The sequence below is a fragment of the Streptomyces sp. 1331.2 genome, from assembly GCF_900199205.1.
In the GTDB taxonomy this organism is placed as follows: Bacteria; Actinomycetota; Actinomycetes; order Streptomycetales; family Streptomycetaceae; genus Kitasatospora.
Genome location: NZ_OBMJ01000001.1, coordinates 2028770 through 2085655, shown reverse-complemented (window position 1 = coordinate 2085655; position 56886 = coordinate 2028770). Strand labels below are relative to the sequence as shown.

Sequence of the window (56886 nt, the reverse complement as noted above, 5' to 3'; positions counted from 1 at the left end):
TGGCGTACGCCTTGGCGGCCTTCTCCTGGGAGCGCACGGCGTAGGCGTCGCAGCGCTCCTTGGTGATGTGCGGGAACCGGTCGTGCAGGTTCTCCGCGGTCATGCCCATGAACAGGGCGGACTCGTCGACCAGCTTCTCGGAGACGAAGCGCGGGTTCGGGTCGACGCCCTCGCCCATGGGGTGACGGCCCATGTGCTCGACGCCACCGGCCACGACGATGTCGTAGGCGCCGAAGGCGATGCCGCCGGCGGTGGTGGTCACGGCGGTCAGCGCGCCGGCGCACATGCGGTCGATCGCGTAGCCGGGCACGGACTTCGGCAGGCCGGCCAGCAGAGCGGCGGTGCGCCCGATGGTCAGACCCTGGTCGCCGATCTGCGTGGTGGCCGCGACGGCGACCTCGTCGATGCGCTCGACGGGCAGGTTCGGGTTACGGCGCACGAGCTCCCGGATGCACTTGACGACGAGGTCGTCGGCGCGCGTCTCGTGGTAGATGCCCTTCGGGCCGGCCTTGCCGAACGGGGTGCGGACGCCATCGACGAAGACGACGTCCCTCGCGGTACGAGGCACGGGGGCTCTCCTCCCAGGGACCAACATTTCGAGGTGGGCAGGCTGCCGCCGTCGAAGACCCGAGCGGCGCCGCTTCACCGTCATGCTACCGGTCGGTAACCAACCTGCCCAGGCCCCTCGGAGGGTTCCCCCCGTGTGTCCCGCGCCACGTCCGACCAGGAACGCTCCTCCGGGACGACGAAGGGGATGCCGTCCGCACGGACGGCATCCCCTTCGGAGGCCCTGCCGGGTTCAGTCCCGGTCAGCCTGGCATCAGTCCTGGTTCGCGGCCGCGGTCGCGGCCGCAGCGAACGCGGCGGCCAGCACCGGCGCCACCAGGTCCACCTGCCACTGCCGGGCGCCGAGCCGGCGCAGCGCGGCGGCCACGCCTTCGGCGCTCCGGTCCGCCGGCGGCTCCCAGGACACCCGCCGGACCAGGTCCGGGGTGATCAGGTTCTCGGCCGGCAGGTGGTGCCGCTCCGCCAGCTCGCTGACCGCGCTGCGCGCACCGGAGAGCCGGGCGGCGGCCACCGGGTCCTTCTCGGCCCAGGCCCGGGGCGGGGGCGGCCCGTCGTGCGGCGCGGCGGCCGGCGGCAGCTGGTTCTCCGGGATCTCCCGGCCGCGCTGCACGGCCGCCAGCCACTGCTCCAGCTGGCGCCGGTGCACCCGCGGGCCGAAGCCCTGGACGGCCTGCAGGGCGGCGGTGTTCAGCGGCATGGCCAGGGCGGCGTTGACGATCGCGGCGTCCGAGAGCACCCGGCCGGGGGAGACGTCGCGCTCCTGCGCCATCCGGTCCCGGGCCAGCCACAGCTCGCGCACCACGGCCAGCTGACGGCGCCGACGGACCTTGTGCAGCTGCGAGGTACGCCGCCACGGGTCGGTGCGCGGGGCCGGCCGGGGCGCGGCCGCGATCGCGGCGAACTCCTCCAGGGCCCAGTCGAGCTTGCCCTGGGCGTCCAGCTCCTGTTCGAGTGCGTCGCGCAGCTCGACCAGCACCTCGACGTCCAGAGCGGCGTAGCGCAGCCAGGGCTCGGGCAGCGGGCGGGTGGACCAGTCGACCGCCGAGTGCTCCTTCGCCAGACTCAGCCCGAGCACGTTCTCGGTCATCGGCCCGAGGCCGACCCGGGCGAAGCCGGCGATCCGCCCGGCCAGCTCGGTGTCGAACAGCCGTCGGGGTCTCATGCCGACCTCGGCCAGGCAGGGCAGGTCCTGGGTGGCTGCGTGCACCACCCATTCGGCGTCCTGGAGGGCGGCGCCGAGAGCGCTCAGGTCGGGGCAGGCGATCGGGTCGATCAGAGCGGAGCCGGAGCCGGCGCGGCGCAGCTGGATGAGGTAGGCGCGCTGCCCGTAGCGGTAGCCGGAGGCCCGCTCGGCGTCGACGGCGACCGGTCCGGTGCCCGCAGCGAAGGCGGCGATCGTCGCGGCCAGCGCCTGCTCGTCCGCCACGACGGGCGGGATCCCCTCCTTCGGCTCAAGGAGCGGGACCGGGGCTGCTTCTTCTGGGATGGCTGCTACGGCGTCGGTCACCCACCAAGGGTACGACGGTCCTCGCGGCCGGGAGTGTTGTCGGACTGGTCAGACAGTCAATCGCCCGCTCGTCTCCGGGGCGCTCTGACCCGGCGCCGACGGTCGTCGCTCCCTCGCTCCGCTCCCTCCCTCCCTCCTTCCTTTCGGCACCGGCGCGCCCCTTCGGCTCGGGGCGGGATCGCCCGCTCGCCTCCCGGGGGTGGCTCGGGGCGGGGTCGCCCGCTTGCTGCCGGGGCCCGGACGGCGGGCGGCGGCCGAGGAGGAAACGTTCCTCCTCGGCCGCCGCGGCGGTCCGGAGCGCTCGGCTCAGTGGATGATTCCGGTGCGCAGTGCGACGGCGACCATCCCGGCACGGTCGCCGGTGCCCAGCTTGCGGGCGATCCGGGCGAGGTGGCTCTTCACGGTGAGAGCCGACAGCCCCATCGCCACGCCGATCGCCTTGTTCGACTGCCCTTCGGCGACCAGCCGCAGCACCTCGACCTCGCGGCCGGACAGCTCGCGGTAGGCGGTCGGCTGCGGGCCCTGCGCACCGGGGGCTCCGGGGGCGCCCGGTGCGCCGGCTGCGCCCGGCATGCCCGGCATCCCGGGGCGGCGCATCCGCCCGGCCAGTCCGCCGGCGCCGATCGGCAGGCCCGGGCGGCCCGGCATCGCCACGTTCGTGCGGGTGCCGGTGACCACGTAGCCCTTGACGCCGCCGGCCAGCGCGCTGCGGACCGCGCCGATGTCGTCGGCGGCGGACAGGGCCAGGCCGTTGGGCCAGCCCGCGGCGCGGGTCTCGGCGAGGATGGTGAGCCCGGAGCCGTCCGGCAGGTGCACGTCGGCGACGCAGATGTCGCGCGGGGTGGAGACCCGGGGACGGGCCTCGGCGATCGAGGACACCTCGATCACGTCCCGGACGCCGAGCGCCCACAGGTGACGGGTGACGGTGTTTCGGACGCGGGGATCGGCGATGACCACCATGGCGGTGGGCTTGGTCGGGCGGTAGGCGACCACGTTTGCGGGGTGCTCAAGAAGGACCGACACCAGGCCTCCTGCGGGGAGTGGCGGACGGAACCCCGATGGGGGCGGTCGGAGTGTTCCGCGTTCGGAAAGGGTCACAGTCTGCTTCGGCAGCAACCGTGCCCGGCTTTAGCGAAAGATCACGATCTAGTGAGTAACAATACGGACAAATCGCGCAAATGATTGATGCGACATGCCTGGTATTCGCACAAAATCGATCAGATCCGACACCAATCGGTCGGTATCGACCGGTTAATTGACGCGGAGCTGGTCCGAAGTCACACTCCGTCAGCCCTGGGGGTGGCGTCCGGCCGTCCGGTGCCGTCGGGCCCGGACGCCACTCGTCAGTGCGACCGGGGGCGTCGCCGTGCGGGCATCGGGACCACTCCACCGAGTGACGGCACCTCGGCGGGCCCCTGCGGGGCCGGAGTGGCCGGCGGCAGGCCGGCGCCGATGCAGAGCAGGTCCGCCCAGGCTGCCAGGTGCCGCTCGAAGCGGCCGTCGGCCGGCGTCCAGGAGGCCCGGATCTCGATCTCGTTCGAGGTCGGGCGGTCCGCCAGACCGCCGAAGTACTGGGAGGCGCACCGGGTCACCGTGCCGGAGGGCTCCGCGTACCCGGCGCCGTGCGTCTGCAGCGCGTCGAGCAGCCAGGCCCAGCCGACCTCGCAGAGCATCGGGTCGCCGGCCATCTCCGGCTCCAGCTCGGCCCGGGTCATCGTGACCACCCGGAACTCCCCGTTCCAGGCCTCCTGGCCGGCCGGGTCGTACAGCAGCACCAGCCGGCCGTCCGCCAGCTCCTCGCCGTCCACCTCCACCGCGGCGGTCACCGCGAACGCGTACGGAGCGAGCCGGCGCGGCGCCGGTGCGGGGGAGAGCTGCACCTCGGGCCGCAGCCGGGCCCCGTCCAGGGCCGCCACGGCGGCCCGGAACTCGTTCGGCGCCCCCTCGTGACCCGTTCCGCCACCTGCTCCGCCACCCTGCGCGGGGTGCCCTCCGACCGCTGCCATGACCCGAAGACTAGGTCGAAAACCCGGGTTATCGCCGCAACTTCTCTCCCAGCGGCGTGCCGGAACGGCAAACCCGGGCAGATCTTGGAGGAACCCACGAGACCGGCCGGAAAAGCGGCCCGGGGGCACATGCGAAGATTTGAGGCGTGAGCGAGACAACGGCAGACACGACGGCGGCCACCCACGACGGCCCGACCACCCCCGCGCGCCGCGGCGCCGCGTACGACTCCGCGTTCCTGCGCGCCTGCCGGCAGGAGCCGGTACCGCACACCCCCGTGTGGTTCATGCGCCAGGCGGGCCGCTCGCTGCCCGAGTACCTGAAGATCCGCGAGGGCATCCCCATGCTGGAGTCCTGCATGCGGCCCGAGCTGGTCAAGGAGATCACCCTCCAGCCGGTGCGCCGGCACAAGGTGGACGCCGCGATCTTCTTCAGCGACATCGTCGTCCCGCTCAAGGCGGTCGGCATCGACGTCGACATCAAGGCCGGCATCGGCCCGGTCATCGCCGACCCGATCCGCACCTTCGAGGACCTCAAGCGGCTGCGCCCGCTGGAACCGGACGACGTCCCCTACATCACCGAGGCCGTCGGCCTGCTGGTGGACGAGCTCGGCGAGACCCCGCTGATCGGCTTCGCCGGCGCGCCCTACACGCTGGCCAGCTACCTGGTCGAGGGCGGTCCGTCCAAGAACCACGAGAACACCAAGGCCATGATGTACGGGCAGCCCGAGCTGTGGGCCGCCCTGGTGGACCGGCTCGCGGACATCACCTCGGCCTTCCTCAAGGTCCAGATCGAGGCCGGCGCCTCGGCGGTCCAGCTGTTCGACTCCTGGGTCGGTTCGCTCGCGCCGGCGGACTACCGCCGCTCCGTGATGCCGGCCAGCACCAAGGTCTTCGACGCCGTCGCCGGCTACGGCGTGCCGCGGATCCACTTCGGCGTCGGCACCGGCGAACTGCTCGGCCTGATGGGCCAGGCCGGCGCGGACATCGTCGGCGTCGACTGGCGGGTGCCGCTGGACGTGGCCGCCGAGCGGGTCGGCCCGGGCAAGGGCCTGCAGGGCAACCTCGACCCCGCGGTGCTGTTCGCCCCCACCGAGGTCGTCGAGGCCAAGGCCCGCGAGGTGCTGGACGCCGCCCGGGTGCTCGGCGGCAGCGGGCACATCTTCAACCTCGGCCACGGCGTGATGCCGTCCATGGACCCGGACGCGCTCAGCCGCCTCGTCGCCTTCGTCCACGAGGCCAGCGCGCGCTGACGCCCCCGCCGCGGCGGGCCCTCCGGTCAACGGCGGGCCCGCCACCGTCGCGGTCAGTCCTCGGCGTCGCCGGCCTCCTCGGGCTCGGCCCGGACCGCGGCCGGGCGGCGACGCCTCCGGTAGCGGTACGCCAGGGCCGCCGGCACGCCCAGCAGCAGGAGGAAGGGCGCCGCCGCGGCGAGGGCCACGGCCAGCGCGCGGACGATCGTCACCAGGACGTGCCAGCCGCCGCCGAGCGCCGAGCCGACCGAGTCGCCGAAGCCCTCGTTCCTTTCCCCGGGCGCCGGGGTCGCCGACGGCGTCGCGGCCTCGTGCTGGACCTCCAGGGTGACGGTGGAGTAGGAGGTCCTGGCGGACAGCTCCTTCTGCTGCTTCTGCAGCGACTCCAGGTCGGCCTCGCGGCGGCTCAACTCCGCCTCCAGCGAGGTGATCTCGCTCAACGACGCGGCCTGCGCCATCAGCGCCCGCACCCGGTCCACGCTCGCCTGCTGGGTCTGCACCCGGCTCGCCACGTCGGCGACCTGCTGGGTCAGGTCGTCCGCCTGGCTCTTGCGGGACAGCACCTCGCCCAGGGCGGCGAGCCGGTCCAGGGTCTGCTGGTACCCGGCGGACGGGACTTTGAGCGTCAGCTGCCCGGACTCGCTCCCGGGGCCGCCGTAGACCGACTCGGCACCGACGTAGCCACCCGATGCCGTCGCCAACTCCCGGGCCTTGGCGAACACTTGGGGGACGTCCCGGGAGCGCAGGGTGAGCTGTGCGGTGTACGCGATCAGCCGGCTGTCGGCGACCGGGGTGACCCCGGCCGCCGCCGGGCCGCCGGAGGGCCGGGCCGCCGCGCCGCCCGGTTCGGCCGGGGCCGCCGCCGCGTCGTTCTTGGCCGCGCCCGCGCTACTGCCCCCACCGCCGGCCGCGCTGCAGCCCCCCGCCAGCAGCACGGCCGCGGCCACCACCGCCCCCAGTGCGCCGGCTCTCGTTCGTCCACCCCTCATCGGGCCCCTCCCCAAGTCCGTTGACAGTTCTCCCCATTGGACGAGAGGGCCGGCCGAACGGACCCATCCCGGAGATTCCGGGTCGATCACGAGTCGGCGGCGGGCCGGACACGCGCGCCCTACCCGGCGGTGACCTCGATCCCGGCCCGGCGCAGCAGCGCGGCCGTCACGCCGTCGCCCGGGCGCAGCTCACCCGTGAACGTTCCGTCGTACACCTGCCCGCAGCCGCAGGACGGGCTGCGGGCCATCAGCACCGCCCGGCGCGCGCCCGCGGTCTCGGCGGCGGCGAGGGCCGCCCGGGCGCCGGCCAGGAACTCCGCGGTGCAGTCCGCCCCGGTCGCGTCCACCACCCGCGCCCGGCCGTCCAGCACGTCCGCGCCGTCCCCGCCCACGATCTCGGCCGGCGGCCGCGGCGTCGGCAACCCGCCCGCCCCCTCCGGGCACACCACCACGGCCCGCCCCTCCTCGACCAGCCGCACGGCGTCGTCGGAGGTCTTCGCCCGCCCGTCGTACCGACAGGGAATCCCGGCCAGACACGCACTCACCATGATCGGTTCCATGGCACACAGGCTAAGCAGAGGCTCATGGTGCCCCGAAACTCGCTACCTTGGGACTCATGAGCGAGCTGCCGGACTGGATGTACTCGCCCAGAGACGAAGGCTGGTTTGCCGACGACCTCGACCATCTGCCGCAGGCACCGCGTCGTCACGGACCTCGTCTACGCGCTGCGCCGCCAGGTGCCGAAGGGGCACCGGGTCGGCAGGGAGATGTCGATCAAGCTCGACAAGCGGAACCGCCCCGAGCCGGACGTGCTCGTCGTCAGGGCCGAGTTCGAGCCGGATCGCACCCAGTTCACCCCCGAAGAGGTGGCCCTCGTCGTCGAGGTGGTCTCCCCTGAGTCCGCGCACCGCGACCGCACGGTCAAGTTTCGCAAGTACGCCGAGGCAGGTATTTCGCACTACTGGATCGTCGAGGAGGAGGACGGTCTTCCGGTCGTGCACGTCTTCGAGCTGGAGCCGGCGACTTCCTCCTACGTCTCCGCCGGGATTTTCCGGGGACAGCTCGTACGCCCGGTGCCTTTCCCGATCGAGATCGACCTGGCCGGGCTGGGGCCCGACAGCGGGCGTGCAGCGGATTGAGGCCTTCGGATAAAGACCTGCGAGACTGCGAGGCATGTCGGATGCACAGGTCGTCGTCGTCGGTGGTGGGATCGCGGGGCTGGCTGCGGCCGCCTTCCTGAGTGGGGCGGCCGGGGGGCGGCGCGGGCCCGGGTGACGTTGCTGGAGGCGTCCGGGCGGGTCGGCGGGAAGCTGTGGGGCGGCGAGGTCGGCGGGGTCCGGGTGGACCTCGGGGCCGAGTCGGTGCTGGCCCGGCGGCCGGAGGCGGTGGAGCTGGCGCGGGCGGTCGGGCTGGGCGGGGAGCTGGAGCCGCCGACCACCGCGAAGGCCGCGATCTGGACCCGCGGGGCGCTGCGGCCGCTGCCGGGCGGGCAGGTGATGGGCGTGCCGGGGGACCTGGCGGCGCTGGAGGCCTCCGGGGTGCTCACCGCCGAGGGGCTGGAGCGGGCCCGGCACGAGGAGCCCACCGAGGTGGGGGAGGACGTCGCGATCGGCCGTTACGTCGCCGACCGGCTGGGCCGGGAGGTGGTGGACCGGCTGGTCGAGCCGCTGCTGGGCGGCGTCTACGCCGGGCGCGCCGACGAGATCTCGCTGCGGGCCGCCGTTCCGCAGCTGCTGGCGGTCGCCCGGGGCGGCGGTTCGCTGGTCGAGGGCGTGCACGAGCTGGCCTCGCGCCCGCAGGTGGTCGGCACCCCGGTGTTCAACGGCCTGCGGGGCGGCCTCGGCACCCTGCCGGAGGCGGTCGCGGCGGCCTGCGTCAAGGCGGGCGTGGACCTGCGCACGGACGCTCCGGTGGACGGGCTGCGCCGCACCCCCGGCGGTTGGCGGGTGGTGACCGGCAGCGAGGTGCTGCACGCGGACGCCGTGGTGCTGGCCGTGCCGGCCCCGGCCGCGGCCCGGCTGCTGCGCGAGGACGCCCCGGCGGCCGCCGCCGAGCTGGACGCCGTCGAGTACGCGGGCATGGCGCTGGTGACGCTCGCGTTCCGACGCTCAGACCTGGCCGAACTCCCCACCGGCAGCGGGTTCCTGGTGCCGCCGGTGGACGGAAGGCGGATCAAGGCGTCGACCTTCTCCTCCAACAAGTGGGGCTGGCTGGAGCGCTCCGCGCCGGACGCGTTCCTGCTGCGCACCTCGCTGGGCCGGCACCGCGAGGACGAGGCGCTGGGCCTGCCGGACGAGGAGCTGGTGGCCCGCTCGCTGGCGGACCTGGAGGAGGCGATCGGGCTGACCGCCCGGCCGTACGACACCTTCGTGTCGCGGTTCGCGGCCGGCCTCCCGCAGTACCCGGTGGGCCACCCGGGCCGGGTGGCCCGGGTGCGGGCGGCGGCCGAGCGGGTGGGCGCGCTGGCGCTGTGCGGCGCCGCGTACGACGGGGTGGGCATCCCGGCGTGCATCGCTTCGGCGGCCGCAGCGGTGGCCGCCGTCGACAGACTGTTGACCCCGGCGACCGGGGACGGTTCCACGGAGAGGACAATGGGCGCATGACTGAGACCGTTGAGCGGCAGCCGGAGCAGCAGCCCGAGAAGAAGAAGGCACGCGACCTGAACCAGGTCATCCGCTACACCATGTGGTCGGTGTTCAAGCTCAAGGGCGCCCTGCCCGAGGACCGTGCCGGCCTGGCCGCCGAGGTGGACGCGCTGTTCGAGCAGCTGGCCGAGAAGGACGTGACCGTTCGCGGCACGTACGACGTCTCCGGTCTGCGCGCGGACGCCGACATCCTGGTCTGGTGGCACGCCGGTGACTCGGACGACCTGCAGGAGGCGTACAACCGCTTCCGCCGCACCGGCCTGGGCCGTCAGCTGGAGCCGGTCTGGTCGAACATGGCGCTGCACCGCCCGGCCGAGTTCAACAAGTCGCACATCCCGGCCTTCCTCGCCGACGAGCGCGCGCGCGACTACGTCTGCGTCTACCCGTTCGTGCGCTCCTACGAGTGGTACCTGCTGCCGGACGAGGAGCGGCGCGCGATGCTCGCCGAGCACGGCATGATGGCGCGCGGCTACCCGGACGTGCGGGCCAACACGGTGGCCTCGTTCGCGCTCGGCGACTACGAGTGGCTGCTCGCCTTCGAGGCGGACGAGCTGCACCGGATCGTCGACCTGATGCGCGACCTGCGCCCGTCCCGGGCCCGGCTGCACGTCCGCGAGGAGGTGCCGTTCTTCACCGGCCGCCGCAAGCCGGTCGGCGAGCTGCTGAACGGCCTGGTCTGAACGGCCTGGTCTGAACGGCCTGGTCCGAACGACCGCGCGAGCTTCGGAGGCCGGTTCCCCGGGTACGGGGGGCCGGCCTCCGGCGTTGCTGCGCCCGCTCCTCCCGGCTCGGCCGCGGTGCGGTCAGCCGCGGTGCGGGCGCAGGGCGGCGCGCAGGCGGGCGTCGGGGAGGACGGCGGGGCCGTTCATGGCGACGGCGGTGAGCAGTTCGCGCTCCTCGTCGTCGGCGAGGCCGCGCTGGCGGGCCGGGCGCACCCCGCGCAGTACCTCCTGGCCGATCGGGGAGGCCCAGCGGGTGTAGGGGTAGACGTCGACCCGGGCCATCAGCAGGGTGCCGGAGGTGAGCACCAGCGGCAGCGAGAACCAGGCGAGCGGGGAGAGGGTGTCACCCCCGGTGAAGCCGCTGACGGCCAGTGAGGCGGCCAGCAGGAGCAGCGACAGCAGCAGCGCGTGCCGGACCTGCCGGACCACCACGACGGTGTTGCGCTGCACCAGGGCCGGCGTGGCCAGGCCGGCCAGGGCGAGCCGGGCGCCGATCTCCAGCACGGTGGGGTGCTCGGCCATCGCCCGGCGCAACTCGTCGGTGCGGCACTGGCCCTCGGGGCCGACGGTGGTGATGACCGCCCGTTCCAGGCGGCTGCGGCCCTTGGGGTCGACCACGGTGGTCCAGCCGGTGTGTGCCAGGTGCAGCCGGCCCCGGCCGGCCATCAGGACCAGGGCCAGCTCGACCACCCGGTCCGGGCCGCCGGCCAGGTAGGCCGTCTCGTACAGCCCGATGCCGACCGCCTCGGGCGGGCGCAGCCCGTCCTGGTCGGCCAGGGCGTCGGCGGTGGCGGTCATCCGGACCAGCCGGAGGCAGGAGAGCACCGCCACGACACAGGCCGGTATCAGGAAGAGCAACCACATGACCTTGTTGTATGCCTGGCCCGATGGCGCGGGGAACGCCTTCCCGGTCCGCGATACCGAACTGTGACGTCAGCCGTGGGGGTGAACCCTTCGCGGGGTGGGCGTCAGGAGCCGCAGCTCGACCCGCAGCTGGAGCCGCAGCTGGAGGACGAGGAGCTGCAGCTGGAAGAGGACGAACCGCAGCTGCTGGAGGACGACCCGCAGCTGGAGGACGAGGAGCCGCAGCTGCTGGAGGACGAGCCGCAGCCGCTGCTCCCGCCGCAGCCGGAGGACCCGGAGTCGGAGGAGCCGCACCAGGAGGCGGGCGAGGAGGAGCAGGTCGAGGTCGCGCAGCTGGAGGTCGAGGACGAGCCGGAGGACGAGGACGACGACGAGGACGAGGAGAGGAACGAGGAGGCGCCGGCGGCCTGCCGCACCGCCTCCTCCTCGGCCTCCGCGGCCAGCATCGTGGCCTCCAGCTCCGGGTTGTCCAGTCCGGCGGCGGCCAGCCCGCCGAGGGCGAGCGCGCCCAGCAGTGCGCCGCCGGCCAGCTGGGGCGACACGCCGGAGTGCGGCGTCCACGGCGAGCCGTCCATCAGGGCCAGCTGACGCCGGCCGGCCGGGGTGATCCGGCCCTTGACGGGCCGGGTGGCGAGCAGTGCGAAGACGCCGCCGACCAGCAGGAAGAGCGGGATCCCGAGGTTGGGCCGGTCGTGGCCGTAGGCGCCGTCGTCGAGCAGTACGGCGGCGACGGTGAAGGCCACGACCACGAGCAGTGCGAGCCAGAGCAGTCGGCGGGCATTCCGGGCCCGCTGCAGCCGCTCGGGGCGGCGCAGCAGGCCGCGGTCGGCGAGCCGGTCGCCGATCTCCTGGACGGCGGCGGAGCGCATCACCATGCGGCGCAGCGGGGCGAGTTCGCGGCTCCCGCCGGGGCCGACGGCCTCGTGGATCGCCTGCTCGACCGCGTCGTACGGCTTGCCGCCGGTGAGTGTGACCAGGCCGGAGCGGCTGATCACGGCCTTCTCGCCCAGGTGCATCCGGACCAGGGCGGTGTCGACCACCCGGCTCGGCCCGCCGGCCAGGAAGGCGGCGTCGAGCAGCGGCAGGCCGCGGCCGGGCAGGCCCTTGGCGTACCGGACGTGGCCGATCCGCTGGCGGCTCTGCGCGGCGTAGAGGGCGGCGGCCGCCAGCAGGACGGCCGGGATGAAGAAGAAGCTGTTGTGCCACATGGGCGGTTCCCCCGAGGTGATGACGATGGGTCGCCGGCCGGGCGGGGCCCGGCGGGCGGTGAGACGGTACGGCCGTCGAGCCGTCGAGCCGTCGAGCCGTCGCTAGCCGCGCAGGGCCCGGCGCAGGCGGGCGAGCGGGCCGGGCGGCCGTACGGGTGCCGGGTGGAGCCACTGGTCCAGGGCCCGGCGGTGGTCGGCGGCCGGCGGGCCGCCGTCGGTGAGCGCCCACGCGGCGAAGGACCGGGCGTCGGCGCGGTAGCCGCCGGTCTGCGGGTGGGTGCGGGCGTAGTCGAGGAAGAGCGGCCCGTACTGCGCGCCGAGCAGGCGGGGCAGGTCCGGGGCCACCTTCGCGGTGGTGTCGCGCCGTTTGGCGGCGAGGCCGGTGGACTGGGCACGGACCCGGGCCGGGTCGAAGCCGGGCGGGACGGGCCCGCCGGCCACCAGGGCGGCCAGCAGCTCCTCCTGCCGCCGGGCCAGGCGGGCCCGGGCGGCTTCGGTCGCGGACGTGCTTTCCGGGTCCGTCATCACCGGGTGCTCCCCTCCAGCACCCGGCGGATGGCGTCCAGTTCACCGGCCAGCTCGCTGGGCGGCGGGAAGTTCGCGTCCCGCTCCAGCAGGACGCCGGGCGGTGCGACCCGTGCGCACAGCTCGGCCAGCACCTCCAGCACCGGTGCGGTGACGGGGTGGGCGTGCGTGTCGTGCCAGACGCCGTCGACCAGGGTGCCGCCGGCGACGTGCACGTAGGCGAGCGCTTCCAGTGGCAGGCGGTCGAGTTCGGCGGCCGGGTCGACGCCGAGGTTGACCCGGTTGGTGTGCAGGTTGGCGACGTCGATCAGCAGCCGGACGCCGGTCCGGTCGACCAGCTCGGCGAGGAACTGGCCCTCGGTGAACTCGTCGTCCGGCCAGGCGAGTTGGGCGGCGATGTTCTCCAGGGCGAGCGGCACCGGGAGCTGGTCCTGGGCGATCCGGACGTTCTCGGCGATCACCCGCAGCGAGTCGCGGGTGCGGGGGACGGGCAGCAGGTGCCCGGCCTCCAGGCCGCCGGCCCGGACGAAGGCCAGGTGCTCGGTGACCAGCGGGGAGCCGAGCGCCAGCGCGGTGTCGGCGAGCCGGCCGAGGCGGCCGGGGTCGGGCAGGTCGGCGCCGCCGAGGCCGAGGCCGACGCCGTGCGGGACGACGGTGACGCCGCGTCCGCGCAGTGCGGTCAGGGAGTCGGGCAGGTGGTCGGCGCAGATGTTCTCGGCGACCACCTCGACCCAGTCCAGGCCGGGTTGGCGTTCGACCACGGTGTCGATCTCGCTGCGCCAGCCGAGGCCGACGCCCAGGCGGGCGGGGCCGCCGGCGGCCCGGACGGACAGGTCCAGAGCAGGGGAAGTCATCGGTGCGCCCCCTTCGGAGGGCCAGGTGGGAAGGGCCGTCGGGCGGTGCGGGCGTCGTCGCCAGGACCGCGCGGCCGTGTTGCTGAGGATGTCCCCGGCTGGGGTGGCTGCCAAGCCCCGCCCGGTCTTCTCAGAGCATTATTTGAGCTTGCCGCGGTGGGGGTGAGGGACTTTGGTCCCGATCTGCGGGCATTCCCGCAGGTGAAGCACCCTGTCGGCGGGAAATTCGAAGGCGCCGACGGGCGGACACGGCTAGCGTGGGAATCCATGACTTCTTCTGATTCTTCTTTGACGATCCGTGACTTCCGCCCCGAGGACGCCGAGGCCGTCGTTGCGGCCCACCGGGCCGGGCGCGAACACCTGGTGACGACCGTCGAGGCCCAGCTCTGGCTGAACGGCCGGCCGAGCCCCGAGGAGCACTACCGTACCTTCGTGGCCGAACTGGACGGCCGGGTGGTCGGCTCGGTGCGCTGCGGGGTGCGCTGCGGGACGACGACCACCGGGCTCGGCCACGCCAACGGCAGCGTGCTGCCCGAGTTCCGCCGGCGCGGCGCGGCCACCGCGCTGCTGGCCGCGGCCGAACGCCACCTCGCCGAGCACGGGGTGACGGAGCTGCACTCCTGGCTGGACGACGAGCCCGCCGCGCTGGCCTTCGGCGCCGCCCGGGGCTACCGGATCGGGCGCGCCGCGCAGTTCGGCGGACGGGACCTCGCGCTGCCGCTGCCGCAGGCGCCCGTACGGCCGGCCGGCGTCGAGCTGCGCCCGGCCGCCGACTGGGCGGACGACCCGCGCCCGCTGTTCCTGGTCGAGGTGGACGCCATCCGGGACGAGCCCGGCGAGGTGGCGATGGACGCCCTGGACTACGAGGAGTGGCTGCGGTCCGACTGGGCCCGGCCGGACCTCGACAAGGCGCTGACCGTCGTCGCCGTGGTGGACGGCGTGCCGGCCGCGTTCAGCATGGCGACGACGGACGGGGTGGACGGCTACTGGTCCGCCTTCACCGCCTGCCGTCGGGAGTTCCGCGGACGCGGCCTGAGCAAGCTGGCCAAGCTGGAGTCGCTGCGCCTGGCGGCCGCGGCGGGTTACCGGCGCGCGTACACCTCGAACGACGAGACCAATGCGCCCATGCTGGCGATCAACGCCTGGCTGGGGTACGAGCGCTGCGCCGGGGAGCGCAAGGGCATCAAGCGTCTGGCGTAGCGAGGTAGCGGAGTAACCGAGTAGCGCCGGGTGCCGCCGTCCTGACGGCCGGGTGGGGATCGTCACGATCCGACGTGCCGTCAGGATGCCGGGGCGAAGTGTCCACGAGCTGTCCCGAGCAGTGAGATGATTGGTCTCGACCATGCGGAGCGAATCCGGACAGCCCGGGAGGGACCGGGGCACGAACTCCGGTCGGCCGTGCAGGTTTTGCCCCACTCTTGGCCCAACATGGGCATAATCGCGCCCATGACGATCAGCCGCGCGAACGTGAGCGCGATTGCCGAGGACCTGTACGTATGGCTCCCCCCGAAGCGGGGCTGGGGCCTGGCCAACTGCGGGCTGCTGGCCTCCGAGGCGACCGCGCTCTGGATCGACACCCCGTACGACCCCTCGATGGCCGAGGAGTTCCTCGCCGCGAGCCGCCGGCTGCTGCCGACCGGGGTCGAGATCGACCGGGTGGTCGTCACCCACGCCAACGGCGACCACCTGTGGGGCGCCGGGGTGCTGCCGGGCGCCGAGGTGATCGCCACCCGGGAGGCGCTGGAGCACATCCACTGGGAGCCCACCCCGCAGCAGCAGCACGCGCTGGTCGCCAACAGCGACCCGGACTCCCCTCTCGGCGGCTACCTCAAGGAGCACTTCGGGCAGTTCGACTGGTCGGCCACCGAGCCGGTGCACCCGGACACCGTCTTCACCGGCGAGCTGGAACTGCGGGTCGGGCGCTACCCCGTGCAGATCACCAGCCTGCCCGCCGCCCACACCGGCGGTGACCTGATCGTCCACCTCCCGCACCAGCGCGCGGTGTTCACCGGCGACGTGATCTTCTCCTCGACGCCCGAACAGCCCGGTGACCACCCCTCGCACTGGGCCGGCCCGCTGGAGAACATCATCGGCGCCTGCGAGCAGGCCCTGGCCACCGGCGCCGAGATCTTCGTCCCCGGCCACGGCCCGGTGCTCGACCGCGACGGCGTCCGCGAGCACATCGGCTACCTCGCCTACGTCCGCGAGCGCGCCCACGCCCTGCACACCGCCGGGATACCCGCGCTGGACGCCGCCCGGCGGGTGATCGCGGAGCAGCGCCACCCCGAACTCGGCCTGCCCGAGCGGCTGGTGCTCACCGTCGCGGCCGAGTACCGGCACCTGGACGGCACGGCGGCGCCCGGCGCCCTGGACGCGATGGGGCAGGTCGCCCTGGTCGCCCGGGAGCTGGCCGGCGACGGCGCCCGGATCCCGCGCCCGCGCACCGACCGGGGCTGACCCCGCCCGCCCGGGGCCGGTACTCGTACGGGACCGACCCCCGCCCGGGGGCCGACCCCGAACGGGGCTGATCCCCACCCAGGGCCGATCCCGTACGGGGCTGACCCCCGACCGGGACCCGCCCGGCCGCCCGCGACCCCACCCGCAAGCACTCCCGAGGACTTCGATGACGCAGATCGCGCTGATCGTCCTGGCGCTGGTCGCCGCGGTGGCCACGGCCGTGCTCGCCCGCGCCCGGGCCGTGGCCCTCGCCCGGGCGACGGCCGCCGAGCGGGCCGCCGGCGAGGCCGAGCACCGCACCGTGGTGGCCGAGCACCGGCTGACCTCCCTGGAGGGGCTGCTGCGCGAATCCGCCGCCGAGGCCGAGGCCCGCCGCCTGGGCACCGAGGAGCGGGCGGAGGCGGCCGAGCAGCGCGCCCGCGCCGCCGAGGACACGGCCCGGCAGGCCGAGGACGCCGTCCGCACCGCCCAGGACGCCGCCCGGGAGGCCACCCGGCAGGGCGCCGCAGCGACCGCCCGCGCCGAGGAGGCCGACCGCCGCCTCGCCGCCGCCGAGGAGCACGCCGCCGCGCTGCTCGCCGAGGTCGACCACCTCGCCCGCGAGCGGGTCGCCGCCACCGCCGTCCGGCTCACCCACGCCAACGCGCCGCTGGTCGGCCCGCTGGACCCGCAGGCCGTCGGCCCGGAGGCCGTCCGGGCGCTGCAGTCCGTCCTGGACGCCACCACCGCCGCCCTCGCCGACGAGCGCGAGCGGGTGGACGCCGCCGCCCGCGCCGCCATGCGCGGCGCCACCTCCCGGATCCAGACCCTGCTCTACCAGATCCAGAGCCTGGTCCAGCAGCTCCAGCACGACAACGACGATCCCCGGCTGCTGGAGGTCGACTTCCGCAACGAGGTCGCGCTGCGCCGGATCCAGACCGTCGCCGTGCTCTGCGAGGCCTGGCCGGGCCTGGCCCGCACCGACTCCCCGCTCGCCGAGGTGGTCGTCGGCGCGCTCTCGCGGGTGCCCGGCTACGCCCGGATCAAGGTCGCCAACCACCTGCGCGAGCACCGGCTCGCGGTGGTCGCCCGGGCCGCCGAGCCGATCGCCGTCACCATCGCCGAACTCCTCGCCAACGCCACCGCCTACTCGCACCCGGAGACGGACGTCCCGGTCACCGTCCAGCAGGGCGGACGCGGAGCACTGGTGATCATCGACGACAGCGGCATCGGCATGGAGGAGGACCAGCTGCGCCGCGCCCGCCGGCTGCTGGCCGGGCCACCGGACGTCCTGCTCACCGAACTCGGCAACCCGCCCAAGACCGGCTTCGCGGTGGTCGGCAAGCTCGCCCGCCAGTACGGCTTCTCCTGCCACATCGAGCCCTCGCCGTACGGCGGGATGCGGACCATCCTGCGCATCCCGGCCGCCCTGGTGACCGTCGTGGACGACGAGCAGCCGCTGTCGGTGCTCACCCCGCTGCCGCTGCGGGCCGGCTCCGGCCCCGCCCCTGCGCCCACCGTCGCCGCCGTCCCGCCGATGCGCGACGCCGACGGGCAGGACGGCCCGCGGCTCGCCGACCGGCACAACCAGCCCGGCCCGCACCCGGCACCGGCCATCCACGTGGTGCCCGCGCCGGGCACGGACGGTTCCGACGTCCCGGCGGCTCCGGTTGCCCCGGCTGTCCCGGAAGCCCCGGTTGCCGCGGCTGCCTCGGAAGCCCCGGATTCGCCGGCGGACGACGGAACCGGCCTGCCCACCCGCCGCCGGCGCCGCCCGCTCGCCGCCGGGCAGACGGAGTCTCCCGCCAACGCCGCCGCCAACGCCGCCGCCGCCACCGCCACCGTCACCGCCGCCCCCGACCGGACCCCCGAGCGGGCCGCCGCCCACTGGCAGGCGCTGCAGCAGGGCACCGACTCCGGCCGGGCCGCCGCGGCACGGGCCGCACGGGCCGCACGGGCCGTAAGCGAGGCCGCCGTACCCGAGAACGACACGAGCACCACCACCGCCGACCGCACCACCGGTCCGACGACCCTTCCGACCTCCTTAGAAGGAGCAGAGCAGTGAGCAGCACGCCCAGCCCCGCCACCACCGACGAGATCTCGTGGGTGCTGACCCCGCTGCTGGAGCTGCCGGGGGTGCTGCACGCGGTCATCGCCACCGGGGACGGCCTGGTCGAGGGCGCCTCGGACGGCCTGGGGCGCGCCTCCGCCGAGCGGGTCGCCGCGATGACCGCCACCGTGCACGCCGCCGCCCGCGCCTTCACCGCCGCGTTCACCGACGCGGAGCGGCCCGCGCTGGCCCAGACCGTGGTGGAGTCCGACCTCGGCTACGCCATCGTCGTCCCCGCCGGGGAGAACACCTCACTCGCCGTGTTCACCTCCCCGGACGCCCAACTCGGCAACGTGTCCTACCAGATGCAGCTGCAGGTCGCCGCCCTGGGCCGCGCGCTCGCGAGCCCGTCCCGGCAGCAGGACACCACCACCCGGTCATGACCGCCGTCCCCCGCAGGCGGATGGTGCCCGCCTACCTGGCCACCGGCGGCCGCACCCGCCCCGGCAGCGAGGGCTTCGAGCGGCTGACCGTCCTGTTCGCCGACCGCGCCGAACCGCCGACCGGGCTCGAACCCGAACACCGCCGGCTCTGGGAACTGCTGCGCCCCGGCGCGCTGACCGTGGTGGAGGCCGCCGCGCACCTGCGCCTGCCGGTCAGCGCCACCGTCTTCCTCGCGGCGGACCTGGTCGAGGCGGGCTGCCTGCACGCCCGCGCGCCGATCCCGCGCGCCCACCAGACCGACCGCTCCATCGTCGAGAGGCTCCTCGTTGGACTCCGTGCGCTCCGGTAGCCCGGCCGATCCGCCTGGCCGCGTGGGCTACCTGCCCGACCGGGACCAGACGCTGATGAAACTGGTGGTCGCCGGCCCGTTCGGGGTCGGCAAGACCACGCTCATCCGCACCCTCTCCGAGATCGCCACCCTGCACACCGAGGAGGCGATGACCGAGACCGGCCGGCCGGTGGACGACCTGGCCGGCCTGCCCGAGAAGGCCACCACGACCGTCGCCGTCGACTTCGGGCGGCTCACCCTGCCCGGCAACGTCGTGCTCTACATGTTCGGCACCCCCGGCCAGCGCCGCTTCTTCCCGCTCTGGCAGGACATCGCGCGCGGCGCGCTGGGCGCCCTGGTGCTCGCCGACACCCGTCGGCTGGCCGACTCCTTCGAGATCATGGACATGGTCGAGGAGCAGGGCCTGCCGTACGCCGTCGCCGTCAACCGCTTCCCGGACGCCCCGGACCACCCCGTCGAGGTACTGCGGACCCACCTGGATCTGCACGCCGCCACCCCGCTGCTGCTCTGCGACGCCCGCGAGCGGGAGAGCAGCCTGGACGCGCTGATCGCGCTGGCCGAGCACGTCCTGGACGCCCTGCCCGCCGCCACCGCCCCCCAGGCCGCCACCGCCGCCGAGGCCGCCACCGCCCCCCAGGAGCGCCCGTGACCGTCGAGACCCGCCCGACCCCGATCCACGGCCCGGTCTTCGCCGCCGACCCCCAGCTGGTCTACGAGCGGCTGCGCCGGCACGGCCCGATCGCCCCGGTGGAGATCGCACCCGGCGTCGAGGCACTGCTGGTCACCGACTACCAGGCCGCGCTGGACCTGCTGCGCGACAGCGACACCTTCTCCAAGGACTCCCGCGCCTGGCAGCAGAGCCTCCCGCCGGACTCCCCGCTGCTGCCGGTGCTCGGCTACCGCCCGACCGCGCTGTTCACCGACGGCGAGACGCACGCGCGCTACCGCGCCGTGATCACCGACGCCCTCGCGCTCTTCGAACCGCACCGGCTGCAGCGTCAGGTCACCGAGACCGCCCACCGGCTGATCGACGGCTTCGCGGCGGTCGGCCACGCCGACCTGATCTCCCAGTACGCCCGCCGGCTGACCGCCTTCGTGCTCACCACCTGGTTCGGCGTGCCCGAGGAGCACCGCGACCGGGTGGTCGCCGGGATCACCGGGACGATCGAGTCCACGCCGCAGGCCGTCGCCGCGTACGGGGACCTCGTCGCGGTGGTGAACGCGATGGTCGCCGAACGCCGCGAGCGCCCCCGGCACGACCTCGCCTCCTGGTTCGTCACCCACCCGGTCGGGCTGGACGACGACGAGGCGCTGCGGCAGATCACCCTGACCATGATCGCCGGGCACGAGCCGACCACCAACCTGATCGGCAACGCCCTGCTGCGCCTGCTCACCGACGCCCGCTATGCAGGATCGCTGTTCGGCGGCGCGATGACCGCCCACCAGGCGATCGACGAAGTGCTCTGGCACGAGCCCCCGTTGGCCAACCTCTCCGCCCACTACCCGCGCTACGACATCACCTTCCACGGCCGGGAGATCAAAGCCGGCACCCTCGTCCTGGTCTCCTACGCGGCCGCCAACTCCCAGGCCGCGCCGCCCACCGACGACCGCGAGCTGCGCAGCGGCGAGAGCGCCCACCTGGCCTGGGCGGCCGGCCCGCACGCCTGCCCCGCCCGCGACCCAGCCCTGCTGATCGCGATCACCGCCATCGAGCAGCTGGGCAGCCGCCTCAGCGACCTCGAACTGGCCACCCCCGCCGAGGACTTGCTCTGGCGCCCGGGCCCGTTCCACCGCGCCCTGGTGCACCTCCCGGTCCGCTTCGCCCCGGTCACCCCCTGAGGGGACGTCCGCCACCGCGGAAACGATCAGCAGAACTGAGCGGGCCCGGGCGCACCCACCCGGGCCCGCCCAATTTCCGGGTGCCCAGCCCACTTGCCCGCCGGAGCCAGAACGTGCCTCCTCGCCCTGCGCTTCCTCAGCGTAGGAAGTCGGCGGGGTCGACTTCCTGTGCTTTACGGGTGGGCGGCCTGGGCTTCTTGGGCGGCGTGGCTGCGGCAGCGGTGGAGGGCGTACTTGAGACGGGTGTCGGGGTTGGGGGTAGTGGTGAGGAGTTCGCCGGCCTGGATGAGGGTGGTCCAGTACAGGGTGGGGTTGCCGGTGCGGGGCATGGGGTGGGCGGCGGTGAGGGAGAGGTAGGCGGTGGTGAGGTTGCCGGTGGTGAACCAGCGGTGGAGGCCGTGCTGGTGGCCGGGGCGGATGCCGCCCATGGCGTCGACGGCGACCAGGAAGAGGTCGATGACGGCGAGTTCGGTGGGGGTGAGGGGTTTGGGGACGTCGAAGACGCCGAGGGCTTCGAGGAGTTCGCCGGTGTCGGCCTCGCTGTTGGGGCGGGGGTTGGCGAGCAGGGCGTCGTAGCAGTCGTCGAGGCGGCGGGCGGTTTCGGCGGCGGGGATGCCGAGGGCGGTGCAGACGGCGCGGGCGCAGCGCAGGGGTGCGCGGGTGCGGCGGGCGAGGGCGGCGTAGGCCTGGGCGGCGGTGGCGGCGGTGTCGAGGAGGTGTTTGGCGGCGAGGGCGATGCGCATCGGGGTGGGTGCTTTCAGGCGGCGTGGGCGGTTGCGGGGTGGCTGGGCGGGACGAGGGCCCAGATGAACTTGCCGATGCCGCCGGCGCGGGGGCAGCAGCCCCAGCGTTCGGCGAGCTCGTTGACGAGGAACAGGCCGCGCCCGTGCTCGTCCTCCGGCTGGGCGGACCGGACGCAGGGCCGTCCGCTGCCGGCGTCGTGCACCTCGATGCGCAGGCGGGAGTTGGCCATGGCGAAGCGGACCTCGATGAGCCGGTCGTCGGGGGCGTCGCTGTGCTGGACGGCGTTGGCGAACAGCTCGCCGAGGAGGAGTTCGGCGATATCGGCGTAGCGGTCGCCGGCGGGGAGGGCGGCGAGGTAGGCCCGGAGCAAGTGCCGCGCGAGGGGCGTCGATTCCGGGCAGGAGTCGAGGCGCGCGGCGAACATGCGGGGACGGTGGGAAGTGAGCATGAGGTCCTCGAACGGGAGAGGAGGCGGCTGGAACGCCGTCGCGTCTGTCACGCTCGAATCGTGGAGGAATCTGACGAGACGTCATACCGCGTTTTCGGGACGTTAGGGACGTTTGGCTGCTAGACCTTGAAACGTCCCTAACGTGGAAGGCCTGTAGATGAACAGCCCACTCCGTGACGCAATGGCCCGTGCCAACATGACCTCGTCCAGGCTCGCTCGGGTGTGCGGGGTCGATCCCAAGACCGTCGACCGGTGGCTCGCGAACCCCTCGCGCGAGCCCCATGCGAGACACCGCTCAGCGGCCAGCCAGGCCCTCGGTGAGGAGGAAACCGTGCTCTGGCCATCTGCGCAGCAACTGGTGAAGTCGGGGCCGGATCGGGAGCTGGTGCAGATGTATCCGTACCGGTCGGCGGCGCCGGCTTCGCTGTGGCGTCAGCTGATAAGGGGGACAGCCCGGGAGCTGACGTTCGCCGGATACACCAACTACTTCCTGTGGTTGGAGCATGCGAACTTCGGCAGCCTACTGCGCCAGAAAGCGGCGTCGGGCGTACAGGTCCGCTTCATCCTCGGTGAGCCCGGACATCCGGTCACCCGTCAGCGTGAGTTGGAGGAGGGTGTGCCGCTGAGTCTTTCGACCCGGATCGAGGTAACCCTGTCCGAGCTGGCCAAGCTGCGGGACACGTCGATCGAGGCACGGTTCGAGACCGCACACGTCTCACTCAGCGTCTTTCGCTTCGACGACGACATGATCGTTACGCCACTACTGCCAGGTAGGATCGGCCATGACGCTCCGATGATGCATCTCAGGCGGGCCCAGGACGACGGTGTGTTCGATCGCTTCGCGGGCCATGTCGAGGATCTGTGGGCGAAGGGGCGGGACGTATGGGCGATCCCGGCAGCAGAGGTGGTGGATCATGCCCAGACGTGACTATGAGGACGACCCCGACGCTCCGGAGGCGAACTCGCTCGTCCCGGCCGCGTCCGTCGTCGTGGTCGACGATGCGGGCCGTGTTCTCCTCCAGAGGCGCACCGACAACGGGATGTGGGCCTTGCCCGGCGGCAAGATGGAAATCGGTGAGTCGCTTGCCGGTTGCGGTGTCCGCGAGACGCGCGAGGAGACCGGCATCGACATCGAGATCACCGGGATCGTCGGCACCTATACCGACCCCCACCACGTGTTCGCCTACGACGACGGCGAGGTCCGCCAGGAGTTCTCCATCTGCCTCCTCGGACGCCCGCTCGGTGGGAAGTTGCGGGTGTCCGACGAGTCCCACGAGGTGGCGTGGTTCTCCCCGGTCGAGACGGACGGCCTGCCGATGGTGTCGAACATCCGCAAGCGGCTGGCTGACTGGCGTTCCGGGAAGATCCCTGTGGTGCGCTAGCCACCTTTTGAGCGCGCGGATGGAAAGCCCGTCTCCGAGCCTGTGTCCGGACGCCGTGAGGGCGGGGCCGTGGTGGTGTCCACGGCCCCGCCCTCGAAAGATGCGGGGGTTACTCGGCGGGCTTCAGGGTCAGGGAGATGCTGTTGATGCAGTAGCGCTGGTCCGTCGGCGTGCCGTAGCCCTCGCCCTCGAAGACGTGGCCGAGGTGCCCGCCGCAGCGGGCGCAGCGGACCTCGACGCGGCGCATACCGAGGGAGGTGTCCTCGATGTACTGGACGCGGTCCTCCGCCAGCGGCGCGTAGTAGGACGGCCAGCCGCAGTGGCTGTCGAACTTGGTCTCGGAGCTGAACAGTTCGGCTCCGCAGGCCCGGCAGCTGTAGACGCCGACGGTCTTGGTGTCGGTGTACTCGCCGACGAAGGGGCGCTCGGTGCCCGCCTCGCGGAGCACGTGGTACTCCTCGGGGCTGAGCTCTGCGCGCCACTCGGCCTCGGTCTTCTCGATCTCGTAGCTCATCACGGCTCCTGAAAGCGAAGGTCAGACGTTGGAGGCAACGTTCGCGAGGTGCTTGAGAATTTCGGGGCCGAGGTTGGTGACGTCCCCCGCGCCCATGGTGAGCAGCAGGTCGCCGGGGCGGGCGAGGCCGGCCAGCAGGGCAGGGGCGGCGGCGAAGGAGTGCTCGGCGGTGACCTCGGCGCCGGCGCTGCGGGCGGCGTCGATGATGAGTTCGCTGGTGACGCCCGGGATCGGGTCCTCGCGGGCCGGGTAGATGTCCAGGACCACGGAGGCGTCAGCGAGGGCGAGGGCGGCGCCCATCTCCTCGGCGAGCTGCTGGGTGCGGCTGAACAGGTGCGGCTGGAAGACGACGAGGACGCGGCCCTCGGTGGCCTCGCGGATCGCCTCCAGGTCGGCGGTCATCTCGGTGGGGTGGTGGGCGTAGGAGTCGATCACCTGGACGCCGGCGGCCTCGCCCTTGAGCTGCAGGCGGCGGCGCACGCCGGTGTAGGCGCCGAGCGCCTTGGCGAGGTCGGCGGCCGGGACGCCCAGGGCGACGCCCGCGGCGAGCGCGGCGACGGCGTTGTGGGCGTAGTGCCGGCCGGGCACCGAGACGGTGAAGGTCAGCTCGGTGCCGTCCAGGACGACGGTGACCTCGCTGGTCATGCCGCGGGGGGCCACCGAGAGCACCCGGACGTCGGCGTCCTCGGCGGCACCGACCGTCACCACGTTGAGGCCGTCGCGGCCCGCGACCCGGGAGGTCAGCTCGCGGGCGCCGTCGTGGTCGGCCGAGACGACCAGGGTGCCGCCGGGGACGATCCGGCCAACGAAGGTCTCGAAGGACTCGTAGATCTCGTCGATCGAGGCGTAGTTGGCGTGGTGGTCCAGCTCCACGTTGAGCACGATCGCCACCTCGGGCGCGTACTTGTGGAAGCTGCGGTCGCTCTCGTCGGCCTCGGCGACGAAGATCTCGCCGGTGCCGTGGTGGGCGTTGGAGCCGGGGGCGTCGAGGTCGCCGCCGATCGCGTAGGACGGGTCCAGGCCCAGCTCGCCGAGGGCGACCGCCAGCATGCTGGTGGTGGTGGTCTTGCCGTGCGTGCCGGCGACGGCCAGCGCCCGGCGCCCGCCCATCAGCGCGGCCAGCGCGTCGGAGCGGTGCACCACCGGGATGCCGCGCTCACGGGCCGTGGCCAGCTCCGGGTTGTCGGCGCGGATCGCGCTGGAGACGACGATGCTGCTGGCGCCGTCCGGGACGTGCTCGGCGGCGTGGCCGACGTGCACGGTCGCGCCGAGGGCGCGCAGCGCGAGGACGGTCTCGGACTCCTTGGAGTCGCTGCCGGAGACGCTGGCGCCGCGCACCGCGAGGATCTTCGCCAGGCCGGACATCCCGGCGCCGCCGATGCCGATGAAGTGCGGGGCGTGCAGGTCGTGCGCGGCGTCGTTCAAGGCGTGGCTCCGTACGGGCGGGGGCAGACAGGTCGGGCGGACGGTTCCGTGGCGCGTCGACGCCGGGGTCGTGCGTCGACGCGGGAATCGTCCTCGCGGGCGGACCGCAAGGACGATTCTGCACCACCGGCGCGCGGAGCCCGGGGTCTAGGAGTCGCTGGCGAACAGCCGCAGCACCGGCACCCCCACCTTGTGCCGGGCCTGGGAGGCCCAGTCGCGGTGGAAGAACTCCTCGACGAAGTGCGGTGAGGTGAGCACCACCACCTCGTCCGCCCGGTGCTGCTCCACCACCGCGCGCAGGCGTTCCAGCGGCTTCTCCTCGACCAGCTCGCCCACCGCCTCGGCCCCGGCCGCGCGCAGGTGGCGCAGGCTGTGTTCGAGCGACTCGGTGGCCACGGTGGGTCCGCTCTCGGACTCGTCGTGCTCGCGCACCACCTTGTCGAGGTGGCCGAGGGCGACGTCGTCCAGCGCCCGCAGCAGCTCGTCCTGCTTGCCGCGCGGTTGCATCAGGACGACGAAGGAGACCTTCTCCTCGCTGTGGAGCGTGGTGACGAGTTCCACGTCCGCGTCGGAGAGAGCCTTTTCGATCATCAGTACCGTCTTGAACACGTGAGTCCCTTCCAGTGGCCGGCCCCCGGGCCCCGGCATCGCATAACGGGATCACGATCGGGGGGTCACGGGGTCATTCCGAACCCAGGTGACGCAGGTAACGGGTGAAGAGGAATCCTTTCTGCTCGATCAATGAGACCAGTCGCATCCGCTGCACGTCCGGCATTTCCGCATCGTGGAGGATGCGCGGCGCGTCGCCTCCGGTGAGCAGCGGGGCCAGGGAAAGGCACAGCTCGTCCACCAGGTCGGCCGCCGCGAGCTGGCCCAGCAGGCGCGGGCCGCCCTCGGACAGCAGCCGGGTCCAGCCCCGCTCGGCCAGCGCGGCCACGGCCACCCGCAGGTCCACCGTGCCGGTGCCGGCGAGCACCACGTCCGCCACCTCGGCGACGGCCCGGCGGCGCTCCTCGGAGGCGTCCTCGGTGGTAATCACCACCGTCCTGACCAGCGGTTCCGTGAACAGCGGCGCGGTCAGGTCCAGCTGCAATGACCGGGTCACGACGGCGATCGCCGGAGCCGGTGCCTGGCCGGCCACCGTCCGGGCCGCGGCGAACTCCTTGCGGGCCCGGGCCGGCCGGTAGCCCTCCGCGCGGACGGTCTCCGCGCCCACCAGCACCACGTCCGCCAGCGCGCGCAGCACCCCGAAGATCCGCTTGTCGGCGTCGCTGGAGAGTCCTTCGGACAGACCGTCCAGCCTCGCCCCGCCGTCCAGGCCCGTCACCATGTTGGCGCGCAGCCAGGGACGGCCCCGATTCACCTGTTCGGGGTACGCGTACAGGGTGGCGAGCGAGTCGAGTGCGGCCGGATCGGCGACCGGCTCACCCAGCGGGCTGATCAACAGTTGCATGCCCTCAGTGTTCCACCGCGGGCCGCCGGGAGACGGCCGGAGGCGGTTCGGGAGGCGGTTCGGGAGGCCGCCGGGAGACGGTTCGGAGAGGGGCCGGGAGGCGGTTCGGCGCAGGCCGGGACCAGGCGTACCCTCTACTACCGTGCCCGCAGCCTCCCGCCCCGACACCGCGACCGAGTCCATAGCCGACGCGAGCGCGGCCGGCTCCCCGATCGCGCTCACCGACCGCCGCCCCGTCGTGCCCGCCGAGCGGCTGGTCGCCGAGATGGTCCCGCCGCCCCGGTTCGCCGGCGTGAGCTTCGGGTCGTACATCCCGGACCAGAGCCAGCCCAGCCAGTACGAGGCCGTCCAGGTCCTGGAGCAGTTCGCGGCCACCCTCGCCGGAGGAAACGGTTCGGCGCCCAAGCGCAGCTGGTTCCGCCGCTCCGCCCCCGCGCCCACCGGCCCGGCCGGGGTCTACCTCGACGGCGGCTACGGCGTCGGCAAGACCCACCTGCTCGCCTCGCTCTGGCACGCCGCCCCCGGCCCCAAGGCCTTCGGCACCTTCGTCGAGCTGACCAACCTGGTCGGCGCGCTCGGCTTCCAGCAGGCCGTGCAGACCCTCTCCGGGCACACGCTGCTCTGCATCGACGAGTTCGAGCTGGACGACCCGGGCGACACCGTACTGGTCTCCACCCTGCTCGGCCGCCTGGTCGAGGCCGGCGTCAAGCTCTGCGCCACCTCGAACACCCTCCCCGAGAAGCTCGGCGAGGGCCGCTTCGCCGCCGCCGACTTCCTGCGCGAGATCCAGGGCCTGTCCGCGCACTTCCGCCCGCTGCGGATCGACGGCCAGGACTACCGCCACCGCGGCCTGCCCGACGCCCCGCCGCCGTACGCCGACGAGGCCGTCGAAGCCGCCGCCGCCCGCACCCCCGGCGCCTCCCTGGACGACTTCGACGCCCTGCTCGCCCACCTCGCCGCCGTCCACCCCAGCCGCTACGGCGCCATGCTGGACGACGTCACCGCCGTCTGCCTGCGCGGCGTCCGCCAGGTCGAGGACCAGTCCACCGCCCTGCGCCTGGTCGTCCTCGCCGACCGGATGTACGACCGCGAGCTCCCCATCACCGCCTCCGGCCTGCCCTTCGACCTGGTCTTCCCCGAGGACATGCTCCGCGGCGGCTACCGCAAGAAGTACCTGCGCGCGATCTCCCGCCTGGTGGCGCTCGCCCGCGACAGCGCCAAGAGCTGAGCCCGTAACCTCCGCCCCGGTCAGGCGTTGCTCCCTTGCGGAGCATGAGGGGGACGTATGGCCGCTGGCGAGCCCGGAACGGGTTAATCGATCGAGATCGAACCCGAGGTACGCGAGTGGCTGCAGCAATGCGGATGGCGCTGGCCGAGGCCGTGTACACGCGCCGCGCCGCCCTCGGCTGGACGCCCGCCGAGCTTGCGGAGCGGGCCGGGCTGAGCGAGGAGACGGTCGAGAGCATCGAGGAGAGCGATGTCGATCCGACGCTGCCGCTGATCGAGCGGCTGGCTGCCGCCTTCGACTCGACGGTCCGTATCGACCCCGCCCGGGAGCCCGCCATGAGGTTCGAGGCACACGCGGCCTGAGGGAAGCGGCACCGGTTGTCAGTGGTGGGTCGTACGGTGGAGTCGTGCGTCCCATCACGAGTATTGAGCGGTCCGTGGCGCCCTTCGAGGTCGTCAGTCCCTTCCAGCCGAACGGCGACCAGCCGGCGGCGATCGCCGAGTTGGAGCGGCGGGTCAGGGGAGGGGAGAAGGACGTCGTGCTGCTCGGTGCCACCGGCACCGGCAAGTCGGCCACCACGGCCTGGATGATCGAGAAGCTGCAGCGGCCCACCCTGGTGATGGCGCCGAACAAGACGCTGGCCGCGCAGTTGGCGAACGAGTTCCGCGAGCTGCTGCCGAACAACGCGGTCGAGTACTTCGTCTCGTACTACGACTACTACCAGCCGGAGGCGTACGTCCCGCAGACGGACACCTACATCGAGAAGGACTCCTCGATCAACGAGGAGGTCGAGCGGCTGCGCCACTCGGCGACCAACTCGCTGCTCACCCGCCGGGACGTGATCGTGGTCGCCTCGGTCTCCTGCATCTACGGCCTCGGCACCCCGCAGGAGTACGTGGACCGGATGGTGCAGCTCAAGGTCGGCGAGGAGATCGACCGGGACGTGCTGCTGCGCCGCTTCGTGGACATCCAGTACGCCCGCAACGACGTCGCCTTCACCCGCGGCACCTTCCGGGTCCGCGGCGACACCATCGAGATCTTCCCGGTCTACGAGGAGCTGGCCGTCCGGATCGAGATGTTCGGCGACGAGATCGAGGCCCTGTACACCCTGCACCCGCTCACCGGCGAGATCATCAGCCAGGACGACTCCGTCTACGTCTTCCCCGCCTCCCACTACGTGGCCGGCCCCGAGCGCATGGAGCGGGCGATCGGCGGCATCGAGCAGGAGCTGGAGTCCACGCTCGCCAGGCTGGAGAAGCAGGGCAAGCTGCTGGAGGCCCAGCGGCTGCGGATGCGCACCACCTACGACATCGAGATGCTGCGCCAGATCGGCACCTGCTCGGGCGTCGAGAACTACTCGATGCACTTCGACGGCCGCGAGCCCGGCTCCCCGCCGAACACCCTGCTGGACTACTTCCCGGAGGACTTCCTCCTGGTCATCGACGAGTCGCACGTCACCGTCCCGCAGATCGGCGCGATGTACGAGGGCGACGCCTCGCGCAAGCGCACGCTGGTCGAGCACGGGTTCCGGCTGCCGTCCGCGATGGACAACCGCCCGCTGAAGTGGGAGGAGTTCCTGGAGCGGATCGGTCAGACGGTGTACCTCTCGGCGACGCCGGGCCCGTACGAGCTGTCGCGCGGGGACGGCCAGGTCGAGCAGATCATCCGCCCGACCGGTCTGATCGACCCCGAGGTGATCGTCAAGCCGACCGAGGGCCAGATCGACGACCTGGTGCACGAGGTCCGCAAGCGGGTCGAGCGGGACGAGCGCGTGCTGGTCACGACGCTGACCAAGAAGATGGCCGAGGACCTGACCGACTACATGCTCGGCCTGGACATCCGGGTCCGGTACCTGCACAGCGACGTGGACACCCTGCGCCGGGTCGAGCTGCTGCGCGAGCTGCGGGCGGGCAGGTACGACGTGCTGGTCGGCATCAACCTGCTGCGCGAGGGTCTGGACCTGCCCGAGGTGTCCCTGGTGGCGATCCTGGACGCGGACAAGGAGGGCTTCCTGCGCTCCGGCACCTCGCTCATCCAGACGATCGGCCGCGCGGCCCGCAACGTCTCCGGCCAGGTGCACATGTACGCGGACCGGATCACCCCCTCGATGGAGAAGGCGATCGAGGAGACCAACCGCCGTCGGGCCGTGCAGCAGGCCTACAACAAGGAGCACGGGATCGACCCGCAGCCGCTGCGGAAGAAGATCGGCGACATCCTGGACACCCTCGCCCGCGAGGACGTGGACACCGACGAGCTGCTCTCCACCGGCTACCGCGGCCAGGGCAAGGGCAAGGCCCCGGTGCCCGCGCTGGGCGCGGGCCGCAAGCCCGCCAAGTCCCTGCCGGCGGCGGAGCTGGCGGAGCTGATCCAGGAGATGACCGACCGGATGCACACGGCCGCCGCCGACCTGCAGTTCGAGGTCGCGGCCCGGCTGCGCGACGAGGTCAAGGAGCTGAAGAAGGAGCTGCGGCAGATGCGCGAGGCCGGGGTGGCCTGATCGAGCCGCCGGATGACACCGGTCAAGGCCTGAGGTGTCTCAGCCTTGCCACAAAGCGGGTAACCCGGAGGAGTCGGAGGTGCCGCAGGGCCTAGGCTGGCCTGCGGCATCGTGCCCTCGGGACGGGGTGGCGGGCCGTACGCAGAGGGGGCCTCAGCCGGGGGACGGCGACGGGGTGTTCCACCGGGGAGCCGGGCGGCAGCGACCGCGCGGCCGGCAGAGAGGACAACGTCGTGTCGGTCAACCTTGCCAAGGGGCAGCGGGTCAGCCTCCAGAAGGGGCCGGGCAGCGCCCTGACGGTGGTCCGGATGGGCCTCGGCTGGCAGGCCGCCCCCAGGCGGGGCCTGTTCGGCAGCCGCACCAGGACGATCGACCTGGACGCCTCGGCGCTGCTGTACGCCGAGCGGACCCCGTCCGACGTGGTGTTCTTCCAGCACCTGGAGAGCAACGACGGCTCGGTCCGGCACACCGGGGACAACCTGGAGGGCGGCTCGGGGCACGAGGACGACGAGGCGATCCTGGTCGACCTGGTGCACGTGCCGGCGCACATCACCCAGGTGGTGTTCACGGTGAGCTCGTACACCGGGCAGACCTTCGCCGAGGTGCAGCGGGCGCACTGCCGGCTGGTGGACGAGACGACCGGGCTGGAGCTGGCCCGCTACGAGCTGGCGGGCGGCGGGCCGCACACCGGGCAGATCATGGCCAAGGTGGTCAGGGACGGCGACGGCGGCTGGGAGATGCAGGCGATCGGCGCTCCGGCCAAGGGCCGTACCTTCCAGGACCTGCTGCCGGCGATCGAGCCGTTCCTCTGACCGTCAAACCCCTGACGGCCCTTTACCTTCTTTACCTTCCTTTGCCTTCCCTGTTACTCTCGATGGCAGCGGAGGGGAGTATTCCTCGACAGCCGACCCCGTCATCACGGGTGCCCGTCGCGGCACCCCGGGGCGCTGGCCCGATGGGCGGAAGAGACCTCCGGCAGTGACGACCTGTCTCGCCTAGCTGCCGGAGGAGCAGTAATGGACGTTTCCGTGACCATGTGGGCCACCACGATCGGTGTGCTGATCGCACTGATCGTGGCGGACTTCTTCATCGGTGGCCGCAAGCCGCACGAGGTCTCGATCAAGGAGGCCGGGATCTGGACGGCCGTCTGGGTCGCGCTCGCGGTGCTCTTCGGCGGGTTCCTCTGGTGGCACTCCGGCGGCCAGCCGGCGGGCGAGTTCTTCGCCGGCTACATCACCGAGAAGTCGCTCAGCGTCGACAACCTCTTCGTCTTCATCCTGATCATGGGCAAGTTCGCGGTGCCCAGGATCTACCAGCAGCGCGTGCTGATGTTCGGTGTGATCATCGCGCTGGTGCTCCGGGCGGGCTTCATCGCCGGCGGCGCGGCGCTGGTGGCGCAGTTCTCCTGGGTGTTCTTCCTCTTCGGTGCGTTCCTGATCTGGACGGCCTGGAAGCTGATCAAGGAGGCCCGGGAGGACGGGGAGGATGAGGAGTTCGAGGAGAACCGGCTGCTCAAGTCGATCACCCGGCGCTTCCCGGCCACCGAGGACTACCGCGGCACCAAGTTGTTCGTCCGCGAGCACGGCCGCCGGCTGATCACCCCGATGCTGATCGTCATGCTGGCTATCGGCACCACCGACGTCCTGTTCGCCCTGGACTCGATCCCGGCCATCTTCGGCCTCACCCAGGACCCGTACGTCGTCTTCACCGCCAACGCCTTCGCCCTGATGGGCCTGCGCCAGCTGTACTTCCTGATCGGCGGCCTGCTGAAGAAGCTGGTCCACCTGAGCTACGGCCTGTCGGTGATCCTCGGCTTCATCGGCGTGAAGCTGGTGCTGCACGCCGCCCACGAGGCCGGCGCGAGCTGGGCCCCGGAGATCGGCATCCCGGTCTCCCTCGGCTTCATCGTGGTGGTGCTGGCCGTGACCACGTTCACCAGCCTGCGGGCCTCCAAGAAGGCCGCGGAGGCCGACCGCGAGGCGGAGCCGCAGAAGCTCGACGCCTGAGCCGTGCAGCACGACGGGGCCCCCGTGACCGACCGGTCGCGGGGGCCCCGTCGTACTGCGGGCGGGCGGGGCCTACCAGCCGCGTTCGCGCCATTCGTCGAGGTGGGGGCGTTCGGCGCCGAGGGTGGTGTCGTTGCCGTGGCCGGGGTAGACCCAGGCCTCGTCGGGGAGGGCGTCGAAGATCTTCTCGTTGACGTCCCGGAAGAGCGTCCGGAAGGCCTCCGGGTCGCCCCAGGTGTTGCCGACGCCGCCGGGGAAGAGGCAGTCGCCGGTGAATACGTGCGGGTGGCCCTGCGGGTCGTCGTAGACCAGCACGATGGCGCCCGGGGTGTGGCCGACCAGGTGTCGGACGGTGAGCTCGACGTCGCCGACCCGGAGCTTGTCGCCGTCCGCGAGCCGCAGCTCGGTGGGGACGTCGATGCCCTCGGCGTCGTGCTCGCCGGCGGCGGTGCGGGCGCCTGTCACCGCGACCACCTCGGCGAGCGCGCCCCAGTGGTCGTGGTGCCGGTGGGTGGTGACCACGGTTTCGAGGTCGTCGCCGACGGTCTCCAGCAGCACCGGGGCGTCCGCGGCGGCGTCGATCAGCAGCTGCTCGTCGGTGGCCCGGCAGCGCAGCAGGTAGGCGTTGTTGTCGTACGGGCCGACGGCCACCTTGGTGATGATCAGGTGGGCCAGCTCCCGCACGTCCGGCGGCCCGCCGACCTTGACCGCTCCGTGGTACGTCATCCGTGCGCTCCTCGTCCGGTGAAGGGGTTCAGGATCATCGTCCCGCCGTCAGCCCATGGGGGGAAGCTGGGGGAGGGCGGCGTCGGGCGTGCGGCGCAGGTCGGTGCCGTCGGAGCGGCCGGAGAGCCAGGCGGTGAGGGCGCGGACGGGGCCGGTGACGGTCAGCGCCGGGGCGCCCGAGCCGATGACGGCGCGGTCCTCGGTGTCCTCGGCGACCAGTTCGGCGGCGGGCAGGTCGGCGCCGGCCAGGTTCGCGGCGAGCTTGCGGAACTGGGCGACGGCGAAGTCCTGCGGCCACTGCGCGGGGGAGTGGCCGGCGTCCAGGTCGACGTGGTGGTACTCCAGCTCCAGCAGGCGCTTGTGCGGGATGTCGTGGGCCGGGAAGAGGTAGCCGGTGCGGTGCCGGATCTCGGCCGTCCAGCTCTCGTCCGCCAGCAGCGCGGCGGCCTCGGCGAAGCGCTGGTGGGACGCGTGCAGGTCGGCGAGGTGGACCTCCAGCGGGCGGGGCGCGTCGCGGTCGATCTCGGCATCGCGGGCCTCGTTGCTGGCGTACTGCGGGATGTCGGTGCCGGTGCGGGCGCCGGTCAGCAGGTTGACCAGGGAGTCGGCGTTGCGGGCGAGGTGGGCCAGGACGTGGCCACGGGTCCAGCCGGGGAGGGCGGAGGGCTCGGCGACGGCCTCGGGCTTCAGCCCGGAGACGGTGTCCAGCAGGCGTCGGGTGCTCTCCTCGACCTGGCCCAGCCAGGAGGCGGCGGCGGTGGCGGCGGACTGCGGGTCGGTCATCGAATCTGCCTTCGGTGGGAGTCGGCGCGTTGCCCGCACGGGGCCCCGCTCGTTGACCTGACGACGCTATCGCCGAATCCGGGCGCTGAGCAGGGTGTTTTCGGTACGCGCACGGTACGGGCACGGACGGTCCCGGGGCGGGCCTCACTCGTTCGGGTGGTCCCCGCTGGACAGAGTCGATATTCGAACGTCTGAGCTATAGGCTGGCTGCCGCATCCTGGAAGAAGTACAGAATCTCCCCGCAAGCCCTCTCGCCCCGGAGAAAGGCGCCAGAAGCAGTGGCCGACCGCCTCATCGTCCGCGGTGCTCGCGAGCACAACCTCAAGAACGTCTCGCTCGACCTGCCCCGCGACTCCCTCATCGTCTTCACGGGCCTCTCCGGCTCCGGCAAGTCCTCGCTCGCCTTCGACACGATCTTCGCCGAGGGCCAGCGCCGCTACGTCGAGTCGCTGTCCTCCTACGCCCGCCAGTTCCTCGGGCAGATGGACAAGCCCGACGTGGACTTCATCGAGGGCCTCTCCCCGGCCGTCTCGATCGACCAGAAGTCCACCAACCGCAACCCCCGTTCGACCGTCGGCACCATCACCGAGGTCTACGACTACCTGCGCCTGCTGTTCGCCCGGATCGGCAAGCCGCACTGCCCGCACTGCGGCCGCCCGATCGCCAAGCAGTCGCCGCAGGCGATCGTGGACAAGGTACTGGAGCTCGCCGAGGGCACCCGTTTCCAGGTGCTCAGCCCCGTGGTCCGGGAGCGCAAGGGCGAGTTCGTCGACCTCTTCGCCGACCTCCAGTCCAAGGGCTACTCCCGCGCCCGGGTGGACGGCGAGACGATCCAGCTCGCCGAGCCGCCGAAGCTCAAGAAGCAGGAGAAGCACACCGTCGAGGTGGTCATCGACCGCCTGACCGTCAAGGAGAGCGCCAAGCGGCGGCTCACCGACTCGGTGGAGACGGCCCTGCGGCTGTCCGGCGGCATGGTCGTGCTCGACTTCGTCGACCTCCCCGAGGACGACCCGGAGCGCGAGCGGATGTACTCCGAGCACCTCTACTGCCCGTACGACGACGTGTCGTTCGAGGAGCTGGAGCCGCGCTCGTTCTCCTTCAACTCGCCGTTCGGCGCCTGCCCGGACTGCTCGGGCCTGGGCAACCGGATGGAGGTCGACCCGGAGCTGGTCGTGCCGGACCAGGAGCGCTCGCTGGACGAGGGCGCGATCCACCCGTGGTCGGCCGGGCACGCCAAGGAGTATTTCCAGCGCCTGATCGACGCGCTCGCCGAGGAGCTCGGCTTCCGCACCGACATCCCCTGGGCCGGGCTGCCCGCCCGCGCCAAGAAGGCGCTGCTGTACGGGCACAAGCACCAGGTGCAGGTCCGCTACCGCAACCGCTTCGGCCGCGAGCGCTCGTACAGCACCGGCTTCGAGGGCGCCGTCCCGTTCATCCAGCGCCGGCACACCGAGGCGGAGAGCGACAGCAGCCGCGAGCGCTTCGAGGGCTACATGCGCGAGGTGCCCTGCCCGACGTGCCAGGGCACCCGGCTCAAGCCGGTGGTGCTCGCGGTCACCGTCCAGGACAAGTCGATCGCCGACGTCTCCTCGATGTCGATCAGCGACTGCGCCGAGTTCCTGGGTGCGATGAAGCTCAACGCCCGGGACAAGCAGATCGCCGAGCGGGTCCTCAAGGAGGTCAACGAGCGGCTGCGCTTCCTGGTCGACGTCGGCCTGGACTACCTCTCGCTGGACCGCGCGGCCGGCACCCTGTCCGGCGGCGAGGCCCAGCGCATCCGGCTGGCCACCCAGATCGGCTCCGGCCTGGTCGGCGTGCTGTACGTGCTGGACGAGCCGTCCATCGGCCTGCACCAGCGGGACAACCACCGGCTGATCGAGACGCTGGTGCGGCTGCGCGACATCGGCAACACCCTGATCGTGGTCGAGCACGACGAGGACACCATCAAGACTGCGGACTGGGTGGTCGACATCGGCCCGGGCGCCGGCGAGCACGGCGGCAAGGTGGTGCACTCCGGCTCGCTGAAGCAGCTGCTCGGCAACAAGGAGTCGCTGACCGGCCAGTACCTCTCCGGCAAGCGCTCCATCCCGATCCCGGCCGGCCGCCGCGAGCGGGACAAGAAGCGCCAGCTGACCGTCCACGGCGCCCGCGAGCACAACCTCAAGGACGTCACGGTCGGCTTCCCGCTCGGCACCTTCACCGCGATCACCGGCGTCTCCGGCTCCGGCAAGTCGACGCTGGTCAACGACATCCTCTACACCCACCTCGCCCGGGAGCTGAACGGCGCCCGCAGCGTGCCCGGCCGGCACACCCGGATCACCGGCACCGACCTGGTGGACAAGGTGGTGCACGTCGACCAGTCGCCGATCGGCCGCACCCCGCGCTCCAACCCGGCCACCTACACCGGGGTGTTCGACCACGTCCGCCGGCTATTCGCCGAGACGCAGGAGGCCAAGGTCCGCGGCTACCTGCCCGGCCGGTTCTCCTTCAACGTCAAGGGCGGCCGCTGCGAGAACTGCTCGGGCGACGGCACCATCAAGATCGAGATGAACTTCCTGCCGGACGTCTACGTGCCGTGCGAGGTCTGCCACGGCGCCCGGTACAACCGGGAGACGCTGGAGGTGCACTACAAGGGCAAGTCCATCGCCGAGGTGCTGGACATGCCGATCGAGGAGGCGCTGGCCTTCTTCGAGGCCGTCCCGGCGATCGCCCGGCACCTCAGGACGCTCAACGACGTCGGCCTCGGCTACGTCCGGCTCGGCCAGTCGGCGCCGACGCTCTCCGGCGGCGAGGCGCAGCGCGTCAAGCTCGCCTCGGAGCTGCAGAAGCGCTCCACCGGGCGGACGGTCTACGTCCTGGACGAGCCGACCACCGGTCTGCACTTCGAGGACATCAGCAAGCTGATCAAGGTGCTCAGCGGGCTGGTCGACAAGGGGAACACGGTGATCGTCATCGAGCACAACCTCGATGTGATCAAGACCGCCGACTGGGTCGTCGACATGGGCCCCGAAGGCGGTTCCGGCGGCGGCACGGTGGTCGCCGAGGGCACCCCGGAGCAGATCGCCGCCGTCCCGGAGAGCCACACCGGCAAGTTCCTGCGGGACATCCTGCCGAGCGACTTCGCGGACGCCCCGGCCGTCGCCCCGGCGAAGAAGGCGGCACCGCGCAAGCGCGCCGCCGCGGCGAAGAAGTAGAAGAAGCCGCCGAGCCGGCAGCCGCCCGCCCCGCCGCTCCCGCCGTTCCCGATCTCCGGGAGCCCCGGGAGCGGCGCGGCGCGTGCGGCATAGAATTCCGTGGTCCCTCGCAGCAGCAGACCCGTAGGAGCGCACCGATGTCCGAGGCCCCCGAGACCAGCCCCACCGCCTCCCGCCGCACCCTGCTCTGCGGCGCCGCGGCCGTCCTGGCGGCCGGCGGCACCGTGGCGGTCACCGGCTGCAGCTCCTCCGCCTCGTCCTCCGGCAGCAGCAGCGTCGCCAAGGGCCCGGTCGACCTCGGCCCGGCCTCGGCCGTGCCGGAGGGCGGCGGCAAGGTCTTCCGCGAGCAGAAGATCGTGGTGACCCAGCCGACCGCCGGGCAGTACAAGGCGTTCAGCGCCAAGTGCACGCACGCGGGCTGCATCGTCGACCAGGTGAAGAACCAGCAGATCCAGTGCCCGTGCCACGGCAGCAAGTTCGCGATCGCCGACGGCGCGGTGGCGGACGGCCCGGCCCCCTCGCCGCTGCCCGCCTACACCGTCACGGTCGAGGGCGGGAACCTCAAGGTGACCCCGAGCTGAAGCAGTTGATCGCCTTCCCGTTGATCTTGCCCCCGGGGCGTCGGCCCGAGTGGGTACGGTGGACCCATGGCTGACCCGAGCACCTACCGCCCGGCCCCGGGCGCGATCCCGATCTCCCCGGGCGTCTACAGGTTCCGCGACGCCCACGGCCGGGTCATCTACGTCGGCAAGGCCAAGAGCCTGCGGCCGCGCCTGTCGTCCTACTTCCAGGACCTGGCCGGCCTGCACCCGCGCACCGCGACCATGGTCACCACCGCCGCCTCGGTGGAGTGGACGGTGGTCGGCACCGAGGTCGAGGCGCTCCAGCTGGAGTACTCCTGGATCAAGGAGTTCGACCCCCGGTTCAACGTCAAGTACCGCGACGACAAGAGCTATCCGGAACTCGCCGTCACCCTGAACGAGGAGTACCCGCGGGTCCAGGTGATGCGCGGGGCGCACAAGAAGGGCGTGCGCTACTTCGGCCCCTACGGGCACGCCTGGGCGATCCGCGAGACAGTCGACCTGCTGCTGCGCGTCTTCCCCGTCCGCACCTGCTCCAACGGCGTCTTCAAGCGCGCCCGCCAGGTCGGCCGGCCCTGCCTGCTCGGCTACATCGGCAAGTGCGCCGCCCCCTGCGTCGGCAAGGTCTCGGCGCAGGAACACCGGGAGCTGGCCGAGGACTTCTGCGACTTCATGGCCGGGCGCACCGGCAACTACCTGCGCCGGCTGGAAGAGGAGATGCAGGAGGCCGCGGCCGAGCTGGAGTACGAGAAGGCGGCCCGGCTGCGGGACGACATCGGCGCCCTCAAGCGCGCGATGGAGAAGAACGCCATCGTCCTCGCCGACGCCACCGATGCCGACCTGCTGGCCGTCGCCGAGGACGAACTGGAGGCCGCGGTACAGATCTTCCACGTCCGCGGCGGCCGGGTCCGCGGCCAGCGCGGCTGGGTCACCGACAAGGTCGAGGACGTGGACACCGCCGGCCTGGTCGAGCACGCCCTCCAGCAGCTCTACGGCGGCGGCGAGTCCGTCCCGCGCGAGGTGCTCGTCCCCGCCCTGCCCGAGCCGGTCGAGCCGGTCCGGGAGTGGCTGGGCGGCCTGCGCGGCAGCCAGGTCGACCTGCGCATCCCGCAGCGCGGCGACAAGAAGGACCTGATGGCCACCGTGCAGCGCAACGCCCAGCAGGCGCTCGCACTGCACAAGACCAAGCGCGCCTCCGACCTCACCACCCGCAGCCGCGCCCTCCAGGAGATCGCCGACGCGCTGGAATTGGACTCCGTCCCGCTGCGCATCGAGTGCTACGACATCTCCCACCTCCAGGGCGAGGACGTGGTCGCCTCCATGGTCGTCTTCGAGGACGGCCTGGCCCGCAAGAGCGAGTACCGGCGCTTCCAGATCAAGGGCTTCGAGGGCCAGGACGACGTCCGCTCGATGCACGAGGTGATCGGCCGCCGCTTCCGCCGCTACCTCCGGGAACGCGAGCAGACCGGCGAGTGGGCCGTCCCCGAGGAGGACGAGCCCGGCCCGGCCGGCGCCGCCCGGGACGAGGACGGCCGCCCCAAGCGCTTCGCCTACCCGCCCCAACTGCTCGTGGTCGACGGCGGACAGCCGCAGGTCGCCGCCGCCAAGCGCGCCCTGGACGAACTCGGCATCGACGACGTCGCGCTGTGCGGCCTGGCCAAGCGCCTGGAGGAGGTCTGGCTGCCCGGCGAGGACGACCCGGTGGTGCTGCCCCGCTCCAGCGAGGGCCTCTACCTGCTCCAGCGGGTGCGCGACGAGGCGCACCGCTTCGCGATCGGCTACCAGCGCACCAAGCGTTCCAAGCGACTCACCGCCGGGGAACTGGACTCCGTCCCGGGGCTCGGCGAGACTCGCCGCCAGGCGCTGCTCAAGCACTTCGGCTCGCTGAAGAAGCTCCGGGCCGCCACCGTGGACGAGCTCTGCGCGGTACCCGGCATCGGACGCCGCACCGCGGAGACTGTTGCGGCGGCGTTGTCGTCCCGTACACCCGCCGCACCCGCGGTCAACACCGCGACCGGCGAGATCATCGAGGACGGGGCCGACGAGGCCACCGAGCCGGTGGCAGCAGCACCCCAGACCGCACCATCCCAGGAGACGCCATGACGGCCGACGCCGCCCGTCAGCCGGTGTGCCCCGGCCCCGCCCGCCTGCCCGGGCCGGGGAAGGGCGGCCGTGCCCTGCGCGTTCTCCCCAGCAGAAAGACCGAGAGCGGGGAACCGAAGTGACCGTGTCAGACGTGGCCGAGAACGCGCCGGAGCTGGTGATCATCTCCGGCATGTCCGGAGCCGGCCGCTCCACCGCCGCCAAGTGCCTGGAGGACCTCGGCTGGTTCGTGGTGGACAACCTGCCGCCGGCCCTCATCCCGACCATGGTCGACCTGGGCGCCCGCTCCCAGGGCAACGTCGCCCGGATCGGCGTGGTCGTGGACGTCCGCGGCCGCCAGTTCTTCGACGACCTGCTCACCTCGCTGGACGAGCTGGAGAAGCGCGGCGTCCGGCTGCGGGTGGTCTTCCTGGACTCCTCCGACGAGGCGCTGGTGCGCCGCTTCGAGAGCGTGCGCCGCCCGCACCCGCTGCAGGCCGACGGCCGGATCGTGGACGGCATCGCCCAGGAGCGCGACCTGCTGCGCGACCTGCGCGGCGAGGCCGACCTGGTGATCGACACCTCCAACCTCAACGTGCACCAGCTGCGCGCCAAGCTGGACGCCCAGTTCGCCGACCACGACGAACCCGAGCTGCGCGCCACCGTGATGTCCTTCGGCTTCAAGTACGGCCTGCCGGTCGACGCCGACCTCGTGGTGGACTGCCGCTTCCTGCCCAACCCGCACTGGGTGCCCGAGCTGCGGGCCCGCACCGGCACCGATGCGGACGTCGCCGGATACGTGTTCCAGCAGCCCGGAGCCAACGAGTTCCTGGACGGCTACGCAGAACTGCTCCGGATCGTTACCGAGGGCTACCGGCGGGAGGGGAAGCGCTACATGACGCTTGCCGTAGGCTGCACCGGTGGCAAGCACCGCAGCGTCGCCATGTCCGAGCGTCTGACCAAGCGTCTCATCGCCGACGGAGTCGAGACGGTGCTCGTCCACCGTGACATGGGACGGGAGTAACCGCCGCATTCCCTGCCGGGCCCGCCGGCGGAGCGAGCGGCGGGCCGGAGGAACGCGAGGTGAGTGTGGCGGGATACGTGCCCGGGCGGCAGCCGCAGAACAGGACCGGTGACCGGGCGGGCAGCCCGGCCCGGCCCCTGGCGCCGAGCCGTCCGCGCAGCGGTCCCGCCCGGTCGAACCCGGCCCCGCGGATCACCGCGCTCGGCGGCGGCCAGGGCCTGTCCGCCTCGCTGTCCGCGCTGCGCCGGCTCACCAGCGACGTCACCGCGGTGGTCACCGTCGCCGACGACGGCGGCTCCAGCGGACGGCTGCGCACCGAACTGGGCGTGCTGCCCCCGGGCGACCTGCGCAAGGCGCTGGCCGCGCTGTGCGGGGACGACGACTGGGGCCGCACCTGGTCCGAGGTGATCCAGCAGCGCTTCACCGGCAACGGCGAGCTCGGCGGCCACGCCGTCGGCAACCTGCTGATCGTCGCCCTCTGGGAGAAGCTGGGCGACCCGGTGGCGGCCCTGGAGTGGGTCGGCCGGCTGCTCAACGTCCAGGGCCGGGTGCTGCCGATGTCGGCGGTGCCGCTGGACATCGAGGCGACCGTCCGCGGCCACGACCCGGCGCACCCCGCCGAGGTGTCGGCGGTCCGCGGCCAGGCCAACGTCGCGGTGACCCCGGGCACCGTGCAGTCGATCCGTCTGCTGCCGGACGAGCCGCCGGCCGTCCCGGAGGCGGTCGCCGCCGTCCGGGAGGCGGACTGGGTGGTGCTCGGCCCCGGCTCCTGGTTCACCAGCGTGCTGCCGCACCTGCTGGTGCCCGACCTGGCCAAGGCGCTCACCGAGACCCGCGCCCGCCGCCTGCTCACCCTGAACCTGGCCCCCCAGCCCGGCGAGACCGAGGGCTTCACCCCGCAGCGTCACCTGGAGGTCATCGCCGACCACGCCCCGGAGCTCGCGGTGGATGCGATCCTGGTGGACGAGCGCGCCGTCACCGGCGGCGCCTTCGGCCAGGCGGACCTCGACGGGCTGGAGAAGGCAGCCGAGCGGATGGGCGCCGCCCTGGTGCTCGGCTCGGTGGCCCGCACCGACGGCACGCCGCGACACGACCCCGAGCTGTTGGCAGCAGCGTACGACCGGATTTTCCGGACACATGGAAGGATCGGGCCATGGCGATGACTCCAGCGGTGAAGGACGAGATCAGCCGGCTCCCGGTCACCAGGGCCTGCTGTCGCAAGGCGGAGGTGTCGGCGATCCTGCGGTTCGCGGGCGGACTGCACATCGTGAGCGGCCGCATCGTGATCGAGGCCGAGCTGGACACCGGGGCGGCGGCACGGCGGCTGCGCAAGGACCTCCTGGAGATCTTCGGGCACTCCTCCGACCTCGTGGTCATGGCCCCCGGAGGGCTGCGCCGCGGCAGCCGCTTCGTGGTCCGGGTCGTCAAGGACGGCGAGCTGCTCGCCCGCCAGACCGGCCTGGTCGACGGGCGGGGCCGCCCGATCCGCGGCCTGCCCCCGGCGGTCGTCTCCGGCGCCACCTGCGACGCCGAGGCGGCCTGGCGCGGCGCCTTCCTGGCGCACGGCTCGCTCACCGAGCCGGGCCGCTCCTCCTCCCTGGAGATCACCTGCCCCGGCTCCGAGGCGGCGCTGGCCCTGGTCGGCGCGGCCCGTCGGCTCGGCATCCCGGCCAAGGCCCGCGAGGTGCGCGGGGTGGACCGGGTCGTCATCCGCGACGGTGACGCGATCGGCGCGCTGCTGACCCGCCTGGGCGCGCACGAGTCGGTGCTCGCCTGGGAGGAGCGCCGGATGCGGCGCGAGGTGCGGGCCACCGCCAACCGGCTCGCCAACTTCGACGACGCCAACCTGCGCCGCTCGGCCCGCGCCGCGGTGGCGGCCGGCGCCCGGGTGCAGCGCGCGCTGGAGATCCTCGGCGACGAGGTGCCCGAGCACCTGGCCGCGGCCGGCCAGCTGCGGATGCAGCACAAGCAGGCCTCGCTGGAGGAGCTGGGCGCGCTCGCCGACCCGCCGCTGACCAAGGACGCGGTGGCCGGCCGGATCCGCCGCCTGCTGGCGATGGCCGACAAGCGCGCCTCCGAGCTCGGCCTGCCGAGCACCGAGGCCAGCCTGACCGACGAGATGGCGATGAACTGACGCTCACGGTCCGTGATCGAGACGCGGCCGGCACCCGGGTTTCCGGGCGCCGGCCGCCGTCGTTTCCGGACGGGGGTCCGAAGGCTCCGGAAAGACCGAATTGGTAGAGACCATTGGGCCCGGGGCCAACTGCCTGCCGAACCGGGGGAGGACGGCCTGAAACCGGGTTCCGGGCACGCCACGCCACGTCTCACGAGGTGGCGCGATGTGCCCCAAAAGGCCCCGGAGGGGTAGGGTCATAGGCGGTCGGGGACTTCCCAAATCTCACCCCCGTCGGGCTCCGGCCCGGCGTACCTAACGAGGAGATCGGTTCGTGACGATCCGGGTAGGCATCAACGGCTTCGGCCGCATCGGCCGCAACTTCTTCCGGGCGGTCAAGGCCCAGGGCGCGGACATCGAGATCGTCGGTGTCAACGACCTCACCGACACGAAGACCCTGGCTCACCTGCTCAAGTACGACACCACCCTGGGTACCTTCCCGGGCGAGGTCTCGCACACCGAGGACAGCATCACCGTCGACGGCCACACCTTCAAGGTGACCGCCGAGCGTGACCCGGCCAACCTCCCGTGGGCCGCCCTGGGCGCCGACATCGTCGTCGAGTCCACCGGCATCTTCACCAAGGCCGAGGCTGCGAAGAAGCACCTCGCCGCCGGTGCGAAGAAGGTCATCATCTCGGCGCCCGCCACCGACGAGGACGTCACCATCGTCCTGGGTGTCAACGACGACAAGTACGACGCCGCCAAGCACGACATCATCTCCAACGCCTCCTGCACCACCAACTGCGTGGCGCCGATGGCGAAGGTGCTGAACGAGGCGTTCGGCATCGTCAAGGGCCTGATGACCACCGTCCACGCGTTCACCAACGACCAGGTCACCCTGGACTTCCCGCACAAGGACCTGCGCCGTGCTCGTGCGGCGAGCCAGAACATCATCCCGACCTCGACCGGTGCCGCCAAGGCGACCGCCCTGGTCCTGCCGGAGCTGAAGGGCAAGCTGGACGGCACCTCGCTGCGCGTCCCGGTCCCGACCGGCTCCATCACGGACCTGGTCGTCACCCTGGAGCGCGAGGTCACCAAGGACGAGGTCAACGCGGCCTTCCAGAAGGCCGCCCAGGAGGGCCCCCTCAAGGGCATCCTGGCCTACACCGAGGACCCGATCGTCTCCTCGGACATCGTCAACGACCCGGCGTCCTGCATCTTCGACAGCCAGCTCACCATGGTCCAGGGCAACCAGGTCAAGGTGCTCGGCTGGTACGACAACGAGTGGGGCTACTCGAACCGCGTCGTGGACCTGGTCACCCTCGTCGGTGGGCAGCTCTGACGCAGTGGGAGCTGACGTGATGTAGGGGCGAGGGCCCGGACGGCGCACCATGCCGACCGGGCCCTCGTTCCGCGCTTCCAGTACTTTCCAGGCGGCCCCTGCGCCGTGCCGCCTCTGCGCATCAACCATCTCCCCAGGAGAACCGAATCCCCGTGAAGACCATCGAAGAGCTCATCGAAGCCGGTGTCGAGGGCAAGCGCGTGTTCGTGCGCGCCGACCTGAACGTGCCGCTGGAGGGCACCACGATCACCGACGACGGCCGGATCCGCGCCGTCGCCCCGACCATCGCCAAGCTGGCCGCGGCCGGCGCGAAGGTCGTCGTGGCCTCGCACCTCGGCCGCCCCAAGGGCGAGCCGGACCCGAAGTTCTCGCTCGCCCCGGCGGCCGTGCGGCTCGGCGAGATCCTCGGCAAGGACGTCGCCTTCGCCACCGACACCGTCGGCGACAGCGCCGGGGCCACCGTCGCCGCGCTGGCGGACGGCGAGGTCGCGCTGCTGGAGAACCTGCGCTTCAACACCGGCGAGACCAGCAAGGACGACGCCGAGCGCAAGGCCTTCGCCGAGCAGCTGGCCACCCTGGCCGACCTGTACGTCGGCGACGGCTTCGGTGCCGTGCACCGCAAGCACGCCTCGGTCTACGACCTGCCCGGCCTGCTGCCGCACGCCGCGGGCGACCTGATCGCCACCGAGGTCGGCGTCCTGAAGAAGCTCACCGAGGACGTGGCGCGTCCGTACGTGGTGGTGCTCGGCGGCGCCAAGGTCTCCGACAAGCTGGGTGTGATCGACAACCTGCTGAAGAAGGCCGACCGGATCCTGATCGGCGGCGGCATGGCGTACACCTTCCTCAAGGCCAAGGGCCACGAGGTCGGCATCTCCCTGCTGCAGGCCGACCAGATCCCGACCTGCCTGGAGTACCTGGCCGAGGCCGAGAAGCGCGGCGTCGAGTTCGTGCTGCCGGTCGACGTCCTGGTCTCCGCCGAGTTCCCGGACCTCAAGGGCAAGACCCCGGCGAACCCCGAGCTCGTCGCCTCCGACGCCATCCCGGCGGACCAGGAGGGCCTGGACATCGGCCCGAAGACCCGCGAGCTGTACGCGGCCAAGCTGGCCGACGCCGGCACGGTGTTCTGGAACGGCCCGATGGGCGTCTTCGAGCACCCGGACTACGCGAACGGCACCAAGGCCGTCGCGCAGGGCCTGCTGGACAGCGACGCGTTCACCGTCGTCGGCGGCGGGGACTCCGCCGCGGCCGTCCGCATCCTGGGCTTCGACGAGAACGCCTTTGGACACATCTCGACCGGCGGTGGCGCGAGCCTTGAGTACCTGGAGGGCAAGACCCTTCCCGGTCTCGCCGCCCTGGAAGGCTGAAAGCATGACTGAGCGTCTCCCGCTGATGGCGGGCAACTGGAAGATGAACCTCAACCACCTTGAGGCCATCCAGCACACCCAGAAGCTGGCCTTCGCGCTGGCCGACAAGGACTACGAGGCCGTCGAGGTCGCCGTCCTGGTGCCGTTCACCGACCTGCGGTCGGTGCAGACCCTGGTCGACGGCGACAAGCTGAAGATCAAGTACGGCTCGCAGGACATCTCGCAGCACGACTCCGGTGCCTACACCGGCGAGGTCTCCGGCCCGATGCTGGCCAAGCTGAAGTGCACCTACGCGGTGATCGGCCACTCGGAGCGCCGCCAGTACCACGGCGAGGACGAGGCGATCGTCAACGCCAAGGTGAAGGCCGCCTACCGGGCCGGGATCACCCCGATCCTGTGCATCGGCGAGCCGCTGGACATCCGCAAGGCCGGCACCCACGTCGAGTACACCCTGGCCCAGCTGGACGGCGCCCTGGCGGACGTCCCGGCCGGCCAGGCCGAGTCGATTGTGGTCGCCTACGAGCCGGTCTGGGCGATCGGCACCGGCGAGGTGGCCACCCCGGAGGACGCGCAGGAGGTCTGCGCCGCCATCCGCCGGCGGATCGCCGAGCTGTACGACGCCGAGCTGGCGGACAAGGTCCGCGTGCTGTACGGCGGTTCGGTCAAGTCGTCGAGCGCGGCCGGCCTGATGGCCAAGCCCGACATCGACGGCGGCCTGATCGGCGGTGCCTCGCTGGACGCCGACGAGTTCGTCAAGATCGTGCGCTACCGTGAGCAGGCAGTAGGCTAACGCCGCCGCAGCAACGTAGGCTTTGGGGCCGGACCGCCGTACGCGGGCCCGGCCCCTTCGCCGAAGATACGAGAGAGTTGGTCCCGTCGTGGTTCTCGGGTTCTCGATTGCCCTGATCATCTTCAGTCTGCTGATGATCCTGCTGGTGCTGCTGCACAAGGGGAAGGGCGGCGGCCTGTCGGACATGTTCGGCGGTGGCGCGATGTCCACCGGCGGCGGCTCCGCGGTGGCCGAGCGCAACCTGGACCGCATCACCATCGTGGTCGGCCTGGGCTGGTTCGCCTGCATCATCGTGCTCGGCCTGCTGCTCAAGTACAAGGGCTGACACAGGCCTGACGCCCCGTCGCCCGAGCGCCTATCCTGGGACGGTCGGGGGCGGAGGCGATGGTGGCGGATCCTTAACTCCTGCTTACACTAGGACGACTTTCGCCACCGACGCGCACCGCGGCGGGTCGGCGCACCAGTACGCAGGGAGTCAGACCGTGGCAAGTGGCAACGCCATCCGTGGCAGCAGGGTCGGGGCCGGCCCGATGGGCGAGGCGGAGCGCGGCGAGTCCGCCCCGCGCAACCGGATCTCCTTCTGGTGCGCCAACAAGCACGAGACCCGGCCCAGCTTCGCCGCCGAAGCTGCGATCCCGGACACCTGGGACTGCCCGCGCTGCGGCTTCCCGGCCGGTCAGGACCAGCACAACCCGCCCGCGCCCTCGCGCAACGAGCCCTACAAGACGCACCTCGCCTACGTCCGTGAGCGGCGCACCGACGCCGACGGCGAGGCGATCCTGGCCGAGGCGCTGGCCAAGCTGCGCGGCGAGATCTGACCGTACAGGCCGAAGGGGCGCCACCGTCATCGACGGTGGCGCCCCTTCGGCGTGCCCGTTACGCCGAGGCCGGCGGGTAGAGCTGCGGCGGGATCCGCTCGGCGGCGGCGCGGTCCAGCAGCCACAGGGTGCGGCTGCGGCCGTACGCGCCGGAGGCGGGGGCCTGGAGCTCGCCGGGGCCGGACAGGGCCAGCGCGACCGCGCCCGCCTTGTCCTCGCCGGCGGCCAGCAGCCAGACCTCGCGGGCCGCCCGGATCGCCGGGAGGGTGAGCGAGATCCGGGTCGGCGGGGGCTTGGGGGCCCCGCGCACGCCGACCACGGTCCGCTCGGTCTCCCGCACGCCCGGGTGCTCGGGGAAGAGCGAGGCCACGTGGGTGTCCGGGCCGACCCCGAGCAGCAGCACGTCGAAGGCCGGGACGCCGAGCCGGTCGCCCGGCCCGGCCGCCTTCGCCAGCTCCTCGGCGTAGCGGGCCGCGGCGGCCTCCACGTCCGAGCCGTCCACGCCGTCCGAGGCGGGCATCTCGTGAACCCGCGCCGGGTCGAGCGGGACGGCGTCCAGCAGCTCGCCGCGGGCCTGGACGGCGTTGCGGTCCGGGTCGGCGGCGGGCACGAAGCGCTCGTCGCCCCACCAGAGGTCCAGGCGCGCCCAGTCGACCGCGTCGCGCGCCGGGGAGGCGGCGATCGCGGCCAGCAGGGCGTTGCCGTTGCGGCCGCCGGTGAGCACCACCGAGGCGGTGCCGCGGGCGGCCTGGGCGTCCACGATCCGGGTGATCAGCCGGGCCGCGGCCGCCTGGGCCATCAGCTCCTTGTCCCGGTGGACGACCAGCTGCGGGGTCGCGTTGGTCATGCGCCTTCCTTGCTGGTGCGCTTGCCGGCGGCCTTCTTGGCGGGCTTCTTCTCCGCGGCGTCGGCGGCGGTGGCGTCGGCGGTGACCCCGGCGCTCACCTGCTCCGGGTCGGCCACGGCCGCCGCGGTGACCTCGGCGACCTCGTGGGCGATCCGCTCGGCCGCCGCCGTCTCGGCGTTGGCCGGCTCGTGCAGCCGCTCGACGGGCGTGCGCACGGCCGTCGCGTAGATGTCGTCCGGGTCCAGGCGGCGCAGCTCCTCGGCGATCAGCTCCGAGGTCTCGCGCCGCTTGAGCGCCACCTGGCGGTCCGGCGAGCCGGGCATGGAGAGCGTGCCCATCAGGCCGTCCGGGCGGTCCAGGGTGACGTCCCCGTCCTTGGTGCGCAGGTGCACCGCGGTGATGCCGGGGCCGCCGGTGACGACCCGCTCGACCGGCACGTGCAGCCGGTTGGTCAGCCAGAGGCCGAGCAGCTCGACGCTGGGGTTGTAGGACTCGCCCTCGACCACCGCGGAGACGATGGCGGACGGCCGCTGGTCCAGCGCGGCGGCGAGCATCGAGCGCCAGCCGGTGATCCGGGTCCAGGCCAGGTCGGTGTCGCCCGGGGTGTAGCTCTGGGCCCGCTGGGCGAGCTGGCCGACCGGGGACTCGGCGGTGACGGCGTCGGTGATCCGGCGCTGGGCGAGCGAGCCCAGCGGGTCCTGCGCCGGGTGCAGCGGCGCGTTGTCCGGCCACCAGACGACGACCGGGGCGTCCGGCAGCAGCAGCGGCAGGACCACCGACTGGGCGTGCGCGACGAGTTCGCCGTGCATGCGCAGGATGACCGTTTCGCCGGAGCCGGCGTCCGAGCCGACCAGGATCTCCGCGTCCAGGCGGGTCTCGGCGCGGGCCCGCGGCGAGCGACCGGCGCGCTTGATCACCGCGAGGGTGCGCATCGGGTGCTCGCGGGAGGCGTCGTTGGCGGCCTTGAGGGCGTCGTAGGCGCTGCCCTCGTCGGTCACGATCACCAGGGTGAGCACCATGCCGGCGGCGGTGGAGCCACTGGCCCGGCGCGCCTCCATGAGCGCGGCGTTGATCTTGCTGGACGTGGTTTTGGTGAGGTCGATCTTCATGGCCGGCGCCAGCTCCTGCCGTCTCGTGCGAGCATCTCGTCCGCCTCGACCGGGCCCCAGGTCCCCGCCGCGTACTGGGCGGGCTTGCCGTGGGCGTCCCAGTACTTCTCGATCGGGTCGAGGATCTGCCAGGAGAGCTCGACCTCCTGGTGGCGCGGGAACAGGTTGGCGTCGCCGAGCAGCACGTCGAGGATGAGCCGCTCGTACGCCTCCGGGCTGGACTCGGTGAAGGACTCGCCGTAGGCGAAGTCCATCGTGACGTCCCGGACCTCGAAGGAGGTCCCCGGCACCTTGGAGCCGAACCGCACCGTCACGCCCTCGTCCGGCTGGACCCGGATGACCAGGGCGTTCTGCCCCAGCTCCTCGGTCGCGTAGGAGTCGAAGGGCAGGTACGGGGCGCGCTGGAAGACGACCGCGATCTCGGTGACCCGGCGGCCCAGGCGCTTGCCGGTGCGCAGGTAGAACGGGACGCCCGCCCAGCGGCGGTTGTTGATCTCCAGCTTGATGGCCGCGTAGGTGTCGGTCTTGGAGTCGGGGTTGATCCCCTCCTCGTCCAGGTATCCGGCGACCTCCTCGCCGCCCTGCCAGCCGGCCGCGTACTGGCCGCGCACGGTGTGCTTGCCGAGGTCGGTCGGGAGCTTGACGGCGCTGAGCACCTTGAGCTTCTCGGCCACCAGCGCCTTCGGGTGGAAGGACGCCGGCTCCTCGATGGCGGTGAGCGCCATCAGCTGCAGCAGGTGGTTCTGGATGACGTCACGGGCGGAGCCGATGCCGTCGTAGTAGCCGGCCCGGCCGCCGATGCCGATGTCCTCGGCCATGGTGATCTGCACGTGGTCGACGTACGACCGGTTCCAGATCGGCTCGAACATCTGGTTGGCGAAGCGCAGCGCCAGGATGTTCTGGACCGTCTCCTTGCCCAGGTAGTGGTCGATCCGGAAGACCTCGTCCCGGGGGAAGACCTCGTGGACGACCTTGTTGAGCTCCTGCGCGCTCTCCAGGTCGTGGCCGAAGGGCTTCTCGATGACGGCGCGGCGCCAGGAGCCCTGCGGCGGGTCGGCCAGGCCGTGCTTCTTGAGCTGCTGGACGACCGTCGGGAAGAACTTCGGCGGGACGGACAGGTAGAAGGCGAAGTTGCCGCCGGTGCCCTGGGCCTTGTCCAGCTCCACGATGGTCTCGCGCAGCTTGTCGAAGGCCTCGTCGTCGTCGAAGGTGCCGTGGATGAAGCGCATGCCCTTGGCGAGCTGCTGCCACACCTCCTCCCGGAACGGGGTGCGGGCGTGGTCCCGGACGGCGTCGTGGACCTCCTTGGCGAAGTCCTCGTCGTCCCACTCGCGGCGGGCGAAGCCGACGAGGGAGAAGCCCGGCGGAAGCAGACCGCGGTTGGCCAGGTCGTAGATGGCCGGCATCAGCTTCTTGCGGGACAGGTCGCCGGTGACCCCGAAGATGACCAGACCGGACGGCCCCGCGATGCGCGGGAGCCGTCGGTCGGAGGGGTCACGAAGCGGGTTGACGGGGGTGGGCGGGAGGTCGTCCGCGTCCGAATCCGATGTCAACTCGGGGAAATCAGTGCTCACTTGATGGGCTCCGCTTTCGTGCGCTGGCTGTGAGCAGGGGTCACTTCTCGTCGGCGAAGGTGGCGAGCGAGGCGGTGACGGTGTCGAGCAGCTCGTTCCAGGACTGCTCGAACTTCTCGACGCCCTCGTCCTCCAGGACCTGGACGACGTCGTCGTAGTCCACGCCGGCGGCGGCGATCGCGTCCAGCACGGCCTTGGCGTCGGCGTAGTTGGGGACGATGGTGTTGCCGGTCACCACGCCGTGGTCGCCGGTGGCGTCCAGGGTCGCCTCGGGCATGGTGTTGACGGTGCCGGGGGCGACCAGCTCGGTGACGTACAGGGTGTCCGGCAGGGCCGGGTCCTTGACGCCGGTGGAGGCCCACAGCGGGCGCTGCGGCTTGGCGCCGGCGGCCTCCAGGGAGAGCCAACGGGCACTGCCGGCGGTCTTGCCGTCGACGCTGCCGAAGACCTCCTCGTACGCCTGGTAGGCGAGGCGGGCGTTGGCCAGGGCGGCCTTGGAGCGGAGGTTCTTGGCGTCGCCGCCGATCTTGTCCAGGCGCTTGTCGATCTCGGTGTCCACGCGGGAGACGAAGAAGGAGGCGACCGACTCGATCTGGGAGAGGTCCAGGCCCTTGGCCTTGGCGGTCTCCAGGCCGGTCAGGTAGGCGTCGATGACGGCCTTGTAGCGCTCCAGCGAGAAGATCAGCGTGACGTTGACGCTGATGCCCTTGCCGATGACCTCGCTGATCGCGGGCAGGCCGGCCTTGGTGGCGGGGATCTTGATGAAGACGTTCGGGCGGTCGACCAGCCACCACAGCTGCTTGGCCTCGGCCACGGTGGCGGCGGTCTCGTGCGCCAGGCGCGGGTCGACCTCGATGGAGACCCGGCCGTCGCGGCCGTTGGAGGCGTCGTAGACCGGGCGCAGCACGTCGGCCGCGTCGCGCACGTCGGAGGTGGTGATCATGCGGATCGCCTCGTCGGTGGTGACCTTGCGGACGGCGAGGTCGCGCAGCTGGCCGTCGTAGGAGTCGTCGCCGCTGCCGGCGATCGCCTTCTGGAAGATGGTCGGGTTGGTGGTGACGCCCACCACGTGCTTGTTCTGCACCAGTTCGGCCAGGTTGCCGGAGTTCAGCCGCTTGCGGCTGAGGTCGTCCAGCCAGATCGCAACGCCTTCGTCGCTGAGGCGCTTCAGTGCGTCAGTCATGGTGCTTCAGTCCCTTGCTCTTCTGCTTCGTGGGGTAGTCAGAGGGGCCGCGTACCCGCGTGCGGGCGAGTACGCGGCCCTGGGGTGCTAGCGGTTGACGGCTTCGAGGGAGCGCAGGGCGTTGTGGGCCTCTGCCACCACGCGCTCGGCGGTGATGCCGAACTCCTCGAAGAGCACCTTGTAGTCGGCGGAGGCACCGAAGTGCTCCAGCGAGACGATCCGGCCGTGGTCGCCGACCAGCTCGCGCCAGCCCTGGGCGATGCCGGCCTCGACCGAGACGCGGGCCTTGACCGACGGCGGCAGCACGCTGTCGCGGTAGGCCTGGTCCTGCTCCTGGAACCACTCGAAGGACGGCAGCGAGACCACGCGGGTCGCGATGCCCTCGGCCTCCAGCACCTCGCGGGCCTTGACGGCCAGCTGGACCTCGGAACCGGTGCCGAGCAGGATCACCTGCGGGTCGCCGGTGGAGGCCTCGGCCAGGACGTAGCCGCCCTTCGCGGTGCCCTCGGCGGAGCCGAAGACCTCGCGGTCGAAGGTCGGGACGCCCTGGCGGGTCAGGGCCAGGCCGACCGGGCCGGGGTGGCTGGTGTGGCGCTCGACGATGGTGCGCCAGGCGACGGCCGTCTCGTTGGCGTCGGCCGGGCGGACCATGGCCAGGCCCGGGATGGCGCGCAGCGAGGCCAGGTGCTCGACCGGCTGGTGGGTCGGGCCGTCCTCGCCGAGACCGATCGAGTCGTGCGTCCAGACGTAGGTGACCGGCAGCTTCATCAGCGCGGCCAGGCGGACGGCCGGGCGCATGTAGTCGGCGAAGACCAGGAAGGTGCCGCCGTACACGCGGGTCCTGCCGTGCAGGGCGATGCCGTTCATGGTCGAGCCCATGGCGTGCTCGCGGATGCCGAAGTGGATCGTGCGGCCGTACGGGGAGGCCGTCTTCAGCGGGTTGCCGTCGGGGAGGAAGGAGCTTTCCTCGTCGATGGTGGTGAGGTTGGACTCGGCGAGGTCGGCCGAGCCGCCCCACAGCTCCGGGATCACCGCGCCGATCGCCTTGAGGGTGTCGCCGGAGGCCTTGCGGGTGGCGACGTCCTTGCCGGCCGGGAAGGAGGGGATGGCCTTCTTCCAGCCCTCGGGCAGCTCGCCGGCCTCGATGCGGTCGAAGTCGGCGGCGCGCTGCGGGTTGGCGGCGCGCCAGGCGTCGAAGGACTGCTGCCACTGGTCGCGGGCGGCCTTGCCGCGCTTGATGACCAGGCGGGCGTGCTCGATGACCTGGTCGCTGACCTCGAAGGTCTTCTCCGGGTCGAAGCCCAGGACCTTCTTGGTGGCGGCGATCTCGGCGGCGCCGAGCGCGGAGCCGTGCGCCTTCGCGGTGTTCTGGGCGTCCGGGGCCGGCCAGGCGATGATCGTCCGCATCGCGATCATCGACGGGCGGGAGGTCTCGGCCTTGGCCGCGGCCAGCGCCTCGGCCAGGGCGGCCACGTCGATGTCGCCGTTGGACTTCGGGGTGACGCGCTGGACGTGCCAGCCGTACGCCTCGTAGCGCTTGAGGACGTCCTCGGAGAAGGCCGTCTCGGTGTCGCCCTCGATCGAGATGTGGTTGTCGTCGTAGAGGGCGACCAGGTTGCCCAGCTGCTGGTGCCCGGCCAGCGACGAGGCCTCGGCGGAGATGCCCTCCTCCAGGTCGCCGTCGGAGACGATGGCCCAGATGGTGTGGTCGAACGGGGACTCGCCGGCCGGGGCCTCCGGGTCGAACAGGCCGCGCTCGTAGCGGGCGGCCATCGCCATGCCCACCGCGTTGGCGATGCCCTGGCCGAGCGGGCCGGTGGTGGTCTCGACCCCGGCGGTGTGGCCGTGCTCAGGGTGACCGGGGGTGCGGCTGCCGGCGACGCGGAAGGCCTTGAGGTCGTCCAGCTCCAGGCCGTAACCCGAGAGGTACAGCTGGGTGTAGAGGGTCAGGCTGGTGTGCCCGGGGGAGAGGACGAAGCGGTCGCGGCCGACCCAGGACGGGTCGGTCGGGTCGTGGCGCAGGAAACGCTGGAAGATCAGGTACGCGGCGGGGGCCAGCGACATGGCCGTCCCCGGGTGTCCGTTGCCGACCTTCTGGACTGCGTCCATCGCAAGGACGCGCGCGGTGTCAACCGTGCGCTCGTCCAGATCGGTCCACTCGAATGCGTTCGTCGGCGCAGTGCTCACCCTGTCTCAGGGCTCCTTCCGTATTGAAGAGTGACCCCGTGAATGGGGACCGGGTCGGCCACGGCGCTGTGGGCCCGACGCTGGGTGGTGCCGGTCACGGAGGGTAGATCCCGCTTCTGCGTGCGAGCCTACCGTCCGGGCCGGGGCTCACCCTCCGTGCTGAGACAACCGGGATTTCCGCATGGTGATTCCCACTAGGCCGGTATGACTGCTTTTGTCCCAGACTCTCCTGGTTCGCGACCGCCCGCCGCCGGGGTGGTCAGGACGGGCTAGCGGGGCCCGCCGGAGACGGTTCGTGGCTTCACCCAGCCGGTTCACCCGGGGGTGTGCGGTTCCGCCCCGCCGGGGGACCCCGGAGCCGGAAGGGATATATGGAGCGTCTATGGTGTCGTGGTACGCGCAGAGCGGACGATTTCGGGACCCTTCGTTCCTGTGGACGCCTGCGAAGATTCATCTTCAGTTGGGGTGTTAGTGACCGCCGTCGAAACCCGTCCCGCCGGGGTCACCGGGGCGACTCCTGCGCACCGGCCGCTCGGGGCCCGTGTCGGCGCGTTCGTCGCACTGACCAAGCCGCGGATCATCGAGCTGCTGCTGATGAGCACCGTGCCGGTGATGTTCCTGGCCCAGCAGGGCGTTCCGAACATGCTGCTGGTACTGAAGGTCGTGGTCGGCGGCTACCTCTCGGCGGGCGGCGCCAACGCCCTCAACATGTACATCGACCGTGACATCGACGCAGTCATGTCGCGCACCGAGCGGCGGCCGATCGTCACCGGGATGGTGTCGCCGCGCGAGGCCCTGGTGTTCGGCATCGTGCTCGCCGTCGTGTCGACGGTGCTGCTGGGCGTCGGCGTCAACTGGCTCTCCGCCGGGCTGGCGCTGGGCGCGCTGCTGTTCTACGTGTTCGTCTACACGCTGGGGCTCAAGCGGCGCACCTCGCAGAACATCGTCTGGGGCGGCATCGCCGGCTGCATGCCGGTGCTGGTCGGCTGGTCTTCCGTCACCAACTCGGTGTCCTGGGCGGCCGTCGTGCTGTTCCTGGTGGTGTTCTTCTGGACTCCGCCGCACACCTGGGTGCTGTCGATGAAGGTGCGCGACGACTACCTGCGGGCCGGGGTGCCGATGCTGCCGGTCATCAAGGGCAACGTGGCGGTCGGCAAGCAGGTCGTCGCCTACTCCTGGGTGATGGTCGCCGTCTCGCTGGCGCTCTGGCCGCTGGGGCACATGAGCTGGCTGTACCCGGTCGCCGCGGTGCTGCTGGGCGGGGCCTGGCTGCGTGAGGCGCACGCGCTGTACGGGCGGGCCAAGGCCGGGGTCGTGGGCGCCAAGCTCAAGGAGATGCGGCTGTTCCACTGGTCGATCACCTACCTGTCGCTGCTGATGGTGGTGTGCGCGGTCGACCCGTTCGTGAAGTAGAGGCTTCGTGGAGTAGAGGCTTTCGAAACGGAAGAGCCCCGGTCCTTTTGGGCCGGGGCTCTTCCGTTTCGCCGTGTTCGCCGTGTCCGCCGTGTTCATCGGGTCGGTAGCTCGGAGGGGCCGACGTGGCCGTCCAGCCAGTCCCGCAGGGGCTGGGAGGCGTGCAGGAAGGCGGTGATCCGGGTGTAGGCGGTGCGGGTGCCCAGCCACTTCGCGGGTTCCCACTCCTGCCAGGCCACCAGGCCCTTGTGGCGCAGCAGCTCGATCCTGGGGTGGTCCTTGGGGTAGCCGCGCGGGGCCGACTTCAGGGAGTCCCGGCCGAAGACCTGCGGGCCGTCCTTCTCCACCCGGGCGATCACCCGCTCCAACTCGGCGCCGGCGACGTCCTCGGCGACGGCGACGCGGTAACGCTCCAGCTGGTCCGGGGCGAGGACGTACATGCCGTTGCCGCAGGCCAGGCCGTCCGCGGAGAGCTGGATGTAGCCGCCGCCCTCCAGGTGGGCGCCGATGTGCGTCTTGTACGGGGACTTGTCGGCGCTGAAGCGGACGTCGCGGTTGGGGCGGAAGATCTTCCCCGGCCCGAACTCGGGCTCCAGGTCGGCGAGCAGCTGCTCCATGGGGGCGCGTACGGCTTCGTCGTACTGCTCCTTGTGGGCCTGCCAGAAGGTCTTGGAGTTGTCGGCTTCGAGGCGCTCGTAGAAGTCCAGCGCCTCGGTCGGCCAGCCTTTGAAGGTCACCTCTTCAGTATGTGGCCCGGTGCACAGGGTGCTCCCGTCGCCAGCGGCACTACCGGTGGGTAGCATGCGGGCATGAGCAGCGCAGAGACCGCCACCGCCGCCGCGTCGGACGCCCGCACCGAGCGTCGCGCCAAGCGCATCGCCAAGAACCTCACCAGCTTCGCCCGGCAGCACGGGGGCAGCGCCGAAGCGGTCGTCGAGTACGTCGGCGCCGTGGCCACCCGCATCGTCGTGGTCGGCGCGGACGGCGCCTGGGGCGACCAGGTCGCCCCCAGCTACGCCGTCGGCCGCCGGGCCGCGGAGCTGGCCGGGCTGACCCTGCACGACGACTTCGAGGGCGAGCTGGGCCTCAAGGTCAAGACCGGCCCGTACGAGTGGAAGCGAATGGCCGGCATCCAGCTCGGCGGCTGACCGCTTCGGCGCGTACGGCGAACGGCCCGGCTCCCGCGTGGGGAGCGGGGCCGTCGGCTTCAGATCGGCAGGTTCCAGCCCGGGCCGTCCTCGTGGCCGATCCAGACGCGTTGCCCCGATCCGGAGGCGGTGATCCCGAAGCCGTCCTGGTGCGGTTCGCCGGCCTGCCGCCAGGCTTCGACGGCGCTCTCCACCTGATCCCAGAGCCGGAGCGGGCCGCGCTGGATGACGGTCCACCCGCCTTTGGGGTTGGGCGTGGTCCGGGCCTGTGAGCCGGTGGCCACGTCCGAGAGGATCTGGTGTCCGCCGGCTCCCATCCGCTCGGCCGAGGGCGCCGCGAGCTGCGCGACCCAACTGCCCGTCCACGTGCCGATGATTTCCGGGTCGATCCGGGTCGGGCGTTCGTCGCCGGGGAGCAGGGCGAGGCTCTGGCGGGGCGGTCGGTCGTGGGGGCGGGCGATCATGAAACTGGTCGGGTCGGCGAGGAACCGACCGGTGGCCTCGCCAGGGCCGGTCACGTCGAGCAGCACGAGGGCGTTCGCGTAGCTCCACCCGGAGAGGGTGACCAGGATTCGACCGCCGGGCTTGACCTGGTGGAGCCACGAGAGCGGGATGTACCGAACCGAACAGGTGGCGATGAGTCGGTCGTACTGGCC

Annotated in this window: 53 protein-coding genes and 2 pseudogenes (2 of these 55 only partly in view); 31 read left to right on the top strand and 24 right to left on the bottom strand. The window is 72.2% G+C overall.

The genetic code is table 11. The annotated features are described in order from the left end of the window. The 4 genes from CRP52_RS08785 to CRP52_RS08770 form a co-directional block, all read right to left on the bottom strand. A protein-coding gene (locus tag CRP52_RS08785; RefSeq protein WP_097235885.1) for a thiolase family protein crosses the window boundary here: on the bottom strand, positions 1–568 show its 5' end (the start). It extends 650 nt beyond the left edge of the window; the window shows 568 of its 1218 coding nt (coding positions 1–568); the start codon lies at positions 566–568; the stop codon falls past the left edge of the window. Positions 569–820: 252 nt separating this feature from the next. Continuing rightward, complete coding sequence (locus CRP52_RS08780) at positions 821–2074, bottom strand: HRDC domain-containing protein (RefSeq protein WP_097235884.1); 1254 nt, start codon at positions 2072–2074, stop codon at positions 821–823. 306 nt (positions 2075–2380) lie between these two features. Continuing rightward, positions 2381–3097, bottom strand: a complete 717-nt coding sequence (locus tag CRP52_RS08775) for a response regulator transcription factor (RefSeq protein WP_030056011.1) — start codon at positions 3095–3097, stop codon at positions 2381–2383. 320 nt (positions 3098–3417) lie between these two features. Further along, positions 3418–4080: a DUF3000 domain-containing protein gene (locus CRP52_RS08770; RefSeq protein WP_097235883.1), complete on the bottom strand. Its 663-nt coding sequence runs from the start codon at positions 4078–4080 to the stop codon at positions 3418–3420. 146 nt (positions 4081–4226) lie between these two features. Here CRP52_RS08770 and hemE point away from each other — a divergent pair, with 146 nt between their 5' ends. Continuing rightward, positions 4227–5330, top strand: a complete 1104-nt coding sequence (gene hemE / locus CRP52_RS08765; protein WP_097235882.1) for a uroporphyrinogen decarboxylase — start codon at positions 4227–4229, stop codon at positions 5328–5330. A 53-nt stretch (positions 5331–5383) separates the two neighbouring features. Here the strand turns inward: hemE and CRP52_RS08760 are convergent, their stop codons facing one another. Beyond that, entirely contained in the window at positions 5384–6319 is a 936-nt protein-coding gene (locus CRP52_RS08760; RefSeq protein WP_097235881.1) for a DUF4349 domain-containing protein, read from the bottom strand. A gap of 119 nt (positions 6320–6438) precedes the next feature. Continuing rightward, positions 6439–6879 (bottom strand): DUF523 domain-containing protein, encoded by a 441-nt coding sequence (locus CRP52_RS08755; protein WP_097235880.1) that lies wholly within the window; start codon positions 6877–6879, stop codon positions 6439–6441. Positions 6880–6935: 56 nt separating this feature from the next. Here CRP52_RS08755 and CRP52_RS08750 point away from each other — a divergent pair. From CRP52_RS08750 to hemQ, 3 genes and pseudogenes are all read left to right on the top strand, one after another. Further along, positions 6936–7458 (top strand): annotated as a pseudogene (locus tag CRP52_RS08750) (Uma2 family endonuclease). Positions 7459–7590: 132 nt separating this feature from the next. Next, a complete protein-coding gene (gene hemG / locus CRP52_RS08745) occupies positions 7591–8922 on the top strand; it encodes a protoporphyrinogen/coproporphyrinogen oxidase (RefSeq protein WP_441349055.1) in 1332 nt (443 codons plus the stop codon). After that, entirely contained in the window at positions 8919–9644 is a 726-nt protein-coding gene (hemQ, locus tag CRP52_RS08740) for a hydrogen peroxide-dependent heme synthase (protein WP_097235879.1), read from the top strand. Before hemG ends, hemQ begins: the two co-directional genes overlap by 4 nt. 123 nt (positions 9645–9767) lie before the next feature. On the opposite strand, the gene CRP52_RS08735 is transcribed toward hemQ, so the two are convergent. The 3 genes and pseudogenes from CRP52_RS08735 to CRP52_RS08725 form a co-directional block, all read right to left on the bottom strand. Next, complete coding sequence (locus tag CRP52_RS08735) at positions 9768–10550, bottom strand: TIGR04222 domain-containing membrane protein (protein WP_097235878.1); 783 nt, start codon at positions 10548–10550, stop codon at positions 9768–9770. A gap of 104 nt (positions 10551–10654) precedes the next feature. Next, positions 10655–11758: a TIGR04222 domain-containing membrane protein gene (locus CRP52_RS08730; RefSeq protein ID WP_097235877.1), complete on the bottom strand. Its 1104-nt coding sequence runs from the start codon at positions 11756–11758 to the stop codon at positions 10655–10657. Between the two features lie 102 nt (positions 11759–11860). Continuing rightward, a pseudogene (locus CRP52_RS08725) lies at positions 11861–13137 on the bottom strand (DUF692 domain-containing protein). A 267-nt stretch (positions 13138–13404) separates the two neighbouring features. On the opposite strand from CRP52_RS08725, the gene CRP52_RS08720 reads away from it, so the two are divergent. The 7 genes from CRP52_RS08720 (at position 13405) to CRP52_RS08690 (ending at position 20255) form a co-directional block, all read left to right on the top strand. Then, positions 13405–14337 carry a GNAT family N-acetyltransferase gene (locus CRP52_RS08720; RefSeq protein WP_257032368.1) on the top strand — a complete coding sequence of 311 codons (933 nt, stop codon included), beginning with the start codon at positions 13405–13407 and terminating at the stop codon, positions 14335–14337. Between the two features lie 246 nt (positions 14338–14583). Next, the gene (locus tag CRP52_RS08715) at positions 14584–15594 is read left to right on the top strand and encodes an MBL fold metallo-hydrolase (RefSeq protein WP_097239941.1); all 1011 of its coding nucleotides are present in this window, start codon (positions 14584–14586) and stop codon (positions 15592–15594) included. 166 nt (positions 15595–15760) lie between these two features. Beyond that, complete coding sequence (locus CRP52_RS08710; RefSeq protein ID WP_097235876.1) at positions 15761–17638, top strand: ATP-binding protein; 1878 nt, start codon at positions 15761–15763, stop codon at positions 17636–17638. Beyond that, positions 17635–18066 (top strand): roadblock/LC7 domain-containing protein, encoded by a 432-nt coding sequence (locus CRP52_RS08705; RefSeq protein ID WP_097235875.1) that lies wholly within the window; start codon positions 17635–17637, stop codon positions 18064–18066. The genes CRP52_RS08710 and CRP52_RS08705 overlap by 4 nt, the downstream gene beginning before the upstream one ends. After that, positions 18063–18416 carry a DUF742 domain-containing protein gene (locus CRP52_RS08700; RefSeq protein ID WP_097235874.1) on the top strand — a complete coding sequence of 118 codons (354 nt, stop codon included), beginning with the start codon at positions 18063–18065 and terminating at the stop codon, positions 18414–18416. The genes CRP52_RS08705 and CRP52_RS08700 overlap by 4 nt, the downstream gene beginning before the upstream one ends. Before the next feature lie 55 nt (positions 18417–18471). Further along, positions 18472–19065, top strand: coding sequence for a GTP-binding protein (locus CRP52_RS08695; protein ID WP_097239940.1), 594 nt, complete (start codon positions 18472–18474; stop codon positions 19063–19065). Then, positions 19062–20255, top strand: a complete 1194-nt coding sequence (locus tag CRP52_RS08690) for a cytochrome P450 (protein ID WP_097235873.1) — start codon at positions 19062–19064, stop codon at positions 20253–20255. The genes CRP52_RS08695 and CRP52_RS08690 overlap by 4 nt, the downstream gene beginning before the upstream one ends. A gap of 173 nt (positions 20256–20428) precedes the next feature. Here the strand turns inward: CRP52_RS08690 and CRP52_RS08685 are convergent, their stop codons facing one another. Next, entirely contained in the window at positions 20429–20998 is a 570-nt protein-coding gene (locus tag CRP52_RS08685) for a hypothetical protein (protein WP_097235872.1), read from the bottom strand. Positions 20999–21012: 14 nt separating this feature from the next. Further along, on the bottom strand, positions 21013–21423 hold the full coding sequence (locus CRP52_RS08680) for an ATP-binding protein (protein WP_179852728.1): 411 nt from the start codon (positions 21421–21423) through the stop codon (positions 21013–21015). A 181-nt stretch (positions 21424–21604) separates the two neighbouring features. Here CRP52_RS08680 and CRP52_RS08675 point away from each other — a divergent pair, with 181 nt between their 5' ends. Beyond that, on the top strand, positions 21605–22375 hold the full coding sequence (locus CRP52_RS08675) for a transcriptional regulator (protein WP_097235870.1): 771 nt from the start codon (positions 21605–21607) through the stop codon (positions 22373–22375). Next, complete coding sequence (locus tag CRP52_RS08670; RefSeq protein ID WP_097235869.1) at positions 22362–22829, top strand: NUDIX domain-containing protein; 468 nt, start codon at positions 22362–22364, stop codon at positions 22827–22829. The genes CRP52_RS08675 and CRP52_RS08670 overlap by 14 nt, the downstream gene beginning before the upstream one ends. A 109-nt stretch (positions 22830–22938) precedes the next feature. Here CRP52_RS08670 and msrB read toward each other — a convergent pair whose 3' ends face one another. The 4 genes from msrB to CRP52_RS08650 form a co-directional block, all read right to left on the bottom strand. Further along, on the bottom strand, positions 22939–23343 hold the full coding sequence (msrB, locus tag CRP52_RS08665; RefSeq protein WP_097235868.1) for a peptide-methionine (R)-S-oxide reductase MsrB: 405 nt from the start codon (positions 23341–23343) through the stop codon (positions 22939–22941). 21 nt (positions 23344–23364) lie between these two features. Next, on the bottom strand, positions 23365–24747 hold the full coding sequence (gene murC, locus CRP52_RS08660) for a UDP-N-acetylmuramate--L-alanine ligase (RefSeq protein ID WP_097239939.1): 1383 nt from the start codon (positions 24745–24747) through the stop codon (positions 23365–23367). Positions 24748–24915: 168 nt separating this feature from the next. Then, positions 24916–25377: an indole-3-glycerol phosphate synthase gene (locus CRP52_RS08655; protein WP_097235867.1), complete on the bottom strand. Its 462-nt coding sequence runs from the start codon at positions 25375–25377 to the stop codon at positions 24916–24918. Between the two features lie 73 nt (positions 25378–25450). Continuing rightward, complete coding sequence (locus tag CRP52_RS08650; protein WP_097235866.1) at positions 25451–26221, bottom strand: pyrimidine reductase family protein; 771 nt, start codon at positions 26219–26221, stop codon at positions 25451–25453. Between the two features lie 181 nt (positions 26222–26402). On the opposite strand from CRP52_RS08650, the gene zapE reads away from it, so the two are divergent. The 5 genes from zapE to CRP52_RS08625 all read left to right on the top strand — a co-directional run bounded on the left by zapE (position 26403) and on the right by CRP52_RS08625 (position 31952). Beyond that, on the top strand, positions 26403–27449 hold the full coding sequence (zapE, locus tag CRP52_RS08645) for a cell division protein ZapE (protein WP_257033030.1): 1047 nt from the start codon (positions 26403–26405) through the stop codon (positions 27447–27449). A 116-nt stretch (positions 27450–27565) separates the two neighbouring features. After that, complete coding sequence (locus CRP52_RS08640; protein WP_179852727.1) at positions 27566–27811, top strand: helix-turn-helix transcriptional regulator; 246 nt, start codon at positions 27566–27568, stop codon at positions 27809–27811. A 44-nt stretch (positions 27812–27855) separates the two neighbouring features. Continuing rightward, entirely contained in the window at positions 27856–29946 is a 2091-nt protein-coding gene (gene uvrB / locus CRP52_RS08635) for an excinuclease ABC subunit UvrB (RefSeq protein ID WP_097235863.1), read from the top strand. A 233-nt stretch (positions 29947–30179) separates the two neighbouring features. Next, on the top strand, positions 30180–30758 hold the full coding sequence (locus CRP52_RS08630; protein ID WP_097235862.1) for a TerD family protein: 579 nt from the start codon (positions 30180–30182) through the stop codon (positions 30756–30758). Positions 30759–30962: 204 nt separating this feature from the next. Continuing rightward, a complete protein-coding gene (locus CRP52_RS08625) occupies positions 30963–31952 on the top strand; it encodes a TerC family protein (RefSeq protein WP_097235861.1) in 990 nt (329 codons plus the stop codon). Between the two features lie 72 nt (positions 31953–32024). Here the strand turns inward: CRP52_RS08625 and CRP52_RS08620 are convergent, their stop codons facing one another. Further along, complete coding sequence (locus tag CRP52_RS08620) at positions 32025–32678, bottom strand: MBL fold metallo-hydrolase (protein ID WP_097235860.1); 654 nt, start codon at positions 32676–32678, stop codon at positions 32025–32027. Positions 32679–32726: 48 nt separating this feature from the next. Then, positions 32727–33461 (bottom strand): maleylpyruvate isomerase family mycothiol-dependent enzyme, encoded by a 735-nt coding sequence (locus tag CRP52_RS08615; RefSeq protein WP_097235859.1) that lies wholly within the window; start codon positions 33459–33461, stop codon positions 32727–32729. Positions 33462–33739: 278 nt separating this feature from the next. Between CRP52_RS08615 and uvrA the strand changes: the two genes are divergently transcribed. The 11 genes from uvrA to CRP52_RS08560 all read left to right on the top strand — a co-directional run bounded on the left by uvrA (position 33740) and on the right by CRP52_RS08560 (position 46769). Further along, positions 33740–36655, top strand: a complete 2916-nt coding sequence (gene uvrA, locus CRP52_RS08610) for an excinuclease ABC subunit UvrA (protein ID WP_097235858.1) — start codon at positions 33740–33742, stop codon at positions 36653–36655. Between the two features lie 137 nt (positions 36656–36792). Then, the gene (locus tag CRP52_RS08605; RefSeq protein ID WP_097235857.1) at positions 36793–37236 is read left to right on the top strand and encodes a Rieske (2Fe-2S) protein; all 444 of its coding nucleotides are present in this window, start codon (positions 36793–36795) and stop codon (positions 37234–37236) included. Positions 37237–37302: 66 nt separating this feature from the next. Next, positions 37303–39339, top strand: coding sequence for an excinuclease ABC subunit UvrC (gene uvrC, locus CRP52_RS08600; RefSeq protein ID WP_097235856.1), 2037 nt, complete (start codon positions 37303–37305; stop codon positions 39337–39339). A 118-nt stretch (positions 39340–39457) separates the two neighbouring features. Then, positions 39458–40342, top strand: a complete 885-nt coding sequence (gene rapZ / locus CRP52_RS08595; RefSeq protein ID WP_257032367.1) for an RNase adapter RapZ — start codon at positions 39458–39460, stop codon at positions 40340–40342. A 65-nt stretch (positions 40343–40407) separates the two neighbouring features. Beyond that, the gene (locus CRP52_RS08590; RefSeq protein WP_097235855.1) at positions 40408–41505 is read left to right on the top strand and encodes a gluconeogenesis factor YvcK family protein; all 1098 of its coding nucleotides are present in this window, start codon (positions 40408–40410) and stop codon (positions 41503–41505) included. Further along, positions 41496–42476: a DNA-binding protein WhiA gene (whiA, locus tag CRP52_RS08585; protein ID WP_097235854.1), complete on the top strand. Its 981-nt coding sequence runs from the start codon at positions 41496–41498 to the stop codon at positions 42474–42476. Before CRP52_RS08590 ends, whiA begins: the two co-directional genes overlap by 10 nt. A gap of 313 nt (positions 42477–42789) precedes the next feature. Beyond that, on the top strand, positions 42790–43797 hold the full coding sequence (gap, locus tag CRP52_RS08580) for a type I glyceraldehyde-3-phosphate dehydrogenase (RefSeq protein ID WP_097235853.1): 1008 nt from the start codon (positions 42790–42792) through the stop codon (positions 43795–43797). Positions 43798–43949: 152 nt separating this feature from the next. Then, the gene (locus tag CRP52_RS08575) at positions 43950–45161 is read left to right on the top strand and encodes a phosphoglycerate kinase (protein ID WP_097235852.1); all 1212 of its coding nucleotides are present in this window, start codon (positions 43950–43952) and stop codon (positions 45159–45161) included. 4 nt (positions 45162–45165) lie between these two features. Next, positions 45166–45951, top strand: a complete 786-nt coding sequence (gene tpiA / locus CRP52_RS08570; RefSeq protein ID WP_097235851.1) for a triose-phosphate isomerase — start codon at positions 45166–45168, stop codon at positions 45949–45951. An 88-nt stretch (positions 45952–46039) separates the two neighbouring features. Beyond that, positions 46040–46276 carry a preprotein translocase subunit SecG gene (gene secG / locus CRP52_RS08565; protein WP_030055964.1) on the top strand — a complete coding sequence of 79 codons (237 nt, stop codon included), beginning with the start codon at positions 46040–46042 and terminating at the stop codon, positions 46274–46276. A 205-nt stretch (positions 46277–46481) separates the two neighbouring features. Then, the gene (locus CRP52_RS08560) at positions 46482–46769 is read left to right on the top strand and encodes an RNA polymerase-binding protein RbpA (RefSeq protein WP_030238413.1); all 288 of its coding nucleotides are present in this window, start codon (positions 46482–46484) and stop codon (positions 46767–46769) included. A 58-nt stretch (positions 46770–46827) separates the two neighbouring features. Here CRP52_RS08560 and pgl read toward each other — a convergent pair whose 3' ends face one another. The 5 genes from pgl to tkt form a co-directional block, all read right to left on the bottom strand. Continuing rightward, entirely contained in the window at positions 46828–47616 is a 789-nt protein-coding gene (pgl, locus tag CRP52_RS08555) for a 6-phosphogluconolactonase (protein ID WP_097235850.1), read from the bottom strand. Further along, positions 47613–48725 (bottom strand): glucose-6-phosphate dehydrogenase assembly protein OpcA, encoded by a 1113-nt coding sequence (gene opcA, locus CRP52_RS08550; RefSeq protein WP_097235849.1) that lies wholly within the window; start codon positions 48723–48725, stop codon positions 47613–47615. The genes pgl and opcA overlap by 4 nt, the downstream gene beginning before the upstream one ends. Next, positions 48722–50278: a glucose-6-phosphate dehydrogenase gene (zwf, locus tag CRP52_RS08545; RefSeq protein ID WP_097235848.1), complete on the bottom strand. Its 1557-nt coding sequence runs from the start codon at positions 50276–50278 to the stop codon at positions 48722–48724. Before zwf ends, opcA begins: the two co-directional genes overlap by 4 nt. Before the next feature lie 61 nt (positions 50279–50339). Continuing rightward, on the bottom strand, positions 50340–51482 hold the full coding sequence (gene tal, locus CRP52_RS08540; RefSeq protein WP_097235847.1) for a transaldolase: 1143 nt from the start codon (positions 51480–51482) through the stop codon (positions 50340–50342). An 87-nt stretch (positions 51483–51569) separates the two neighbouring features. Next, positions 51570–53669: a transketolase gene (gene tkt / locus CRP52_RS08535; protein ID WP_097235846.1), complete on the bottom strand. Its 2100-nt coding sequence runs from the start codon at positions 53667–53669 to the stop codon at positions 51570–51572. Between the two features lie 465 nt (positions 53670–54134). Here tkt and CRP52_RS08530 point away from each other — a divergent pair, with 465 nt between their 5' ends. Next, complete coding sequence (locus CRP52_RS08530; protein ID WP_097235845.1) at positions 54135–55082, top strand: heme o synthase; 948 nt, start codon at positions 54135–54137, stop codon at positions 55080–55082. 95 nt (positions 55083–55177) lie between these two features. Here the strand turns inward: CRP52_RS08530 and CRP52_RS08525 are convergent, their stop codons facing one another. Then, positions 55178–55819 (bottom strand): DUF2461 domain-containing protein, encoded by a 642-nt coding sequence (locus CRP52_RS08525; RefSeq protein ID WP_257032366.1) that lies wholly within the window; start codon positions 55817–55819, stop codon positions 55178–55180. A gap of 72 nt (positions 55820–55891) precedes the next feature. Here CRP52_RS08525 and CRP52_RS08520 point away from each other — a divergent pair, with 72 nt between their 5' ends. After that, the gene (locus tag CRP52_RS08520; RefSeq protein ID WP_097235843.1) at positions 55892–56230 is read left to right on the top strand and encodes a hypothetical protein; all 339 of its coding nucleotides are present in this window, start codon (positions 55892–55894) and stop codon (positions 56228–56230) included. A 59-nt stretch (positions 56231–56289) separates the two neighbouring features. Here the strand turns inward: CRP52_RS08520 and tgmC are convergent, their stop codons facing one another. Then, positions 56290–56886 carry the 3' portion of an ATP-grasp peptide maturase system methyltransferase gene (gene tgmC, locus CRP52_RS08515; RefSeq protein ID WP_097235842.1) on the bottom strand. 546 nt of this gene lie beyond the right edge of the window, so the window shows 597 of its 1143 coding nt (coding positions 547–1143); its start codon lies off the right edge, out of view — the gene reads right to left on this strand; the stop codon is at positions 56290–56292.

Coding starts and splice junctions, on each gene's coding strand:
- CRP52_RS08620 (WP_097235860.1), bottom strand. CDS start 32,678: ATGACGTACCACGGAGCGGTCAAGGTCGGCGGGCCGCCGGACGTGCGG.
- hemQ (WP_097235879.1), top strand. CDS start 8,919: ATGACTGAGACCGTTGAGCGGCAGCCGGAGCAGCAGCCCGAGAAGAAG.
- tal (WP_097235847.1), bottom strand. CDS start 51,482: ATGACTGACGCACTGAAGCGCCTCAGCGACGAAGGCGTTGCGATCTGG.
- CRP52_RS08670 (WP_097235869.1), top strand. CDS start 22,362: ATGCCCAGACGTGACTATGAGGACGACCCCGACGCTCCGGAGGCGAAC.
- CRP52_RS08605 (WP_097235857.1), top strand. CDS start 36,793: ATGTCCGAGGCCCCCGAGACCAGCCCCACCGCCTCCCGCCGCACCCTG.
- CRP52_RS08675 (WP_097235870.1), top strand. CDS start 21,605: ATGAACAGCCCACTCCGTGACGCAATGGCCCGTGCCAACATGACCTCG.
- CRP52_RS08755 (WP_097235880.1), bottom strand. CDS start 6,879: ATGGAACCGATCATGGTGAGTGCGTGTCTGGCCGGGATTCCCTGTCGG.
- CRP52_RS08730 (WP_097235877.1), bottom strand. CDS start 11,758: ATGTGGCACAACAGCTTCTTCTTCATCCCGGCCGTCCTGCTGGCGGCC.
- CRP52_RS08680 (WP_179852728.1), bottom strand. CDS start 21,423: ATGTTCGCCGCGCGCCTCGACTCCTGCCCGGAATCGACGCCCCTCGCG.
- whiA (WP_097235854.1), top strand. CDS start 41,496: ATGGCGATGACTCCAGCGGTGAAGGACGAGATCAGCCGGCTCCCGGTC.
- CRP52_RS08700 (WP_097235874.1), top strand. CDS start 18,063: ATGACCGCCGTCCCCCGCAGGCGGATGGTGCCCGCCTACCTGGCCACC.
- CRP52_RS08625 (WP_097235861.1), top strand. CDS start 30,963: ATGGACGTTTCCGTGACCATGTGGGCCACCACGATCGGTGTGCTGATC.
- CRP52_RS08710 (WP_097235876.1), top strand. CDS start 15,761: ATGACGCAGATCGCGCTGATCGTCCTGGCGCTGGTCGCCGCGGTGGCC.
- CRP52_RS08615 (WP_097235859.1), bottom strand. CDS start 33,461: ATGACCGACCCGCAGTCCGCCGCCACCGCCGCCGCCTCCTGGCTGGGC.
- CRP52_RS08650 (WP_097235866.1), bottom strand. CDS start 26,221: ATGCAACTGTTGATCAGCCCGCTGGGTGAGCCGGTCGCCGATCCGGCC.
- CRP52_RS08685 (WP_097235872.1), bottom strand. CDS start 20,998: ATGCGCATCGCCCTCGCCGCCAAACACCTCCTCGACACCGCCGCCACC.
- pgl (WP_097235850.1), bottom strand. CDS start 47,616: ATGACCAACGCGACCCCGCAGCTGGTCGTCCACCGGGACAAGGAGCTG.
- opcA (WP_097235849.1), bottom strand. CDS start 48,725: ATGAAGATCGACCTCACCAAAACCACGTCCAGCAAGATCAACGCCGCG.
- CRP52_RS08720 (WP_257032368.1), top strand. CDS start 13,405: ATGACTTCTTCTGATTCTTCTTTGACGATCCGTGACTTCCGCCCCGAG.
- CRP52_RS08760 (WP_097235881.1), bottom strand. CDS start 6,319: ATGAGGGGTGGACGAACGAGAGCCGGCGCACTGGGGGCGGTGGTGGCC.
- CRP52_RS08560 (WP_030238413.1), top strand. CDS start 46,482: ATGGGCGAGGCGGAGCGCGGCGAGTCCGCCCCGCGCAACCGGATCTCC.
- CRP52_RS08520 (WP_097235843.1), top strand. CDS start 55,892: ATGAGCAGCGCAGAGACCGCCACCGCCGCCGCGTCGGACGCCCGCACC.
- msrB (WP_097235868.1), bottom strand. CDS start 23,343: ATGAGCTACGAGATCGAGAAGACCGAGGCCGAGTGGCGCGCAGAGCTC.
- tpiA (WP_097235851.1), top strand. CDS start 45,166: ATGACTGAGCGTCTCCCGCTGATGGCGGGCAACTGGAAGATGAACCTC.
- CRP52_RS08770 (WP_097235883.1), bottom strand. CDS start 4,080: ATGGCAGCGGTCGGAGGGCACCCCGCGCAGGGTGGCGGAGCAGGTGGC.
- uvrC (WP_097235856.1), top strand. CDS start 37,303: ATGGCTGACCCGAGCACCTACCGCCCGGCCCCGGGCGCGATCCCGATC.
- CRP52_RS08715 (WP_097239941.1), top strand. CDS start 14,584: ATGACGATCAGCCGCGCGAACGTGAGCGCGATTGCCGAGGACCTGTAC.
- CRP52_RS08695 (WP_097239940.1), top strand. CDS start 18,472: ATGAAACTGGTGGTCGCCGGCCCGTTCGGGGTCGGCAAGACCACGCTC.
- CRP52_RS08735 (WP_097235878.1), bottom strand. CDS start 10,550: ATGTGGTTGCTCTTCCTGATACCGGCCTGTGTCGTGGCGGTGCTCTCC.